We start from the raw sequence: 49800 nt of genomic DNA, 5'->3' as shown, positions 1-49800 counted from the left end.
GTCTAGCTACTCAAAGGAATACTCCTGACGAGGAGTATTCATATTACTGGCTGTGTTATCGGCACGCTGTTGAGTTCTCAAAGAACACGCGCTCATCATCACGGTCCGCCGCACGGCGACTCGATCCGAGGCTGTGTCGTACATAAGCTTGTTGTTGAAACTTCCGACGCCCTTGGCCTCTGAGCTCAGACGAGCTACCGGCTGGGTCTTCGTCGTTTCTCGGTCACCCACTCTACCACAGTCCGTGGAAGCTTGGTTCGTGACCCTCGTCGCGCTCCGTTCCGGTGTTCCCGGCCCGTTTCGCGCTGACATGGAGAAAGTTACACGCACGCCAACTCGGGGTCAAATCGGGGGCAAACCGTTCACCCGCGGTGGTGAAACCGCAGGTCAACAGCCCCGTACAGGACCCACGAACACGCTATCGCAGCCCCGATCCCCTGCACACTGTGACCGCGATCACGTTCAGAAAGATCGAAGGCCGCCCGCCCCGTGCGGGACAGACGGCCTTCGGACAGCTGTAGACCCAGGTCAGAGCGCTACCCGCACGCCGGCGTTGTTGCGCTTCCCCCGGCGGAGGACCAGCCACTCACCGTGGAGCAGGTCCGACGACGACGGCTTCCACTCCTCGTCGGTCACCTTCGCGTTGTTCACGTAGGCACCACCCTCGTTCACCGTGCGCCGCGCGGCTCCCCTGCTGTCCGCCAGCCCACCGGCGATCAGCAGGTCGACGATCGTGGGCTCGTCCGCGAGCCGGACGTCACCGGTCGGCGCCTCCGCCAGGGCGGCCTTCAGCACCGACTCGTCCAGGTCCCGCAGCTCGCCCCGGCCGAACAGCGCCTGAGAGGCCAGCTGCACCTGCTCCGTCGCGCGCTTGCCGTGCACCAGGTCGGTGAACTCCTGCGCGAGCCGCTTCTGCGCCGAGCGCAGGTGCGGCTTCTCCGCCGTCTCCCGCTCCAGCTCGCCGAGCTCCTCGCGGGAGAGGAACGTGAAGAGCCGCAGGTAGCGGAGCACGTCGGCGTCACCGACGTTGACGAAGTACTGGTACCAGGCGTACGGCGAGGTCATCTCCGGGTCGAGCCACACGTTGCCGCCGCCGGTGGACTTGCCGAACTTGCGGCCCTCGGCGTCGGTGACCAGCGGTGCGGTCAGCGCGTGCACGTGCTTGCCCTCGACCCGGCGGATCAGGTCGACGCCGCCGACGATGTTGCCCCACTGGTCGGAGCCGCCGATCTGCAGCGAGGTGCCGTACTTGCGGTGCAGCTCCAGGTAGTCGTTCGACTGCAGCAGCAGGTAGCTGAACTCGGTGTAGGACATGCCGTCCGACTCGAGCCGGCGCTTCACCGTCTCCCGCGACAGCATGACGTTGACCGAGAAGTGCTTGCCCACGTCGCGCAGGAACTCCAGCGCGGTGACCTGGCCGGTCCAGTTGAGGTTGTTCTCGACGACGGCGCCCGTGGCCGAGGAGTCGAACTCGACGAACCGCTCCAGCTGGCCGCGGATCCGGTCGGCCCACTCGGCGACGGTGTCGAGCGAGTTCAGCGTGCGCTCGCCGGTGTCGCGCGGGTCGCCGATCATGCCCGTGGCACCGCCGGCCAGCACGATGGGCCGGTTGCCCGCCCGCTGGAACCGCGACAGCATCAGCAGCGGCACGAGGTTGCCCGCGTGCAGCGACGGCGCCGTCGGGTCGAAACCGCAATAGAGGGTGAGCGGGCCGGCGGCCAGGTCCTTCCGGAGTGCGTCGAGGTCGGTGGACGTCGCGATCAGGCCGCGCCAGGACAGTTCGTCAAGGATGTGCTCGCTCACGCGTCTCATTGTCGCCTACCTGGTCCAACGTGTTTCGACCCGGTACGCGGACGGGTACGCCAGCGCCATGACAGACCCACGTGATGCGGAGTTACGGCGGCCCACCGAGCGCTTGCCGCGCGTGAACGAGCGGGTGAACGAGCCGGTCGTCGAGGAAGTGGTCGAGCGCCGCGACGACACGTACCGCAAGGTGCGCACCGTGCACAGCGTCTGCGCGGTCATCGACGTCGTGTGCTGGGTGTTCGCCATCGTGCTTCTGGTGCACATCTTCCTGGTGATCGCCGATGCCAACGCGACCAACGGGTTCTTCCAGTTCGTCGCGGGCTGGGCGGACGGGATCACCCTGGGCCTGGAGGGCCTGTTCACGCCGGACAGCCCCAAGGTGGCGGTGCTGTTCAACGAGGGCCTGGCCGCGGTGCTCTGGCTGCTCATCGGCACGCTGCTGACGAGCCTGATCACCCGGTTGGCGCTGCCGGTGGACCACCGCAGGGCCTGGTACCGCAGGACCACGGTGCGGCCGTAGCCGACGGCGGCGGGGTGGCCGAGCACGTCACCCCGCCCGTCCCGTCCTCACCGGACAGGTCAGCTCGACTCCGGTGCCGGGCTCGCGCGCCGTTTCCCGCCGCGCTTGTAGGTCGACACGGACGGGGAGTCGATCCAGAACCGCCACGGCACGTCCATCGCCACGGCGACACCCACGCGCGGTCCGGAGTGCACGGTCGTCACCGGGTCGCCCGCGTACAACCGCACCGGCGAGTCAGCAGACGTCAGGTCGAGGCCGTTGGAGCCGCGGTCCAGCCCGAGGACCTTGCACAGCCGTGCGGGTCCCTTGGCCAGTTCCGCCGCGGAACGCGAGGCCGGGCGGCGGGAGAACGCGATGTCCTCGCCCTCGACGACCTCTCCCGCGCGCAAGAGCACCGCACCGGGCACGCCGTCGGTCAGCGAAACGACGTTGGCGCAGAAGTGCATGCCGTAGACGAAGTACACGTACAGATGGCCGGCCGGGCCGAACATGACCTCGTTGCGGGGCGTCTTGCCGCGGTAGCAGTGCGACGCCGGGTCGTCGCCGCCCCGGTACGCCTCCACCTCGACGATGCGCACGCGCACGCCGCCGGTCTCCAGGAAGGACCCCAGGAGGAGCCGGGACGCGTCGACCGGGTCGACCGCCAGCTCCTCCCGGGTGAGCAGCCTAGAACTCACGGGCCGCCGATGCCTTGGCCACCAACGCGTCCAGCTGTTCGCGGACCCGCGGGGGTGCCGTGCCGCCGTGGGCGTTGCGGGACGCGATCGAGCCCTCGATCGTGAGCACCGAACGGACCGAAGGCGTCAACGCGGGCGAGATCGCCGCGAACTCCTCGTCGGTGAGGTCCTCCAGGCCCACGCCACGGGACTCCGCCGCGCGCACGCACGCACCCGCGGCCTCGTGCGCCACGCGGAACGGGACGCCTTCGCGCACCAGCCACTCCGCGATGTCCGTGGCGAGCGTGAACCCGGCCGGCGCGAGCGAGGCCATCCGGTCGACGTCGAACTTGAGCGTCGCGACCATGCCCGCGAACGCCGGGAGCAGCAGTTCGAGCTGTTCGACCGAGTCGAACAGCGGTTCCTTGTCCTCCTGGAGGTCGCGGTTGTACGCGAGCGGCTGGGCCTTCAGCGTCGCCAGCAGCCCGGTGAGGTTGCCGATCAGCCGGCCCGACTTGCCGCGCGCCAGCTCGGCGACGTCCGGGTTCTTCTTCTGCGGCATGATCGACGAGCCGGTCGACCACGCGTCGTCGAGGACGGCGAACCGGAACTCGGCGGTGGTCCAGATGATGACCTCTTCCGCGATCCGCGACAGGTTCACGCTCACCATGGCGAGCACGAACGCGATCTCGGCGGCGAAGTCGCGTGCGGCGGTGCCGTCGATGGAGTTCTCGACCGGTGCGGAGAAGCCCAGGTCGGCGGCCACCTTCGCGGGGTCGAGGCCCAGCGAGGAGCCGGCCAGCGCACCGGAGCCGTACGGCGAGAACGCCGCGCGCTTGTCCCAGTCGTGCAGGCGGTCGACGTCGCGCAGCAACGAGTGCGCGTGCGCCAGCAGGTGGTGCGAGAGCAGCACGGGCTGCGCGGACTGCAGGTGGGTGCGGCCCGGCATGACGGCACCGAAGTGCGTCTCGGCCTGTCCCGCCAGCGCGTCCACGACGTCCAGCACGCCCGCGGCGACCCGGCGGGCGGCGTCGCGCAGCCACATCCGGAACAGCGTCGCCACCTGGTCGTTGCGGGACCGGCCCGCGCGCAGCTTGCCGCCCAGCTCGGCGCCCGCGCGGTCGATCAGGCCGCGCTCCAGGGCCGTGTGGACGTCCTCGTCCTCCAGCACCGGCGTGAACGCGCCCGACTCGACGTCGGCCAGCAGCTCGTCCAGCGCCTTGTGCATGCCGGCGAGCTCGTCGTCGGTGAGCAGGCCCGCCGCGTGCAGCACACGGGCGTGCGCACGCGAGCCGGCGATGTCGTACGGCGCCAGCCGCCAGTCGAAGTGCGTCGACAGCGACAGGCGGGCCATCGCCTCGGCCGGTCCCGACTCGAACCGGCCACCCCACAAGGAACTCATTGCACGCAACTTTCAGCTAGCGAAGTCGTAGAGGGATTCTTCCGAACGGGCGACGATGCCCACCACGCGCCCCTCGGACAGCGTGATGTCGACCTCGCCGGAGCCACCGCGGATCGCCGTCCGCGCCACCCGCAGCGCCACCGAACCGAGGCTGGACCGCACCACGCCGGCGCGGAAGTTCAGCTCCCGCACGGCCTCGGGCACGGTCAGCGTCTCGCCGTCCACCGCGACCGGCACGCCCTCGTCGAACGTCACGACGGCGTGCACCGGGTGGTCATTCATCGCCGTTGACCGAGGCCAGCGCGGTGAGCCGCTCGGCCAGCTCCGCGCCGGTCATCGGCTCGCGGGCCACGACCAGGATCGTGTCGTCGCCGGCGATCGTGCCGACGACCTCGTGCAGCGCGGCCCGGTCGAGCGAGCTGGCCAGGAACTGCGCGGCACCGGGCGGGGTGCGCAGCACCGCGAGGTTGCCCGACGAGTCGGCCGACACCAGCCACTCGCTGAGCAGCCGCACCAGCCGGGTGGTGCCGCCCTGCACGCCGCGCACCGGGCTGCCGTCCTCCGGGATCACGTAGACCGGCGCACCGCCGTCGGGTCCGCGCAGCTTGACCGCGCCGAGCTCGTCGAGGTCGCGCGACAGCGTGGCCTGCGTGACCTCGATGCCTTCCGCGGCCAGCAGCTTCGCGAGCTCGGACTGGCTGCGGACGGCCTGCTGGCTGACGATCTCGACGATGCGGCCCTGCCGGGCGGTGCGGGTCATGACGACTGCTCCAGCAACCACACGAGCAGCGCCTTCTGGGCGTGCAGCCGGTTCTCCGCCTCCTGCCACACCAGCGACTGCGGGCCGTCGAGCACCTCGTCGGTGATCTCCCAGCCGCGGTGCGCGGGCAGGCAGTGCAGCACCGTCGAGTCCGGTTTGCCGGTCGCGGCCAGCAGGTCGGCGTTCACCTGGTACGGCCGGAACGGGCCGACGCGGTCCTTGCCGTCGTTCTCCTGGCCCATGGACGTCCACGTGTCGGTGACCAGCACGTCGGAGCCGTCGACCGACTCGCGCGGGTCGCTGATCAGCGCCACCGAGCCACCGGTCTCGGCCGCCCGCTTCTTGGCGTCCTCCAGGAACTGCGGGTTGGGCACGAACCCGGCCGGTGCGCCGATGCGGACGTGCATCCCCGCCGTGGCGCCGCCCAGCAGCAGCGAGTGCGCCATGTTGTTGGCGCCGTCACCGAGGTACGTCAGCGTGAGGCCGGCCAGCGTGCCGTAGCGGCGGCGGATCGTCTGGAGGTCGGCGAGCACCTGGCACGGGTGGAACTCGTCGGTCAGCGCGTTGACCACGGGAACCCGCGACACGGAGGCCATCGCCTCCATGCGGGCCTGGGCGAACGTCCGCCACACCACGGCGTCGACGTACCCGGACAGGATTCGCGAGGTGTCCTCGATGGTCTCCTCGCGGCCGAGCTGCATGGAGCGGCCGTCGATGATCACCGGGTTGCCGCCGAGCTGGGCGATGCCGACCTCGAACGACAGCCGGGTGCGGGTCGAGTTCTTCTCGAAAATCACGGCGACGGACTTCGGGCCCGCCAGCGGCTTCGCGGTGAACCGGTCGGCCTTGTAGGTGTCCGCGAGGTCGAGGACGGCGGCCTGCTCGGCGGTCGTCAGGTCGTCGTCGCGGAGGAAGTGCCGCAGAGTCACGCCTGCTCCTCGAAGAAGGTCGGCAGCGCGGCCACGAACGACTGCGCGTCGGATTCGTCCAGCACCAGCGGCGGGGCGAGCCGCAGCACGTCGGGCTGGATGGGGTTGATGAGGTAACCGGCCTTCTGCGCGGCCGCCGCGGCCTTCGCCGAGACCGCCTCGCGCAGCGTGATGCCGAGCAGCAGACCGGCTCCCCGGACCCCGGTGATCGCGGGGTGGTGCAACGCCTCGACACCGGTGGCGATCTCCTTGCCCACCGCGGAGACGTGCTCCAGCAGGCCTTCGGAGGCGATCGTGTCGAGCACGGCGAGCCCGGCGGCGCAGCACACCGGGTTGCCGCCGTAGGTCGTGCCGTGGTGGCCGGGCTTGAACAGCTCAGCCGCCGCGCCGAAGCCGATGGTGGCGCCCAGCGGCAGGCCACCGCCGATGCCCTTGGCGAGCGTCAGGACGTCCGGCACGATCCCGGCCTGCTGGAACGCGAACCACGTGCCGAGGCGGCCGATGCCGGTCTGCACCTCGTCGAGGATGAACAGCGCGCCGTGCTCGGCGGTGATCCGGCGGACCTCCTGGAGGTAGCCCGCCGGAGCGACGACGACGCCCTGCTCGCCCTGGATCGGCTCGACGATGAACGCCGCCGTGTCGTCGTCGATCGCGGCTTCGAGTGCGGCCACGTCACCGAACGGGACGTGCTCGACGCCGGGGACGAGCGGTGCGAACGGCGCGCGCTTGGGTTCCTGGCCGGTGAGCGTCAGCGCGCCCATCGTGCGGCCGTGGAACCCGCCGACGGTCGAGACGACCTTCGTGCGGCCGGTGAGGCGGGCCATCTTCAGCGCCGCCTCGTTGGCCTCGGCGCCGGAGTTGCAGAAGAAGACCTTGCCGGGCTCGCCCGCGATGTCGAGCAGGCGCTCGGCCAGCTTCAGGGCGGGCTCGTTGACGTACAGGTTGCCGGTGTGGCCGAGCTTCGCGATCTGCGTCGAGACCGCCTCGACGATCGCCGGGTGCGCGTGGCCGAGCGCGTTGACGGCGAGACCCGTCAGCAGGTCGACGTAGCGGTTGCCGTCGGCGTCCCAGACGTGCGCGCCCTCACCGCGTTCGAGCTGCAGCGACGGTGTGCCGTAGTTGTCCATCATGGACTGTTGCCAACGCGTGGTCACTTGTCCCCCAACACCATGGTTCCGACACCTTCGGAGGTGAAGACTTCGAGCAGAACGCTGTGGGCCAGCCGGCCGTCGATCACGTGCGCCTGCGGGACGCCGCCGCGCACCGCGCGCAGGCAGGCCTCCATCTTCGGGATCATGCCGCTGTCCAGGCCCGGCAGAATCCGTTCCAGCTCGGAGGCGCGGACCTGGTTCAGCAGCGACGAGCGGTCCGGCCAGTTCGCGTACAGGCCTTCGACGTCCGTGAGCACGACGAGCTTCTCGGCGCCGAGAGCGACCGCGAGAGCGCCGGCCGCCGTGTCCGCGTTGACGTTGTGCGGCACGCCGTGGACGTCCGGCGCCACCGATGACACGACCGGGATGCGGCCCGCGCGCACGATGTCGAGCACCGCGTCCGGGTTGACCTTGGTGATGTCGCCGACGAGGCCGATGTCGACCTCCTCGCCGTCCACGAGTGCGCCGCGGCGGGTGGCGGTGAACAGGTGCGCGTCCTCGCCGGAGATGCCGACCGCGTACGGGCCGTGCTGGTTGATCAGGCCGACGAGCTCGCGCCCGACCTGGCCGACGAGCACCATCCGCACGACGTCCATGGCTTCGGGCGTGGTCACGCGCAGGCCGCCGCGGAACTCGCTGTGGATGCCGAGCCGGTCGAGCATCGACTTGATCTGCGGGCCGCCGCCGTGCACGACGACCGGGCGCAGGCCGCACAGCCGCAGGAACACCATGTCCTCGGCGAACGCGTTCTTCAGCTCGTCGTCGACCATGGCGTTGCCGCCGTACTTCACGACCACGAGCGCGCCGCGGAAGCGTTCCAGCCACGGCAGCGCTTCGACCAGAACTGCCGCTTTTTCCTGTGCGTTCACGATGAGTATGCGCTGTTCTCTTCGACGTAGTCGTGGGACAGGTCGGTGGTGAGGATCGTGGCCTCGGCCTCGCCGACGTTGAGGTCGATGACGATCTCGATGTCACGGCCGGACAGGTCGGCCTCGGACCGGTCGCGGTCGCGGGTCCCGTTGCGGTACAGCGACACGCCGTTGATCAGGATCTGCAGCACGTCCGGGTCGATCTGCGCGTCGGCCCGGCCCAGCGCCATCGCGATCCGGCCCCAGTTGGGGTCCGAGCCGAACAGCGCGGTCTTCACCAGGTTGTCCTCGGCGACGGTGCGCCCGACGAGAACGGCCTCGGCCTCGGTGGCGGCCTGCTTCACCGTGATGCTGACCTCCTTGGTCACGCCCTCGGCGTCACCCTGCAGCTGCTTGACCAGGTCGCCCGCGACCTCGGTGAGCAGCGCGAGGAAGTCCTCGTAGGACGGCTCGACGCCCGAGGCGCCGGAGGCGAGCACCAGCACGGTGTCGTTGGTCGAGGTGCCGCCGTCGACGTCGAGGCGGTCGTAAGTCTTGGAGGTGGCCGCGCGCAACGCCCGGTCCAGCTCCTCGCCGGAGATCCTGGCGTCGGTGGTGAGGACCGACAGCATGGTGGCCATGTTCGGGGCGAGCATGCCCGCGCCCTTCACGAACCCGCCGATCGACCAGCCCTGCCCGGAGTCCTTCCACGACTGCTTCGGGCGGCTGTCCGTCGTCATCACGCCGGTGGCGGCGTTGAGACCGGCCTCCTGCGACGACGCGAGCTCCTTCGCGGCCGTCTCGACCCCGGTGAGGACCTTGTCCATCGGCAGCCGCTCACCGATCAGGCCGGTGGAGCACACGGCGACGTCGACCGCGCCCGTGCCGAGCACCTCGGCGACCTTCTCGGCGGTGGCGTGCGTGTCCTGGAAGCCCTCGGGGCCGGTGCACGCGTTGGCGCCGCCGGAGTTGAGCACCACCGCGGTGAGCCGGCGGGACTGGACGACCTGCTGCGACCACAGCACAGGTGCGGCCTTCACCTTGTTGGTGGTGAAGACACCCGCGGCGGCGTCCTGCGGCCCGTCGTTCACGACGAGGGTCAGGTCGAGGGCACCGGACTCCTTGATCCCGGCGGCGACTCCGGCCGCGCGGAAGCCCTGGGGCCCGGTGACGCCCTTGCTGCGGTTCACGGTGCGACTCCAACGGTCGAGAGGCCGGTCGTCTCCGGCAGGCCGAGAGCGAGGTTCATGCACTGGACGGCGGCACCGGCGGTGCCCTTGGCCAGGTTGTCGACGGCCGCCACGACCACGAGGCGGTTCAGGTCCGTGTCGACGGTGACCTGCAGCTGGACGGCGTTGGACCCGAGGACGGCGTTCGTCGTCGGCCACATGCCCTCCGGCAGGAGGTGGACGAACGGCTCGTCGGCGTACGCCTTCTCGTAGGCAGTGCGGACGTCACCGCCGTCGCGCAACGTGGCGGTGCACGTGGCGAGGATGCCGCGCGACATCGGCGCCAGCACCGGCGTGAAGCTGACCTTGACCGGCCGACCGGCCACGCCGCTCAGGTTCTGGGTGATCTCGGGCGTGTGCCGGTGCGCGCCGCCGACGCCGTACGCGCTCGCGGAGCCCATGACCTCGGAGCCGAGCAGGTTCGTCCTCAGCGACTTGCCGGCGCCGGACGTGCCGGACACGGCGACGATGACGACCTCGTCCTCGATGAGGTCCACGGCCGGTGCGAGCGCCAACGACGACACGGTCGGGTAGCAGCCGGGAACGGCGACCCTGCGCGCGTTGACCAGCTTCTCGCGGTGTCCGGGCAGTTCGGGCAGGCCGTAGGGCCACGAGCCCGCGTGCGTGCCGCCGTACCAGCGGGTCCAGTCGCCAGCGTCGGTCAGCCGGTGGTCGGCGCCGCAGTCGATCACGACGGTGTCGTCGCCGAGCTGGGCCGCGAGCTCGGCGGAGTGGCCGTGCGGAAGTGCGAGGAACACCACGTCGTGCCCCCTGAGGGTGTCGACTGTGGTGTCTTGTAGCTGTCGGTCGGCGAGCGGCAGGAGGTGCGGCTGGTGCTTGAGCAGCTGGTCACCGGCGCTGCTGTTGGCCGTGAGCGCACCGATCTCGACGTCCGGGTGGCCCAGCAATAGGCGGAGCAGCTCGCCACCCGCGTACCCGCTGGCGCCCGCGACCGCGATCCTCACTGTCATACGAATGATTATGCACGCCCATGCAAACTCACTCAACTGAAAGTGCACGCGGGGAGCTTTCGTACTCTCCTGGGGCACGCGGGGTCCCCGCGTGCCCTCCTGGGGTACGCGGGGTCCCCGCGTGCCGGCAAAACGTGGCCAGGTGGCTGGGGGATTGGGGTCGGGTGGCGCTGGGCGCCACCGGGGCGGTCGGCGAGGATGATCGCCGTGAACGTGAGGCTGCGCGACGGGTTGTGGGCGGGCGGTGCCCTGCTGCTGGCGCTGATGTCGCTCATGACACCGCTCGGCCGGCCCGCCGCGCCGTGGCTGGTGGTCGCCTCCGCCGTGTGGGCCGCGGCGGTGGTGCCGGTCAGTGCTCGCTGGCCGCGAGCGGCGCTGCTGCTCACCACTCCCCTGCACGCGGTCAACAACCTGCTCGCGATCGCGCCCACCTCGCTCGTGGTCTTCCGCGTGGCCAGGACGGTCCCCGCCCGGCAGCTGTGGCTGCTGGTGCCCGCGACCGCGGCGCTGCAGGCCGGGTTCGGCGGGCTGCACTCGTGGCTCAACGGCGACAACGTCACCGAGTACCTGCTCGGCACCGGGTTCTCGGTGGTGTTCCTGCTGGTCTTCCCGGCCGTGGCCGGTGCGCTCGTCGGGCGCCGCAAGCCGTTGACGCAGGTGCTGATGGAGCGCAACGACTACCTGGAGCACGCGCGTGTGCTCACCGCGAGCACCGCCAGGTCCGACACCAGGGCGCACATCGCGAGCGAGATGCACGACGTGCTCAGCCACCGGCTCCGGCAGCTGACCGCGCACGCGGGCGCACTGGAGGCCGCCGCCGCCGAGCAGGCACCGGAGCTGCGCGAGCAGGTGGAGCTGATCCGCAAGACCTCCGCGGTCGCGATGGACGAGCTGCGCGAGATCCTCGGCGTTCTCGGCACGGCCACCGAGACCGGTGAGGACGCCGGGACGCGCGCCGACGTCGAACGGCTCGTGGCGGCGTCGCAGGACGCGGGCGTCTCCGTGCACCTGCGGTGGACGGGCGACGATCTGGCCGATGCCGACGCACGGCTGCGCAGGGCCGTTCATCGGGTCGTGCGTGAAGCACTCACGAACGTGCACAAGCACGCGCCGTCAGCCCAGACCCGCGTGTCGGTGCACGTGGCCGAACGGGTGCGCGTGGAGGTGGTCAACGGCCCGAGCGGCGAACCCCGCGGTGGCGGCACCCGGCGCGGGCTCATCGGCTTGGAGGAACGGGTCACGCTCATCGGCGGGCAGTTCGACGCGGGCCGGCTCGCGGGCGGGTTCCGGGTGGCGGCCGACCTGCCGGCGCACCCGGTGGTCCAGGAGGAGACGGGCGCGACCGGTGCCGTCGCGGAAGCGCCGCCGCCGGTCACCGCCGACGTCCTCACCGTGCCGCGGGTGGTCGGCAGCGGCTGCCTCGGCGTCCTCGCCGTCGTCCCCGCCGTGGGCACGGTGCTGGTGCTGGTGGTGATCGCGGTGTTCGGCCGCGGCGAGATGACCCGGCAGGAGTTCGACGGCTACCGGGTGGCGGTCACGCACGAGGCCGAGGTGACCGAGACGCACGGCTTCGGCGTGCCCGCCGACGGTCCCGGCTGCTACCGCTACCCCGTGCGCGACGACGACGGGCACGACTTCGAGCTCTGCTTCACCCGGCAGGGCCTGCTGACGACGAAGAGGGAGCTGGCGCGGTGAGGGTCGCGTGGCCGGTGCTGGCGTTCCTCGTCGGCCTGGTGCCGCTGCTCGCACCGCTGGCGCCGGTCCCGCACCCGGCGCTGACCGTCGCGACCGCGCTGTGGGTCGCGGTGCTGGTGTGGCTCGCGCCGCTGCGGCCGGAGTGGGCGCTGCTGCTCACCGCGCCGCTGTTCGCGGTCAACAACCTGTGGGCGCAGGCCGTGACGATGTTCGTGGTCTTCGCCGCGTGCCGGCGCGTCTCCCGGTTCGGCCGGCTGTGGGCGTTGCTGGGGCTCATGACGGTGCTGCAAGGCGGGTTCAGCCTGCTGCAGGAGAGCTACCGCACCACGCCACCGGCCGAGTCGCTGCTGGCCGCGGCGGTCGGGTCGGTCTTCTTCATCTTCTTCCCCGCGGTGTCGGGGATGCTGCTCGGCCGCCGCAGGCCGATGGTCCGGCTCCTGCGGGAACGCAACGAGTACCTGGAACGAGCGCGCGCGCTCACCGCCGCGTCAGCCCGTTCCGAGGAACGCGCGCACATCGCGGGCGAGATGCACGACATGCTCGGCCACCGGCTCAGCCTGATCTCCATCCACGCCGGCGCGCTGGAGCTGACGACCGCCCGCAGGGCACCGCAGCTGCAGGAGCAGGCCGAGCTGATCCGCACCACGTCGTCGCTCGCGATGGCCGAGCTGCGCGAGATCCTCGGCGTGCTGCGGACCAACCCCGAACCCGAGTCGCTCGACGAGGACACCGGCACCAGGACCGACATCGCGAACCTGGTCGAGAACGCGGCCGCGGCGGGCGTCGCGGTCACCCTCGACTGGTCCGGCGACGACCTGCACGGCGCCGACCCGCGGACCCGGCGCGCGGTGCACCGGGTGGTCGGTGAGGCGCTGAGCAACGTCCGCAAGCACGCGCCGAAGGCCCGCACCAGGGTGCAGGTCGCCGTCCAGGGCGGACGGGCCAGGATCCAGGTCCTCAACGGACCGACCACCACCGTGCCCGGCAGGGGCACCCGGCGCGGCCTGGCCGGCCTGGAGGAACGGGTCGGGCTGCTCGGCGGCGCGTTCAGCGCGGGACCGCCGCACGAGGGCGGTTTCCGGGTGGCGGCGGACGTGCCGCTGCACCCGGCACCGCAGGCCGACCAGTTCGCCGCCGAGGTGCAGGAGGTGCCGCCGCCGCTCGCGGCCGAGGTGCTGACCGTGCCGCGGGTGCTCGGCGGCGGCTGCCTGGGGTTGCTCGCGCTGCTGCCGATCAGCGGCGCGCTGATCGTGCTGCTGGTCTTCGCGCTGTTCAACCCGACGCAGATGAACGCGCCGTACTTCGACTCGCTGCGGGTGGGTGTCACCACCGAGGAGGAGGTGTTCGACCAGTACGGGTTCGGGCAGCTCGGCGTGGACAGCTGCTCGCGCTTCCGCAGCTCGCACGACGCGGACCTGCTCTACAAGCTGTGCTTCCGCGAGGGCAGGCTGATCTCCAAGGAGCAGGAGCGCCCGTAGGGTGGGCGCGTGATCCGAGTTCTGATCGCCGACGACGAGACGCTGATGCGCGCCGGTATCCGGCTGATCCTGGAAAACGACCCGGAGATCACCGTGGTGGCCGAGGCGAGCGACGGCAGGCAGGCCGTCGAGCAGGCCCGCGCGCACCGGGTCGACGTGGCGCTGCTGGACATCCGGATGCCCGGCGGCGACGGGCTCAAGGCCGCCGAGCAGATCGCCGGGAGCACGAACGTCGTCATGCTCACGACGTTCGGCGAGGACTCCTACGTGGCGCAGGCGCTGAAGGTGGGCGCGACCGGGTTCCTGCTCAAGGACACCCCGCCGCAGGAGCTGATCACGGCCGTGCGCACGGCGGCCAGGGGCGAGCCGATCCTCGCCCCGCAGATCACGAAGCGCCTGATCGAACGGCACCTGACCGCACCGGACACCAGCGGGGAGGCGCGCCGCAAGGTCGACGCGCTCACCGGGACCGAGCGGGAGGTGCTCCGGCTCGTCGGGTCAGGGCTGTCGAACACCGAGATCGGCGAGCGGCTGTTCATGGCGACCGGCACGGTGAAGGCGCACATCAGCCGGATCCTGCCGAAGCTCGGCTGCGCCAACCGCGTGCAGGCCGCCATCGTCGCTCACGACGCCGGTCTCACAGACCGCTGAACCTCACAGACCGCTGAACCTGTCCAGCGCGCGGATCTTGTTCGTCGCGTCGAGCGCGGCGACCTTGTACGCCTCGGACAGCGTCGGGTAGTTGAACACCGTGTCGACGAGGTAGTCGACCGTGCCGCCGCAGCCCATCACGGCCTGGCCGATGTGCACGAGGTCGGTCGCGCCCGTGCCGAACACGTGCACGCCCAGGATCTTGCGGTCCGCAGTGGACACCAGCAGCTTCAGCATTCCGTAGGCGTCACCGACGATCTGGCCGCGCGCCAGCTCGCGGTAGCGGGAGATGCCGACCTCGTAGGGCACCGCGGACGACGTCAGCTCGGCTTCCGTGGCACCGCAGTAGGAGATCTCCGGGATCGTGTAGATGCCAATCGGCTGCAACGCGGTCAGCTCGTGCACCGGCTCGCCGAACGCGTGGTAGGCGGCGAGGCGGCCCTGGTCCATCGACGTCGCGGCGAGCGCGGGGAACCCGATCACGTCACCGACGGCGTAGATGTGCTCGACCGGCGTGCGGTAGTGCTCGTCGACGGACAGCCGGCCGCGGCGGTCGGCCTCCAGGCCCGCGGCGGCGAGGTCGAGGTGTTCGGTGCAGCCCTGGCGGCCGGCGGAGTACATGACCGCGGCGGCCGGGATGCGCTTGCCCGACGCCAGCGTCGTGATCGTGCCCGACTCCGACACCGAGACGTCCACGACCTTCTCGTCGAACCGGAACGTGACGGCCAGGTCGCGCAGGTGGAACTTGAGCGACTCGACGATCTCCGGGTCGCAGAAGTCCAGCATCCGCTCGCGCTGCTCGACGACGGTGACGCGGGTGCCGAGCGCGGCGAACATCGACGCGTACTCGATGCCGATCACGCCGGCGCCGACGACGACCAGCGACGACGGGATCTCCTGCAGGGCGAAGACCTCGTCGGAGTCGAGGATCCGCTCCTCGTCGAAGTCCACGACGGACGGACGCGCGGGCGTGGTGCCGGTGGCGATGACGATGAACTCGCCGGTGATCCGCGTGTGGTCACCGCGGTGGCTGCCGTCGACGGCGACGGTGTGCTCGTCCACGAACCGGCCGAACCCGTTGAGCAGGTCGATGCCGTTGCGGTGCAGCTGCGCGCGCACGACCTGGACCTCGCGGCCGATCACGTGCTGGGTGCGGGCCATCAGGTCGGAGATCGTGATGTCCTGCTTGACCCGGTAGCTCGCGCCGTAGAGCTCGCGCTGGCTCATGCCGGTCAGGTACAGCACGGCCTCGCGCAGCGTCTTGGACGGGATGGTGCCCGTGTTCGCGCAGACGCCGCCGACCATCTCCTGCTTGTCGATGATCGCCACGCGCTTGCCCAGCTTCGCACCCGCGATCGCCGCCTTCTGGCCGCCGGGGCCGGAGCCGATGACGATCAGGTCGTAGTCGTACGACGTCATGGTCGGCAGCCTACCCAGCGCGCACCGGTTCCACGCGGGAACGACTGATCCGGTTCAGCCGGTCAGCAGCGACAACCCGCAGGCCGCTGTGCGCGCGGGCAGCCGGAGGATCAGGTCCAGCAGCCGCGCGGCTGCCCGGTACTCGGCCACGCGCTCGCCGAACGGCCGGGTCACGATCCCGCGCACCGCCTCGGGTGTCAGGCGTTCGTAGGCGGGCACCGTGTCGTGGCTGAGGAAGTCCCAGCGGGCCACCCGGTCCGCGTAGTTGAACGCGGGCAGCGGACCGCACAGCAGCGGCCGGTACTGCGCCGGGGTCCGCGCGCCCGGCACCGGCATCGGTCCCGCCACCGTCATCGCGTAGGTGACGATCTCGCCGGGCGGCAGCAGGCGGGCGCGCATCCGGTCGAACTGGTCGGGGATCACGAGGTTCTGCTCGCGGTTCGAGAACGCGAGCACCGCGCGTGCCGGGTCCGCCCAGGCCGCGGTGGTCGCCGCGTCGATGATCCCGGCGTCGCGCATCTCCTCCACGGCGGCGATGCCCCCGGCGAGGTAGGCGGCGTGCATCGCGCCGAGGTCCATGAAGATGTGCTTCTGCATCGACATCAGCATCGAGGAGAAGAACCGGAGCTCCGGCAGGGTGCCCAGGTCGAGCATGCCGGCGGCGAACGCGGGCGCGCCGATGTTCGCGAAGCCCATCCACCGCAACGTGTCCGGGTGCGCCAGGTAGAGCCGCGCGTAGAAGTCGTAGACGGCGAAGATGATCGGCCGGTTGTGCTCGGCCGGGCGCTGCGGGTCCCAGTCGGCCAGCCGCACCCCGGCGTCGTCGGCGGCGCGGACGACCCAGTACTGCCACAGCAGCGCCTGGTAGCGGGTCGGGTGCAGGCCCTTCGACCGGGCGGAGTCGAGCGCGCGCTCCAGGACGACCCGGTCGGCCGGCAGGTCGGGGTGCACGCCACCGCGCTGCTCACCGTTCCCGTTGAGCAGCGGCAGGTCCAGGAAATCCGCGGATTCCGCCTTGGTCGCGCTCATGCTGCCGAGCACGAGCGCCACCACCACCATCAGCACGCGCATGAAAGCGAACTGTAGTGCGCGCACAAGTGTTTCTTGTTCACCGTGAGGGTGTGGCCGGAGATGTTTTGCGTTTTCGTTAGCTAGGCCGGGCATTGTGCGTAGCGAAATTCAAGAAGTGTGCGCCGATCGACCGCCGGGCCTCGGGCAGTCGGGTCAACGCCCGCGCGAGCGGGACTCCGGTCGTACAGTGCCGCTGTGACTGCCGAGGACGTGTTGGTCGACGCCGTGCGGACGGGGCTGGCCGCGCTGGCCGACCCGGTTAAGGCACCGCAGATGCGGGCGTACATGAAGTCGGACATGCCGTTCCTGGGCGTGCCGAAGCCGGGTCGCACGGCGTTGCTGAGGACGTTGCCGCGAATCGACGACCGGAACGTTTGGTTCCGCGCCGTGCAGCGGTTGTGGCGTGAAGCGGAGTTTCGCGAGGAACGGTATGTCGCGCTCTCGTTGAGCGGGGACGAACGATTTCAGTCGGCCGAGCTCCTGCCGTGGTTCGACGAGATGGTCGTGACCGGTGCGTGGTGGGACCACGTCGACGAGATCGCGGCCAAGCGGATCGGCCCGCTGCTGCGCTCGGAACCCGCGGCCGTCCGGCCGGTGGTGCTCCAGTGGTCGGCCGACCCGGACCGGTGGCGGCGGAGGACGTCGGTCATCTGCCAGCTGGGCGCCAAGGCGGCCACCGACACCGAGCTGCTGACGGCGTGCGTCGACGCGAACGCCGGCGACCCGGACTTCTTCCTGCGCAAGGGCATCGGCTGGGCGTTGCGCGAGTACGCGAAGACCGAGCCGGGCTGGGTGCGGGCGTTCGTGGCCGCGCGGCCGGGCCTGTCGCCGTTGTCACGGCGCGAAGCCCTCAAACACCTCTAGGTTGACCACATGAGGGGAACGCACGTCCGGCTGGAACCGCTGACGCCGGCACACGCGGAGGGCCTGTTCGAGGCGACCCGCGACCCGGACCTCTGGACGTGGCTGCCGAGCCGGCCGCGGACGGTCGACGAGATGCGGCAGTGGGTCACCGACGCGGTGCTCACGCGCGAGCCGTACGCGCAGGTCGAGAACGGCACGGGCCGCGTGGTGGGCACGACGTCGTTCTACGAGGTCGTGCCGGAGCACCGCAGGCTGGTGATCGGGTACACCGTCGTCGGCACCGACCGGCACGGCACCGAGATCACCCCGGAGGCCGAGCTGCTGGTGCTGACCGAGGCCTTCGAGACGCGCCGCGCGGTGCGGGTGGCCTGGCACACCGACGCCGGGGACGTGCGGTCGCAGCGGGCGGTGGAGGAGCTCGGCGCGGAACGGGAAGGCGTGCTGCGGGGGCACATCACGCGACCGGACGGCACCTGCCGCGACACGGTCGTCCACTCCGTGCTGGCCGACGAGTGGCCGGCGGTGCGGGAGCGGCTGACTAACCGTGTTTGGCGCGGCCCGAGTAGGTGAGCGGGAAGACCAGCTCGGCGCAGACCGCGGGGACGTCCGCGGCGACCTGGACCTTCATGGTCACCTCGACCGCTCCGCCCGCCGGGATCTCCACGACGTCGGTCAGCGGCACGACGCTCAGCACACCGGCCGGGCAGCCCTCGACGCGCTGCTGCGTGGCGTCCAGCGGCTGACCGGGCACCGCGGACAGGCTCTCGACGATGATGCCGACGGCGTTCGGGTTCGACAGCCGCACCGTGCGCTGGCCCACCGCACCCGGCGTGAGCTCGACCGGGGCACCGGAGATGTCGTTGATCTCGAACGGCTTGAGCTGCTGCATCCCCGACTCGCCGCTGCTGACGGAGTACGCCATCGCCGGGACCTGCGGCTCCGGCCACGTGAGGTGCATGGCCGCCACCACGGCCGCGCCGACCATGAGGATCGTCAACGACACGGCGATCTCCAGTCGGGGACCCAAACTACGCATGGCGCAACTCTCCAGAGTTGTTGCTCCAGGCGGTGGGTTCGCCTCTAGCTCCCCACCGGACCGGCGACCAGACTCGCCCGGTGGTTCATCGCTTCGCCCCTCGGCCCAGCGGGCCGCGCCGCCAATCTTGGAGAACCTTCACGTACTGCGCAAGCGTCTGACGGGCGCCGATCTCCCCCTGTAATGAAGGACCTTCGGCACCTTGACAGCTACCCAGGGCCACCACCTGCCGGTTTGACCCCAAATCCCGGTTCTGGGGATTCAGCCGATCGAGCGATTCTTCGGTACGGCAGTTCTTCTGGACAACGGCACTCGTCCCATGACGCGGTGAAGCCCGGGACTCCGCGGAACCCCGGGCTTCACCGCGAGTGACCGGTCAGGCGCGCAGCGATGCTCCCACGCGCTCACCGGCGGCGGCCACGGCGGCGTCGCGGGCCGCGGTCGCCTCCTCCACCGTCAACGTGCGGTCCGGCGCGCGGAAGCGCAACGAGTACGCGAGCGACTTCTTGCCCTCGCCCACCTGCTCGCCCGTGTACACGTCGAACAGCCGGATGTCCTCCAGCAGCTCGCCCGCGGACGCGCCGAGCACCTCCGACACCGACTGCACCGGCACGGACGCGGCCACGACGAGCGCCACGTCCAGCAGCACCGGCGGGTACGGCGACACGACCGGGGCCGGGCGGTGGTCGTCGAGCGGCAGTGCGTCGAGGTCGAGCTCGAACGCCACCGTGCGCTTGGGCAGGCCCAGCGCCTCGACGACCTTCGGGTGCAGCTCACCGGCGTGGCCGACGGGCCAGTCGCCGACGCGCAGCTCGGCACAGCGGCCGGGGTGCCACGGCAGCAGGTCCGACGCCACGACGCGCAGGGTCACCCCGTAGGCCTGGCCCGCGCGGCGGGCCGCCTCGACGGCGTCCGACCAGTCGGCGATGCGGCCCTTGCCCCACCAGCCGGCCAGCTCGCGGTGGCCGGTCAGCACACCGGCGACGTGCAGCGGCTGCTGCGGCAGCGCGGCCAGCATCGAGGCGACCTCGGCCTCGGTCGGCCTGCGGTCCACGCCCAGCGACGGCACCGGGACCTGCTGCGCGCGCGGCAACGTCACCTGGGCGACGTTGTAGAGCGCGACGTCCTTGGCGCCACGGGCGAGGTTGCGCTGCAACGTCTCCAGCAGGCCGGGCAGCAGCGTCGTCGCGAGGACGTTCTTGTCCGCCTCCAGCGGGTTCAGCACGCCGACGGTGTTGCGGCGGACGTCGTCCTCCGCGAGACCGAACGCGTCGAACACCGACGGGTCGATGAACGGGAACGGCTTGACCTCGACGAAACCGTCCTCGGCGAGCGTGCGCCACACGGTGCGGCGGCGGCGCTGCTGCTCGGTCAGGCCACGACCGGCGGGCGCGGGCGGCAGCACCGAGGGGATCGTGTCGTAGCCCTCCAGCCGCAGCACCTCCTCCACCAGGTCGGCGGGCTGCACGAGGTCGGCACGCCACGTCGGCGGCGTCGCCGTGACGATCGTCTGGCCGTCGTCGGAGGTGGTCACCGCGACCTGGCAGCCGATCTGGCCGAGGCGCCGTGCCGTCACACCGCGGGCGTAGCGGACGCCGGCGATGCGGTCGGGCAGGTCGATCGGCATCGACACGGGTTCGGGCAGCACGGCCGCGCCGACGTCGGTGCGGCCGGGCTTGATCGCGCCGTCGCCGTAGTGCACGAGCAGCTTCGCGGCCCGCTCCAGCGCGACCGGGGCGAGCGCGGGGTCGACCGTGCGCTCGAAGCGCTTGGCGGCCTCGGACGGCAGCTTGTGGCGGCGGACCGTGCGGGCGATGGACGCCGGGTCCCAGTTCGCGGCCTCCAGCAGGATGTCCGAGGAGCTGTCGCGGACCTCGGTCGACGCGCCGCCCATGACACCGGCCAGTGACACGACCCCGGAGTCGTCGGCGATGACGATGTCGTCCACGTCCAGCGCACGCACCGCGTCGTCCAGGGTCGTGAGCTTCTCGCCCGCGACCGCCCGGCGCACGGTCAGCGCGCCCTGGACCGCTGCCGCGTCGAACGCGTGCAGCGGCTGGCCCAGTTCGAGCATCACGTAGTTCGTGACGTCGACCGGCAGCGAGATGGAGCGCATGCCGGCGAGCATCAGGCGGCGGCGCATCCACCACGGCGTGGGCGCGGTCGGGTCGACACCGGTCACCCGGCGTGCGACGAAGCGCGAGCAGCCGGCGCGGTCTTCGAGGTGGACCGGCCAGGCCTCACCCTCCGGTTCCGGGACCTCGACGACACCGGGGTCGCCGAACGGCACGTCGAGCGCGCAGGCGATCTCGCGGGCCAGGCCGCGCACCGAGAACGCGTAGCCGCGGTCGGGTGTCGGCGAGACCTCGATGACGCTGTCGTTCAGGCCGAGCAGCTCCATCGCGTCGTCACCGGGCGTCGCGGTGCCCGAGGGCAGCACGAGGATGCCGGAGTGGTCGTCGCCGATGCCGAGCTCGTCCGCGGCGCAGATCATGCCCTCGGACGTGCGGCCGTACGTCTTGCGCGCCGAGATCGTGAAGCCGCCGGGCAGCACGGCACCGGGCAGCGCGACGACGACCGAGTCGCCCTCGACGAAGTTCGAGGCACCGCAGATGATGTTGTTGACCTGCTCGGGGCCGACCTCGACCTTGCAGTAGCGGATCGGCTTCTTGAACTCGGTGAGCTCCTCGATCTCGACGACGCGACCGGCGACGATCGGGCCGATGACGGGACCGAGCGGGCTCACCTCCTCGACCTCGATGCCGATGCGCACGAACGCCTCGGCGAGCTCGTCAGGGGTGGGGATCTCGTCGAAACCGAGGTGTTCGACCAGCCAGCTGACCGGGATGCGCATCCGGCTCAGGCCTCCGTTCCGAAAGGCTGGGTGAAGCGGACGTCGCCCTCGACCATGTCGCGCATGTCGGGCAGGCCGTTGCGGAACTGCAGCGTCCGCTCCAGGCCCATGCCGAACGCGAAGCCGGAGTAGACGTCCGGGTCGACGCCGCAGGCGCGCAGCACGTTGGGGTTGACCATGCCGCAGCCGCCCCACTCGACCCAGCCTGCGCCGCCCTTGCGCTCCGGGAACCACACGTCGACCTCGGCCGACGGCTCGGTGAAGGGGAAGAACGACGGGCGCAGCCGGGTGCGGGAGTCCTCGCCGAACATGGCGCGGGCGAACGCGTCGAGCGTGCCCTTGAGGTGGCCCATGGTGAGGCCCTTGTCCACGGCGAGGCCCTCGACCTGGTGGAACACCGGGGTGTGGGTCGCGTCGAGCTCGTCGGTGCGGAACGTGCGGCCGGGGCACACCACGTACACCGGCGGCTCGCGGTCGAGCAGCGTGCGGGCCTGCACCGGCGAGGTGTGCGTGCGCAGCACCAGCGCGGAGTCGGCCGGCGCGACGTAGAAGGTGTCCTGCATCGACCGCGCCGGGTGGTCCTTGCCGAAGTTCAGCGCGTCGAAGTTGAACCACTCGGTCTCGAGCTCGGGGCCCTCGGCGACCTCGTAGCCCATGGCCACGAAGACGTCACCGATGCGCTCGGCGAGCGTGGTGATCGGGTGGCGCGCGCCGCGCGGGAAGCGGTCCCAGGGCAGCGTGACGTCGACGGTCTCCTCGCGCAGCACCCGCTCGTCGCGCTCGACGGCGAGCACCGCGTGGCGCTCGTCGAAGGCGACCTTGATCGCGGACTGCGCCTCGTTCACCCGCTTGCCGGCGTCGGCCTTGGCCTTGGGCGGCAGCGCCCCGATCTCGCGGCGGGCCAGCAGCACGGGCGACCGGTCGCCGAGGTGGCCGGGCTTGACCGCGGCCAGCGCCTCCAGGTCGGCTGCCCCGGCGAACGCCTCGCGCGCCTTCTGCACGGCGGCGTCGAGGTGCTCGGCCGACAGCGCCGCGACCTGCTTGGGGTCGTACGGGTCGTTGGCTCCGGACATGGTTGTAGGACAGCTCCCGTCACGGACTCGGTAATCAACTCCCCGATCCTAGTGGGTGCCCACTTGACCGCCCCGGGCCGTTCCACATAAATGGCGGCGCCGGCGTGGATCGCGTCCTTAGGATGGGCGGCATCATGTCGCACACCTTCCGCGTCGACCTGCGCGGCATCATCGACCTGCTCAGCCACCACCTGTACAGCAGCCCGCGCGTCTACGTCCGCGAGCTGCTGCAGAACGCCGTCGACGCGATCACGGCACGGCGCGAGCTCGACCCGTCCTGCCCGGCCGAGGTCTCGATCACCTGCGGCCCCGAGCTGACGATCACCGACAGCGGTGTGGGCCTCACCGAGGACGAGGTGCACGGGCTGCTGTCGACGCTCGGCCGCACCTCGAAGCGCGACGACCTGGGCTTCGCCCGCGAGGGGTTCCTCGGGCAGTTCGGCGTCGGCATGCTGTCGTGCTTCCTGGTCGCCTCCTCGGTGACGGTGATCACGCGCTCGGCCCGCGGTGGTGCGGCCGTGCGGTGGCAGGCGGACTCCTCCGGCAACTACTCCGTGTCCGCCGTGGACGGTGAGGTGGCCGTCGGGACGACGGTGGTGCTGCGGGCGTCGCGCGGCAACGAGCACTGGCTGGAAGCCGACGTCGTGCGGCCGCTGGTGAGCGACTACGGCGATCTGCTGCCCGCGGTCGTCACGGTGGACGGCGAGGTCGTGACGCGCGGGCTGCGGCCGTGGGACGACGAGGACGCGGACCTGTCCGCCTACTGCGAGCAGGTGCTGGGGTTCACGCCGTTCGAGGCGATCCCGATCGAGGTCGAGGCGGCCGGGCTGACCGGTGTCGCGTTCGTGCTGCCCTCCGGCGTGCACCCCGGGACGCGCCAGACGCACCGGGTGTACCTGAAGCGGATGCTGGTCGGCGACAACGTCGAGGGCCTGTTGCCGGACTGGGCGTACTTCGTGCGGTGCGTGGTCGACGCGTCCGCGATCCGCCCGACGGCGTCGCGCGAGTCGCTGTACCAGGACGAGATGCTGCTGGCGGTGCGCGAGGAGCTGGGCGAGCAGATCCGCGACTGGCTGATCCGGCTGGACGCGATCGAGCCGCGCCGCGCGGGTGAGCTGCTGGCCGCGCACCACCTGGGCATCAAGTCGCTGGCCCGGTCCGACGACGAGATGCTGCGGCTGGTGGAGCGGTGGCTGCCGTTCGAGACCACGGACGGCGCGATCCCGTTGCGGCAGTTCAGGCGCAAGCACGGCGCGATCCTCTACATCCCCGAGGTCGACGAGTTCCACCAGCTCGCCCCGGTCGCGGCGGCGCAGGGGCTCGGGCTGGTCAACGCCGGCTACGCCTACGACATGGAGCTGCTGAACCGGCTGAGCGCGCTCGACGGTCCCGCCGTCGCGCGGCGGGTCGCCCCGAGCGAGCTGCTGGCGGCACTGGCCGATCCGGAACCCGACGTCGAGGCCGCGTTGAAGCTGCGGCTCGCGGAGGGCGCGGCGGCGCTGGACCGGCACGACTGCGACGCCGTGGTCCGCGACTTCGACCCGGTCTCGCTGCCCGCGCTGCTGATCAGCAACGCCGAGCAGCAGCGCAGGCTCGACACCGAGCAGACCGCCGCCGACGCCGACCCGCTGTGGGCGGAGCTGCTGGGGCAGCTGACCGCGGACACCGGTTCCGGCCGGCCGGAGCAGCTCGTGCTGAACTGCCGCAACCCGCTGGTGCAGCGGCTCGCGCGGCTGACCGACCCGTCGCTCGTGGAGCTGACGCTCGAATCTCTGTACGTGCACGCCGTCCTGCAGGCGCGGCGGGCCATGCGACCGAAGGACACGGCGGCGCTGAACCGCTCGTTCCTGGAACTGCTCGACCGCGCCGTTGGGGGTAAGTGATCACATGGCCGACTTCACCGAGGAAGACGCGGAGAACGCGTTCCTGGAGGCCTACAACATGCCCACGGGCATGCCGAAGCACGAGGCGCTGGAACGGGTGGCGCGGATGTCCGACGCGCTCGGCCACCTGCCGCTCGGGGTGTCGTGCCGGATCGCGATGATCGACTCGGCCTACTACCTGTCGCGCTACGACCTGATGCTGGCGCCGTTCGCGTGGTGCCTGGGCGCGGAGGAGAAGGACCCGGAGGCGTTCAACGACTACGAGCGCCACTCGCTCGACTGGTCCCACAAGTGGATCTCCACCGGCCTGCGCCGCGACCCGCGGTTCTCGCTGGAGCAGCTGCAGGCCGTCATCGGGCAGCTCGCCGACCGCTACGGCCGGCTCGGGTACTCGGTGCAGCCGGTGCACGGCGCCCGCGCGGAGTACGCCTACCACGTCGGTGACCTGGACGGTGTGCGCGAGCACCTCGGCAGGTACCTGGCCACGGAGTCCGGCCCGATGGCCGACTGCGACGCGTGCGTGGTCGAGGAGCAGGTGTGGATGCTGGCGCGGCTCGGCCGGCACTCCGAGGCCGCCGGCCACGGCTGGGAGGGCCTGTCCGGCAACACCGGGTGCGCCACGCAGCCGCAGGGCATCCTGAGCGCGCTGCTGTGGCCGTTGCTGGAGATCGGCGACCTGGAGAAGGCCGCGCACGCGCACACCACCGCGTACCGGTTGATCAAGGACGACGAGATCACCTCGTACGTGCACGAGCACATCCGGTTCTGCGCGCTGACCGGCAACCTCGACCGCGGTGAGGAGATCCTGCGCCGGTCGCTGCACAAGGTGACCGCGACGCAGCTGCCGGCCGACGAGATGTCGTTCGCCGAGTGCGCCTCCGTGCTGCTGAAGCGGCTCCCGGCCGACGTCGGGTTCGACGTGCCGTCGGTGGGCACGCTGACCGCGGCCCAGCTGCTCGACCGGTTGTCGGCGCGGGCCGTCGAGCTCGCGAAGGCGTTCGACGAGCGCAACGGCACCCCGGCGTGGACCGAGCGCGTGACGAAGGCGCTGGAGCAGGCCGACTACCCGCACGTGCCGCTGGCGGTCCCGGTGGCCGCGGCGCCGGCGCCGGCGGAGGAGCCGGTCGTCTTCGGCGACCCCGTCGACATCGCCACGCGGATGGTCGAGCTGTACGAGAGCGGTGACTTCGTGCAGGCGCGGCGGATGCTCGACTCGCTGCCCGCCGACATGGACGCGCTGCTGCCGCCGGACCTGGCCGCGCACGCCGGAATCCGCCGGATCACGAGCGGCCTGGCGCCGTTCGAGCAGGAGCACTTCGAGGCGCTGCTGGCGGCACTGCCCGCGGACATGGCGCTGCGCTACCGGGCCAGGATGGCCGTCAAGCTGGAGAACGGCCGGGAGCTTGCCGAGCGGTGCCTGGCCGAGGCCACCACCGACTACACGCGCACGATCGCCGCGCTGTCGCTGGCCGAGCTCCTCGACGAGGAGCACCAGCACGACCAGGCCGGCGAGATGATGACACTCGCGTCCTCTTGGGATGTTCCGGAGCTGCGCGGCCGGGTGCTCGTGCAGGCCGCCGAGCACAAGGCCCGGCAGCAGGACCTCGACGGCGCGTACGCCGACGTCGTGGCCGCACTGGCCGGTGACCTGCCGCCGAACGCCCGCTTCGAGGGCCTGCGGATGCGGCTGCGGCTCGAGACCCTGCAGCAGCGCGTGCCGGAGGCGCTGGCGACCGCGGCGGCGTTCGTGTCGTCGTTCCCGCTGCCGGAGTCGGCGGAGGCGCGCTGGTACCAGGTGGCCGCGATCCAGGAGCTCGACCAGGAGGGTGCCTGCCTGGCGGAGCTGCGGGAGGCCGTGGCGGTCTCGCGCGTGCACCTCTCCCCCGGCCACACCGCGCACTTCTGCTTCGCGCTGAGCGGCGGCTACGTGCAGACGAACCGGTTCGTCGAGGCCGCCGAGGTGCTGGAGGAGGCGCTGCGGCTGGTGCAGGAGGGCCAGGAGGACCTGCGCCTGCAGATCGTGTTCCGGCTCGGCCAGGTCTGCCGCACGCTCGACGAGCTGCCCGACGCCGTGAAGCACCTGCGGGAGGCCGCCGCCCTGCTGCCCGCCGAGGAGGTCGGCCGCCGCGCGTTCCTGCTCGACGCGCTCGCCTCGGTGCTGCACCGCACCGACGAGCACGAGGAGGCGACGGCGACCTACCGCGCCGCCGCCGAGCTGTGGCAGTCGGAGGGCAACGTCTCCGAGGCCGTCGGTTCGCTGATCGAGCTGGCCTCCGCCCTGCCCGGTGAGGCGGTGCGGGAGACCCGCTCGGCCCTCGACGACGCCGAGGCCCTGCTGCCGTCGCTGGACGACCTCACCGAGGTCACCCGGCGGCAGGCGGAGATCGCGGCGATCAGGGCGTTCCTGCACTCGCAGGCCGGTGAGTACGCGCTGGCGATCAAGTACAACCGCGAGGCGGAGGCGCTGGCGACCTCGTTGTCGGAGGACGGCTGGCGGACGTTCCTGGTCGTGCGCTCGGCACGGGTGCTGCTGGAGGCGGGCGACCCCGAGGGTTCCGAGTCCGAGGCCCGCCGCGCCGCAACCCTGCTCCCCGACGACTCGCTGGTCGGCGAGGTGCTCTCGGCGTTGTCGGACGCCCTGAGCGCCCAGCAGAAAACCCCTGGCACCGACCCCCTCGTCCGCGCCCTGACCGCCCGCCTCTCCTGACCGTCACGCGGGGCCCTTTCGTTCCCCTGAGGGAAACGAAGGACTCCCGCGTGACATCAGAAGCGGGTGCACGCGGGGAGCTTTCGTTCACCAGGAGAGCACGAAAGGGCCCCGCGTGCGGTCACACCGAGGTGAGGGCGGCGGTCGCGGCCTCGTGGATGGCGCGGCGCGGGCCGTCGGAGCCCAGGGTCAGGACGTGGGTCAGGGCCTCGCGGTACGCGACGTCGAACGCCTCGGCGGCGGACACCTCGACGTGCGGCACGACACCGACGCCCTCCCAGTTGGTGCCGGACACCGGGTTGATGGCACGGCCGTTCGGGATGGACGACTTGAGGTGCGGGCCGACGCGGTAGCGGTCACCGGGGTGCGCCCCGCCCTTCGTGGTCTCGCCGACGAGGGTGGCCCGCTCGTTCTGCCGCAGGTTGTAGCTGAGCTCCTCGGCACCGGAGAACGTGCGGCCGCTCGTCAGCACGTACACCGGTTTGGTGCCGCCGAACTTCGGGCCCGGCACGTGCGGCAACGTCCAGAACTGCTGCGTCGAGTCGGCGGGCCGGTTGTAGATGTCGTTGAGGTGCACCGGCTCGTCGAACAGGTAGCTGCAGATCAACGCGACCGTGTGCGGGTCACCTCCGCCGTTGGCGCGCAGGTCGATGATCAGCGCGTCGGTGTGGGCGAGCAGCGTCATGGCCGCGGTGACGGCCGGGGTGGCGATCTCGGCGTCGTGCAGCAGGCGCAGGGCCAGCAGGCCGACGTTGCCGGCGAGCCGTTCGACGCGGGTGATGCCGAACGCGTCCAGCTCGGCCTCCCGCCGGTACGCCACCGGGTCCCACGCCGACCCCTGGTCGGACTCGGACACCTCGTCGTGGCTGTGCAGGAGCCGCAGGTGCTTGTCGCCGTTGACCTTCTGCAGGTCCTCGGTCACGAGCGCGGCGAACCGCTCGTCGTCCACGTCGGCGTACGCGCCCTCGGCGAGCCGGCCGCGCAGGACCGCGGCGATCTCGACCGCCGTGTCCGGGAAGACGTAGTAGGCGGTGAGCTGGGAGCAGAGGAGTTCGATCTCGGGTTCGCGCACCGGCACACGATACGAAAAACGCGACTGCGCGCCAGCGGTTTTCCGCGGCCTGATCAGCTGCGCTGGTCGCGGGCGGAGGCGTAGAGGCAGACCGCGGCGGCCGTCGCCAGGTTGAGGCTCTCGGCGGCCCCGTACAGCGGCACCTTCAGCGCGGTGTCGAGGGAGGCGACCACGTCGTCGGGCAGCCCGTGCGCCTCGCTGCCGAACACCCACGCGGTGGGCCGGTTCAGCTCGCCCTTGGCGGAGGCCTCGACCAGGTCCTGCTCCGCGTACCCGTCGGCGGCGACCAGGGTGAGACCGGCCGCGCGGCAGGCCGCGAAGACCTCACCGGCGTCACGGGACCGGGCGATCGGCAGGTGGAACAGCGAGCCCGTGGAGGCGCGCACGCACTTGCCGTTGTGCGGGTCGACCGCATCGCCCGCGAAGATCACCGCGTCGGCTCCCGCCGCGTCGGCCACGCGGGTGACGGTGCCGGCGTTGCCCGGGTCGGACACGCCGTACAGCACCGCGACGAGCCGCGGGGAACCGGACAGCGCCCGGTCGAGCGGCTGCGGGACCGCGTCGCACACGGCGACGAGACCCTGCGGTGTCACGGTCTCGGACAGCGACGCGGCGGCCTTGTCCGTCACCTCGCTGATCCGGATGCCCGCGTCGGCGGCGGTGCGGAGCAGCTCGGGGTTGCGGTCGGCGGCGGTCGCGGTGACGAAGAGCTCGTGGACCTCGCCCTGGCGCCAGGCGAGTGCTTCCCGCACGGCCTGGGCGCCCTCGACGAGGAACCGGCCTGCCTTGTCACGGCCCTGGCGGCGGGTCAGGTGGCGAGCAGCAACGACCCGAGGCGTCCGTTCGGTGAACGGAGCTGCCTCGGGTCGTTGACCGGGTGCGTGGTGGCTCAGGCCTTGTCCTCGGCCGGGGCGTTCACGTCGGCCGGGAGCGCGCCACGGGCGATCTCGACGAGGGCGGCGAACGCGGTCGCGTCGGTGACGGCGAGGTCGGCCAGGATCTTGCGGTCGACCTCGACACCGCCCAGGCGCAGGCCCTGGATGAGGCGGTTGTAGGTCATCCCGTTCGCGCGGGCAGCGGCGTTGATGCGCTGGATCCACAGCTTGCGGAAGTCGCCCTTGCGCGCACGGCGGTCGCGGTACGCGTAGTTGAGCGAGTGGAGCACCTGCTCCTTGGCCTTGCGGTACAGCCTCGAACGCTGACCGCGGTAGCCGCTGGCCAGCTCGAGGGTGGTACGGCGCTTCTTCTGGGCGTTCACAGCCCGCTTGACGCGTGCCACGGGTCCATCCTGTCGATCTCATGGGGACGGTGCTCACCAGAGCCTGGTGCTGCCGCCCCGAAATTAGCTAGGGGGTCGAAGCAGGTCAGAGACCGAGCAGCTTCTTCATGCGGGGGGCGTCGGCCGGGGAGACCACGGTCGTGCCGGCCATGCGACGCGTCTCACGGCTGGACTTGACCTCCAGGCGGTGGCGCTTGCCCGTCTTCTCGCGGACGACCTTCCCGCTGCCGGTCACCCGGACTCGCTTCGCGGTGCCCTTGTGCGTCTTGTTCTTCGGCATTTCCGTCCTCGTCTCGTGCTACCCACCGGGTCGGGGGCGGCCATGCGTCCTTATTCGGTGGCCTCGGCGGCTTCGTCGGCTTCGACGACGCCGTCCTGCTCCTGCTTGACCGGACGCGGCTTGATGTTCTTGTGCGGCGCCAACACCATGATCATGTTGCGGCCGTCCTGCTTGGGGTTCGACTCGACGAAGCCCAGCTCCGCGACGTCCTCCGCCAGCTTCTGCAACAACCGGTAGCCGAGCTCGGGGCGCGACTGCTCGCGACCGCGGAACATGATGGTCACCTTGACCTTGTTCCCGTGCGAGAGGAAGCGGGCCACGTGGCCCTTCTTCGTCTGGTAGTCGTGCGGGTCGATCTTCGGCCGGAGCTTCTGCTCCTTGATGACCGTCAGCTGCTGGTTCCGACGGGACTCGCGCGCCTTCTGCGCGGTCTCGTACTTGAACTTGCCGTAGTCCATCAGCTTGCAGACCGGCGGGCGAGCCTGAGCGGCGACCTCGACGAGGTCGAGATCCGCTTCCTGCGCGAGTCGGAGCGCGTCCTCGATGCGAACGATCCCGACCTGCTCACCATTCGGCCCGACCAGACGAACTTCCGGCACCCGAATGCGGTCGTTGATGCGCGGCTCGGTGCTGACGGGTGCACCGCGGTTCGAGGGACTTGTCATTCACGTCCTTTGAGACTCGTTTGCGCCAAAAACAAGAGCCCCGTCGTCGATGACGACAGGGCCCGCTTCCGACCGATCACAGACCTGACGGAGGGCACCCGTGCGCCCTGCTGCCAGGAGGACCGGACCCGGCCACCTCAACAAGCGGTGATCGCGGGTGGGAGCGGGGCTCCACTTGCCGCTCCCGCACGAGCGGGAGCTGGTCGCGTCGGAAATAGTAGCAGACGCGGTTGTCAACCCCCGAATCGAGGCCGGGTGGGGTCCGCTTGCTTGAATGGGCGGCGTGACCGATCCGCTTGAAGGCACCCTTGAAGACGACGTCCGCGACCTGGGCGACGTCCCCAGCATCGAGGTCATCAGCCGTGCGGCCGTGATGCTGCTGTCCGCCGCCGCGGAGCGCCTCGGCCTCGCGGACCCGGACCCGGACAGCTCGCCGCGCCGCGACCTCGACGAGGCCCGCCGCCTGATCACGGCGCTGGCCGGCCTGGTGACCGCCTCGTCGGAGTACCTCGGCCCGCACGCCGCACCGCTGAAGGACGGTCTCCAGTCGGTGCAGCGCGCGTTCCGCGAGGCCTCCGTCGTGCCCGACGAGCCGGGTCAGGGCCCCGGCGAGAAGTTCACCGGTCCCGTCTACTGATCTGCCCGCACGACCACGGGCTCCCACGGCTGGGCGCTCACCGAGAACACCGGTGAGGCCCGCTGGCCGGTGGCGGCGCGGAACGCGACGCTGGCGCCGTTGGGCAGCGGGCCGATCTCGACCTGCTCGCCCGGCGGTTCGTCGCCCACCGACAGCCCGAGCACCCGCGAGCCCGGTACTACCGAGACGGTGACCTGGTCGAGCACCGGTGGCCCGCCCACGTAGCTGAGGTGGAACTCGTCCGGGGCGCCCGGCGTGATCTCGAACGAGGGCATGCCGCGCCGCCGCCGTTCGGCCGAGACGCTCTCGGCGACCTCCTCGACCCGCTCGATCGCGAACTGCCCCGCCCGCTGCGCCTCGTCGGCCAGCATCCGCGCGGCACCGGCCGCGTCCTGAGCGTTCACCGCCGCGCCGCGGGCCTCGTCGACGCCCCTGCGCGCGTCCTCGGCCGCCTTGCGCGACTCCTCGACCGCCGTCTTGGCCTGCAACGCGCTCGAGGTGGCCTGCTCGACGGCCTTGCGGGCCGCCGCGGCCTCCTCCTGCGCCTTGCGCGCCGCCTCCTGCGCGTTCTTCGCCTCCCGCGCCTGCCACAGCGCCACCGCCACCGAGCACAGCGACACCACGGCGGCGATCACCGCGATGGCGGTCATGCCCGCACCCCCAGCGAGGCGAGCTCGCGCCGGGCCAGCTCGTCGATCACGTCGGTGTCGCCGGTGCGCCACGCCACCGCGGGATCTCCGCCGAACTTCGCGAGCTGCCGCGGCGAGAGGCTGGTGAGCGCCCTCAGCGCCAGCAGGTCCGGCTTGTCGCGCAGCCGCGCGACCCCGGCGGCCCTGCGCGCGTACCGCAGCCGGACCGGCAACCACGTGATCAGCAGGAACAGCACCGGGACGACGACCAGCGCCGCGGCGAGCCAGAACGCGGAGTCCTGCACCACGCCGATCTGCGCGTTGCCCGCGTCGGTCAGGGTCTCGCCGGCCTTGGTGCCGTTGCCCAGCGCCCCGGACAGGTCCTCCCCGACGAAGGGGACGCCCCTGGCCTTGCCGGCGGCGTTGGTGAAGACGTCGCGGATGCTGACGCCCGCGCTGACCAGCCCGTCGCCCGGCGCCCGCAGCTCGAGCACCCAGTCGTGGACCGTGGTGGCCACCCAGATCCAGAGCGCCACCCACCCGACGGCGAGGAGGTCTGCCACCACCTGACGCGTGAGCCTGACCGGTCTGTCCGCGTACCACTTCATGGGGCGGATGCTGCCACGTGACCAATCCGGCGTCGATGATCACTCCGCCGCAGAGCAGCGAACAGCGCCTGCTCGGGTCGCTCCAATAGGCGTTGACCAGCGCCACCGCCTCGTCGTGCGGCAGGTCGTCGGCTCGGTGCTCAACAACATCAGCTGCTGATCGGAGTCCGCGAAGTCCTCGGCCTCACGCCGATGCGTCCAGAACGCCACGTGCGTGGTCACCGGCACGACGTCGTCGTACGGCTCGGAGATCGAGAACAACGCCGTCACCGGTCGTTCGGCCTGGCGCAGGCACTCGCGGGCGAAGGGCGCACCTCCCGGCCGGGAGGTGCGCCCCCAGGAAACCGCAGTAGCCGGTGTCCGGCGCGCTGTGCGGGCGAAAAAGCCCGCCGAGCGGGTCGTCAGTCCACGACGGCCAGTGCGTCGATCTCCACCAGCAACCCGGCCGGCAGTCCCACGTACACGGTGGTCCGCGCCGGGGCCGGGTCGGTGACGAACTCGCCGTAGACCTCGTTCAGCTCCGCGAAGTGCGCGGTGTCGGTGAGGTACACGCGGATCATCACGACGTCGTCGATGGACGCGCCGCCGGCGGCGAGCACGGCGTTGAGGTTCGCGAACGTCTGGCGGGTCTGCTCGGCGACGGTGGTGCCGACGATCTCGCCGGAGGACGGGTCGAACGCGACCTGGCCTGCCACCTGCAGGATGTTGCCCTTGCGCACACCCTGCGAGAAGCGGGCCACCGGCTGCGGCGCGTCGGCAGTCTTGATCTCAACCTTGGACAACGGTAAATCCCCTTACCTCGGAACGTGACCGCATTCGACGGAAGCGGCCTCTGCGGTGGCGAGCAGTTCTGGCAGGTGCGCGAGCAGCCCGTCGAAGTCGAGCAGCACCTTGGGCACGGACATCGAGACGGCCGCGATCACCTCGCCGCGGGCACCGCGGATGGGTGCGGCGATGCAGTGGATGAAGTCCTCGTGCTCGGCGTTGTCGACGGCGTACCCGTTGGCGCGCACGCGGTCCAGCTCGGCGAGGTAGCCGGCGCGACCGGTGATGGTGTTCGCCGTCAGGCGCGGGAACTCCATGGTCGCCAGCACCTTCTGCAACGCGGCGGGCGGGAGGCCGGACAGCAGGATCTTGGCCACGGCGGTGCAGTGCAGCGGGGCGCGGCGGCCGATGCGGGAGTACATGCGCATCGGGTGCGAGGACTCGTACTTGTCGATGTAGATGACCTCACCGTCCTCATAGGACGCGAGGTGGAGGGTGTAGCCGAGCTTGGAGTTCAGCTCGCGCAACGCGGGTTCGGCGGCGCGGCGCACGTCGCGTTCCTCCAGGGCGCGGTGGGCGAGGTCGAACAGCGCCGTGCCGAGCCGGTAGTGGTGCACGCCGTCGCGCTGGACGAACCGGTGCGTCTCCAGGGTGCGCAGCAGGCGCAGCGTCGTGGACTTGTGCACGCCGATCACGCCGGACAGCTCGTCCAGCGTCTTCGGGCCGGTCGCGAGCTGGCCCACCAGCGTGAGCGCGCGGTCGAGGCTCTGGCTCATCTACCCCTCCAGGCGGGCGGCGGCCCAGGTCTGCGGATCGGCGTGCAGCAGGCGTGCTGTCACGTCGCCGGGCAAAGGATCGCCGACGTCCTCCGCGGTCAGCAAAGCGGAGGCCGCCTGCAGGTGTCCCGCCCGCAGCCGCACCGAGGGCGGCTCGCCGGCCAGGGTCGCCGCGAGGAACCCCGCCGCGAACGCGTCACCGGCGCCCACGGGTTCCACGACCCGCACCTCCAGCGCCGGTTCGAACCACGAACCCGAGTCCTCCAGCAGCGTCGCGCCGTCCGCGCCGTGCTTGACGACCAGCGACTTCGGGCCGGGCAGCAACGCGCGCAGCCGCGCGGGGTCGCCGGTCCCCCACACCAGCTCGGCCTCGTCGGCGCCGGCCAGCACGACGTCGGCCAGGTCGGCGAGCTCGCGCAGCACCCGCGGGTCGCGGTCGGTCCACAGCGCCGGCCGCCAGTTCAGGTCGAACGAGATCCGGAACCCGTGCCGCGGCCTGCGCAGCAGCTCCCGCAGCAGGGCGAGGCAGGAGTCGGACAACGCGGCCGTGATCCCGCTGAGGTGCACGAGCGCGACCTCGTCCAGGCCGAGCCGGTCGACCATCTCCGGGCCCATGCCGGAGGCCGCCGACCCGCGCCGGTAGTAGCGCACCGGGCTGCCGTGCGGTGAGGCCTCCTTCACGTACAGGCCGGTCGGCCGCGCCGGGTCGACCCGCACCCCGGAGACGTCCACGCCGAACCCGCCGACGGTGTCGAGCACGGCACGGCCGAACGAGTCGTCGCCGACCGCGCTCACCCACGACGAGGACACGCCCAGGCGCGACAGGTGGCAGGCGACGTTGGACTCGGCACCGCCGATGGCGCGGTGCCAGGTGCTTACCAGGTGCACGGGACCGGGTTCAGCCGGAACCATCATCACCATGGTCTCGCCGAGACACACGACACCGCCAACGTGTTCGAACCGCATGCGTGCTCCAGAGGTGTTCGTTGACGGCGGCGCACCCGAATGCTACACACTCCAGCATCACATCGCGCAATGGGAGTTGCAAAATATGCAACAACTGACGGAGATGAACCTCTCCGCGGTCGCCGGCATCCGGTCCGAACGCGTCGACTGGCGGTTCAAGGGCCTGCCGTCGAGCGTCTTCGGCTCGACGATCGGCGAGGTCGCGGACCGCCGCCTCGACCTGTTCGCCGACGAGTTCGTCGGCCCGCTGGTCGTGCTCGACGCGGACGCGTTGGAGCACAACCTGACGACGATGGCGACGTGGTGCGACAACCACGGCGTCAAGCTCGCGCCGCACGGCAAGACGACGATGGCGCCACAGCTGTTCCAGCGGCAGATCGAGCACGGCATCTGGGGCCTGACCGCGGCCAACGCGTCGCAGGCACGCGTCTACCGGGCGTTCGGCGTGCAGCGCGTCCTGCTCGCCAACCAGCTGCTCGACCCGGCCGGCCTGCGCTGGCTGGTCGCCGAGCAGGACGCGGACCCGCGGTTCGAGTTCAGCTGCTGGGTCGACTCCGAGGCCGGTGTCGCGCTGATGAGCGAGACGCTGCAGGAGCTCCAGCCGGGACGGCCGGTGGACGTGCTGGTCGAGCTGGGCGCACCCGGCGGCCGCACCGGCGCGCGGGACGTGGAGACCGCGCTGGCCGTGGCCCGCGCGGCCGCCCAGAGCCCGGTGCTGCGCCTGGTCGGAGCGGGCGGCTACGAGGGCGCCCTGGCGCACGACGCGTCCGAGTCGTCGCAGTCCGTCGTGGACCGCTACCTCGCCGACCTGCGCGGGCTCGTGGTCCAGCTCGCCGACGCCGGTCTGTTCGACGAGCTCGACGAGGTGGTCGTCACCGCCGGCGGCAGCGCGTACTTCGACCAGGTCGCGGCGACGCTGACGCAGCCGTGGCCGATGCCGGTCACCCCGGTGCTGCGCAGCGGCGCGTACATCACGCACGACGACGGCTTCTACCGCGGCATCTCGCCGTTCGCGCGGATCGACGGCGTGGAGCCGTTCCGGCCGGCGCTCAAGGCGTGGGCCCAGGTGACCTCACGGCCCCAGCGCGACCTGGCGCTGCTCACGATCGGCAAGCGCGACGCGTCGTTCGACGAGGGCCTGCCGGAGCCGCAGCTGCTGCGCCGCCGCGACGGCGCGGTCGCCCCGTTGACCCAGGCCGAGGTGACCGCGCTGAACGACCAGCACGCGTTCCTGAAGCTCGGTCCCGAGGCCACGGTCCGGGTCGGCGACTGGGTCGGGCTGGGCCTGTCGCACCCCTGCACGGTGTTCGACAAGTGGCAGCTGATCCCGGTCGTGCAGGGCACGACCGTGGTCGACCTGATCCGCACCTACTTCTAGAAGGGGAGTGCCCTGATGGACGACGTCGTCCTGCGCGGACCACTGATCGCCGACGGCACGGGCGCGCCCGCCTACCAGGCGGACGTGGGGATCAAGGACGGCGTCATCTCGTCCATCGGCAGCGGGATCTCCGCCACGCGGTCGATCGACGCGGACGGGCTCGTGCTCGCGCCGGGGTTCATCGACATGCACTCGCACTCGGACCTGCGCATCCTCGCCGAGCCGGACCACCTGGCGAAGGTCTCGCAAGGGGTCACGACCGAGGTGCTCGGCCAGGACGGCCTGTCCTACGCGCCGGCGAACGACGAGGTGCTCGCCACGTTGCGCGGCCAGCTCGCCGGGTGGAACGACGACCCGCCGGGCTTCGACTGGAACTGGCGCTCGGTCGGGCAGTACCTCGACCGGCTCGACCAGGGCATCGCGGTCAACGCCGCGTACCTGGTGCCGCAGGGGACGCTGCGGATGCTCGCCGTCGGCTGGGAGGACCGGCCGACGACCGGGGCCGAGCTGCTCGCGATGAAGGACGAGCTCGCGAAGTCGTTGGCGGAGGGCGCTTTCGGCATGTCCTCCGGGCTCACCTACACGCCCGGCATGTACGCGGACACGTCCGAGCTGGTGCAGCTCTGCGAGGTCGTCGGGAGCCACGGCGGTTTCTACAGCCCGCACCACCGCAGCTACGGCGCGGGCGCGCTGGAGGCGTACGCCGAGATGGTGGACGTGTCGAAGCGCTCCGGCTGCCCGCTGCACCTCGCGCACGCCACGATGAACTTCCCGGTGAACAAGGGCAGGGCACCGGAGCTGCTGGCGCTGCTGGACGACGCCATCGCGGGCGGTGCCGACATCTCGCTGGACACCTACCCGTACCTGCCGGGCGCGACGTACCTGTCCGCGCTGCTCCCGTCCTGGGCGACGGAGGGCGGACCGGACAGCGCGCTGGCCCGGTTGTCCGATGTGGACATCCGTGAGCGCATCCGCGCGGAGATCGAGGAGATCGGCTCGGACGGCTGCCACGGCGTGCCGGTCGACTGGGACTCCATCGAGATCAACGGGGTCCGCAACGACCGCAACGCGCACCTCGTCGGCGCGAGCGTCCTGCGGTCCGCGGCACGGCTCGGGCGCACCCCGGCCGACCTGTACTTCGACGTGTTGGTCGACGAACGCCTGGGTACCTCCTGCCTCATGCACGTGGGGCACGAGGAGAACGTGCAGGCGATCATGAAGCACCCGGCGCACACCGGCGGCAGCGACGGGCTGCTCGTCGGCGACCGCCCCCACCCGCGCGCGTGGGGCACGTTCCCCCGCTACTTCGCGCGCTACGTCCGCGAGCTGGGCGTGCTGAGCCTGGAGGAGTGCGTCGAGCACCTCACCGGCCGGGCCGCCAAACGCTTGCGGCTCACCGACCGGGGTCTGGTCCGCGAGGGGTTCGCGGCCGACCTGGTGCTGTTCGACGCGGCCACGATCGCCGACACGGCGACCTTCGACCAGCCGAGGCAGCAGGCCACCGGCATCCCGTTCGTGTTCTGCAACGGGGTGCCGGTGATCGACGACGGAACCGCCACCGGCGCATTGCCAGGCCATTCACTCAGGAGCCGCCCGTGATCGACTGGTTGCAACACTCAACACCGGGTCTGCTGACCCTCGCGGTGGTCAGCATCGCGGTGCTGCTCCTGCTGATCATCAAGTTCAAGGTCGAGCCGTTCATCGCGCTGATCGTCGTCGCCCTGCTGGTCGCGCTCCTCGCGGGCGTGCCGGTGGAGCAGCTGGTCGGGTCGGCGCAGAAGGCCTCGGACTCGTTGCTGGAGAAGGGCTTCGGCTCCATCCTCGGGCACATCGCCGCGATCATCGGCCTCGGCACGCTGCTGGGCGCGATCCTCGAGGCGTCCGGCGGCGCGCAGGTGCTGATGGACAAGCTGATGAACGCGTTCGGCGAGAAGAAGGCGCCGGTCGCGATCGGCCTCGCCGGCCTGATCTTCGGTGTGCCGGTCTTCTTCGACATCGGCATCTTCGTGCTCGCGCCGCTCGTCTACGTGGCGGCCAAGCGCAGCGGCAAGTCGATCGTGTTGTTCGCCATGCCGTTGCTCGCGGGCCTTTCGGTCATGCACGCGTTCATGCCGCCTCACCCGGGACCGGTGGCGGCAGCCGGTCTGCTGGGGGTGTCGCTCGGCTGGATCATCATCATGGGTCTCGCGGTGGCGCTCCCGTCGTGGTTCGTCGGCGGTGTCCTGTACTCGTACTGGATCGGCAAGCGCATCAACGTGCCCGTCCCGGAGGAGATGCTGGCGGCGGCCGAGGTCGCGCGGGCGGAGAACGGTGGCGACGACCGCGACCCGCCGTCGCTCGGCCTGGTGCTCTCGATCATCGGCCTGCCGCTGGTGCTGATCCTCGCCGGCACGTTCGGCTCGATCCTGCTGACCAAGGGCACGCGGCTGTACTCGGTGGCGACGTTCTTCGGCACGCCCGCGGTGGCGCTGACGATCTCGGTGCTGCTCGCGTTCTGGCTGCTGGGTTTCCGGCGCGGCATGACGCGGGAGAAGGTGGCGGAGCTGTCCGCCGCGTCGTTGAAGCCGGTCGCGATGATCCTGCTCGTGGTCGGTGCCGGTGGCTTCTTCGGCGCCGTGCTGGCCGCGACGGGCATCGGCAAGACCCTGGCGGGTGAGCTGTCCGACCTCGGCCTGCCGGTGATCGCGCTGGCGTACGTGATCAGCTGCGTCATCCGGATCGCGCAGGGTTCGGCGACGGTCGCGATCGTGACGACCGCGGGCATCGTGGCACCGGTGCTGTCGGACCTGAACTACTCGCAGCCCCAGCTCGCACTGGTCGTGATGGCGATCGCGTCCGGTTCGATCATCGCCTCGCACGTGAACGACGGCGGGTTCTGGATCGTGTCGCGCTACTTCGGGCTGTCGGTGAAGGAGACGCTGCAGTCGTGGACCGTGCTGGAGACCATCCTGTCGGTGGTCGGTTTCGTGGTCGCGGCGCTCATCAGTCTGATCATCTGATCGGACAAAACCCAACAAGTTCCAACGCTTGACAACGCGGGCCCCGGATCTGAGGATCGGCACATTGTTCAGTTGTGTTTGATGTGGACGGGGCCCGCATGAGCAACACGGAGGTCGTGCACCTGCACGACGACACCTCCAGCGTCGTCATCACCGTCGAGGGCGCAGGCCTGCCGGTCGTGGCGCACTGGGGGCGCACCCTCGGGGACCTCGGCCAGGCCGCACTGCGCGGCCTGGCCGGCGTCGTCTCGTGGAGCAACCCGAACAACACCCCGGACGTCCCCGTCCCGCTCGCGCTGCTGCCCGACGCCGGTGCCGGGTACTCCGGCCGTCCGGGTCTGCGCGGGCACCGCGGCGGTGAGCACTTCGCCCCGGCGCTCCAGGTCACCTCGTCCTCGGCCGAGGACCGGATCTTCCGCTACGCCGCCTCCGACGCGGCGGCCGAGCTGACCGTCACCGGCACCGTCGAGCTGCTGGAGTCCGGCATGCTCCGGCTGCGGCACGTCGTCCGCAACGACGGCACGACGCCGTACGCGCTGGAGGGCGTGGAGACCGCGCTGCCCGTCCCGTCGCACGCCACCGAGCTGCTCGACTTCACCGGCCGCTGGAGCCGCGAACGCCAGCCGCAGCGGCAGGCGTTCCACCACGGCTCGTGGGTGCGGGAGAGCCGGCGCGGGCGCACCGGGCACGACGCGACCATCGGGTTGCTGGCGGGCACGCCGGGGTTCTCGTTCCGCGACGGCGAGGTGTGGGCGCTGCACGTGGCGTGGAGCGGCAACCACGTGACGTACGCGGAGAACCAGGTCGACGGCACGCCCGTCCTCGGTGGCGGCGAGCTGCTGCTGCCGGGCGAGATCACGCTGGCCGCGGGCCAGGAGTACGAGACGCCGTGGCTGTACGCGGCCTACTCGCCGGCGGGCGTCGACGGCATCAGCGCGGCCTTCCACCGGCAGCTGCGGGAACGCCCGCGGCGGCCGCGGCCGGTCGTGCTGAACACCTGGGAGGCCGTCTACTTCGACCACGACCTGGGGCGGCTGACCGCGCTGGCCGACACCGCCGCGGCGATGGGCGTGGAGCGGTTCGTGCTGGACGACGGCTGGTTCCGGCACCGCCGCGACGACACCGCCGGGCTCGGTGACTGGTTCGTCGACGAGACCGTGTGGCCGGACGGGCTGACCCCGCTGATCAAGCACGTGCGCGCGCTCGGCATGGAGTTCGGCCTCTGGTTCGAGCCGGAGATGGTCAACCCGGACTCCGACCTCTACCGCGCCCACCCGGACTGGGTGCTCGGGCCGCGTCCCGGCGTGCTGCCGCCGCCGTCGCGCCACCAGCAGGTGCTGAACATCGCGCACCCGGAGGCCTACGCGTACATCCTCGACCGCGTGTCGTCGGTGCTGGCGGACAACGACATCGCGTTCGTGAAGTGGGACCACAACCGCGACCTCATCGGCTCGCGCGTGCACGAGCAGACCGCCGCGTTCTACCGGCTGCTCGACGAGCTGCGGCTGCGGCACCCGCACGTGGAGATCGAGAGCTGCTCGTCCGGCGGCGGGCGGATCGACCTCGGCGTGCTCGCGCGCACCGACCGCGTGTGGACGTCGGACTGCAACGACGCCCTGGAACGGCAGCTGATCCAGCGGTGGACCGGTGTGTTCCTGCCACCGGAGCTGATGGGCGCGCACGTCGGCCCGACGAAGTCGCACACCACCGGGCGTGTGCACGACCTGTCGTTCCGCGCGGCCACGGCGTTGTTCGGGCACTTCGGGATCGAGTGGGACATCAACTCGGCCACCGACTCCGAACGCGCCGGGCTCCAGGCGGTGATCGAGTACTACAAGGACGTGCGGTCGCTGGTGCACAGCGGGGTCGTCGTGCACTCCGACCACCCGGACCCCGCGGCGTGGGTGCACGGCGTCGTGGCCGCCGACCGGTCCGAGGCGTTCTTCGCCTACGTCCAGCTCACGACCTCGACGCAGACCAAGCCGCGCCGCGTGCGGCTGCCGGGCCTCGACCCCGAGCGGACGTACCGGCTCTCGTTCGACACGCCCGCCGGCCGACCGCGGCTGACGCAGCGGGGTCCCGCGCGCTGGGAGACCGTGGAGCTGCCCGGTTCCGTGCTGTCGGACGTCGGGGTCCAGCTGCCGGTCCTGGAACCGGAGCAGGCGGTGCTGCTGCGCCTGCGGTGAGAGACGGGAAGAGCCCCGACGGGAACATCCCGCCGGGGCTCCCCTCTCCCCTGTGAGCCCGGTCGCCGCGGCGACCACCGCTCTCCACACGCAGGGCACGCCCCGCCGGTTCACAAAGATCTTGAACTTCTTCCAGTCGGCGACCACACGCCGAGCAGCTGGGCCGGTTGGTGCGCCACCTGTCCGCCGACGGATGACCGGTTCCGCGCACACGGGCGGCCGGTCGTGCGGAGCTGGCGCCCGCGCCGAGGTCAGGACTCGGGGCGGCTCGCGGCCCGGACCTCCAGCTGCTGCTTCAGCCCCTTGAGGCCGCCGCGCATCATCAGGTCGTGGTTGCCGCGGAAGAACGGCTTCGCGATCAGCACCAGCCGCCGCAGCAGCGCCTTGTTGACCACGACCTCCTGGTCGAACACCAGGTCGGTGCCACCGTCGCGGCCGATGATCTCCCAGCCGGCGAAGCCCTCCAGGTCACCGGTCAGCGTCGCGCGCAGCAGACCCGCCTGCTGGTTGCGGATGCTGTGCCGCGCCCGGATGACGAGGTCGAAGGGCAGGAACGACCGGCAGCGGAGCTCACCGGTCTCATCGTCGATCTTCGTCGCCGACTTGACCTCCGGCCACCACCGCGGGTAGTTCGCGATGTCGGACAGCACCTCGTACACGGCTGCCGGCGGCGCGCAGACATGCCACACGCTGCGGAACCGGTAGCGGTTGAGTGACACGTCAGAATCATCCCGGATAGCTCGTGGGAGTCACAGATCCCTCGACAAAAGTCACATCGAGAGATCGATTCCCCACGACCGGGAATCCGGCTCCAGCGCCGCTCAAGCAGGGCCCGAGCGGCGCCTAGTTCACTTGTCGGCGAGGCGGGGAAGCCGTTCCAGGGTTCGCAACCAGCCGACAGCCGCGACACGGCGGAGTGCCTGCTCCGACATGTCGAGCGCCTCAACGAGGCTGAAGGGGTACGCCACGGGCACGCCGCGCGACGCCGCAAGGGCGCGCTCGCGGTGGGCCAGCGCATCGAGTGGGATCATCACCCTGCCGCCGACACCTCCTCATTCCCGAGCACCTGCAGCAGGAACTGCCCCGTGTAGCTCTCCTCCACCTGCGAGATCTGCTCGGGTGTGCCCTCTGCTACGACCATACCGCCGCCGGAGCCCCCTTCGGGACCCATGTCGACGATCCAGTCGGACGTCTTGATGACGTCGAGGTTGTGCTCGATGACGATGACGGTGTTGCCCTTGTCCACCAGCCCGTTGATGACGCCCAGCAGCTTGCGGATGTCCTCGAAGTGCAGACCCGTCGTCGGCTCGTCGAGGATGTAGACCGTCTTGCCGGTCGACCGCTTCTGCAGCTCGGAGGCGAGCTTCACGCGCTGCGCCTCACCACCGGACAACGTGGGTGCCGGCTGGCCGAGCCGCACGTAGCCGAGACCGACCTCGACCAGCGTCTTCAGGTGGCGGTGGATGGCGTTGATCGGCTCGAAGAACGTCGCGGCCTCCTCGATCGGCATGTCGAGGACCTCGGAGATCGTCTTGCCCTTGTAGTGCACCTCCAGGGTCTCGCGGTTGTACCGCGCGCCCTTGCACACCTCACAGGGGACGTAGACGTCCGGGAGGAAGTTCATCTCGATCTTGATCGTGCCGTCGCCCGCGCACGCCTCGCAGCGGCCGCCCTTGACGTTGAACGAGAACCGGCCCGGCTGGTAGCCGCGGACCTTCGCCTCGGTCGTCGCCGCGAAGAGCTTGCGGATGTGGTCGAACACGCCCGTGTAGGTGGCCGGGTTCGACCGCGGGGTGCGGCCGATCGGCGACTGGTCGACCTGCACCAGCTTGTCGACCAGGTCCAGGCCCTTGATCCGGGTGTGCCGGCCGGGCACCTGGCGGGCGCCGTTGAGCTTGTTCGCGAGCACGGTCGCGAGGATGTCGTTGACCAGCGTCGACTTGCCGGAGCCGGACACGCCGGTGACCGAGGTGAGCGAGCCGAGCGGGAACGACACCTCGATGCCGCGCAGGTTGTGCTCGCGCGCGCCGACGACCGTGAGCTGGCGCTTCTTGTCGATCTTGCGGCGCTTCGCGGGCATCGGGATCGACTTGCGGCCGGACAGGTAGGCGCCGGTGATCGACTCCTTGTTGCTCAGCAGCTTCTTGTACGGGCCGCTGTGCACGACCTTGCCGCCGTGCTCACCGGCGCCGGGACCGATGTCGACGACCCAGTCGGAGGTGCGGATCGTGTCCTCGTCGTGCTCGACGACGATCAGCGTGTTGCCCAGGTCGCGCAGCCGGGTCAGCGTCTCGATCAACCGGTGGTTGTCGCGCTGGTGCAGGCCGATCGACGGCTCGTCCAGCACGTACAGCACGCCGACCAGGCCGGAGCCGATCTGGGTGGCGAGCCGGATGCGCTGCGCCTCACCGCCGGACAGCGTGCCGGAGGCGCGGTCGAGCGAGAGGTAGTCGAGGCCGACGTCGAGCAGGAAGTGCAGGCGGGCCTGGATCTCCTTGAGCACCGCGCCCGCGATCATCGACTCGCGCTTGCCGAGCTTGAGGCCGTCGAGGAAGTCCGAGCACTCGCCGACGCTCATCGCGCAGACCTCGGCGATGGACTTGTCGCCCTTTTTGCCGTGGTGCAGCGTGACAGCGAGGATCTCGGGCTTGAGGCGGGTGCCGGCGCACGCGGGGCACGGAACCTCCCGCATGTAGCCCTCGTACTTCTCCCGCATGTAGTCGGACTCGGTCTGCTCCTGGCGCCGTTCGAGGAACGGGATCACGCCCTCGTAGTTGGCGTAGTAGGAGCGCTCACGGCCGTAGCGGTTGCGGTAGCGGACGTGCACCTGCTCGTCGATGCCGTGCAGGATCGCCTTCTGCGCCTTCGCGGGCAGGTGGCGCCACTGCTGGTCCATCCGGTAGCCGATGGTCTCGCCGAGCGACTGCAGCAGGCGCGTGAAGTACTCGGCGGTCTGCCCGCCTGCCCACGGCGCGATGGCGCCCTCTTCGAGCGTCAGCTCGTCGTCGGGGACCACGAGCTCCGGGTCGACCTCCTTGCGCACGCCGATGCCGGTGCAGACCACGCAGGCGCCGTACGGGGAGTTGAACGAGAACGACCGCGGCTCCAGGTCCTCGATCGCGAGCGGGTGGCCGTTGGGGCAGGCCAGGTTCTCCGAGAAGCCCCTGACCCGGTTCGGGTCGGTCTCCGGCAGGTCGACGAACTCCAGCTCGACCAGGCCGTCGGCGAGCCTGAGCGCGGTCTCGACCGAGTCGGTCAGGCGCTGCTTGGACGACGCCTTGACGCTCAGCCGGTCGATGACGACCGCGATGTGGTGCTTCTCCTGCTTCTTGAGCTTCGGCACCTCGCCCAGCGCGTGGACGACCCCGTCGACCTTCGCTCGCGAGTAGCCCTGCGACTGCAGGTTCTGGAACAGGTCGAGGTACTCGCCCTTGCGGCCGCGGATGACCGGCGCGAGCACCTGGAACTTGGTGCCCTGCTCCATGGCGAGCACCTGGTCGACGATCTCCTGCGGCGTCTGCTTGCCGATCGCCTCACCGCACTGCGGGCAGTGCGGCTTGCCGGCGCGGGCGTAGAGCAGGCGCAGGTAGTCGTAGACCTCGGTGATGGTGCCGACGGTCGAGCGCGGGTTGCGGCTCGTGGACTTCTGGTCGATGGAGACCGCGGGCGAGAGGCCCTCGATGAAGTCGACGTCGGGCTTGTCCATCTGCCCGAGGAACTGGCGCGCGTACGCCGACAGCGACTCGACGTAGCGGCGCTGCCCCTCGGCGAAGATCGTGTCGAACGCGAGGCTCGACTTGCCGGAGCCGGACAGCCCCGTGAAGACGATGAGGCTGTCCCGCGGCAGGTCGAGATCCACGCTGCGCAGGTTGTGCTCGCGGGCGCCGCGAACGACAAGACGGTCTGCCACTGGGGTCCCTTCGGCTGCGATTGGCGGGTCACTCACGCCACACTCTTCCGAACAAGCGTTCGAAGCGTACTAGCACCGTTCCGGAGGCTGTGACCGACCCGCGAACCATGCTAGGTGCCACCACCGACAAAAACGGATCGGGCGGCTTCCGCATTCCCCTGAACAGGCTCTACCTCCTAGGCTGGGCACTTCGATCAGCCTCAACGTCGGGGAGAGGCAGCACATGACCTACACGCCGTCCACGCAGCACACGTCGGTGCCGTCGCCGCGGGGAGTGCCCGACCGGCACCTGACCGCGGTGCGGCAGGCGACGGACGTGCTGTACGAGGTCGTCGAGGAGCTGGACGAGACCGCGGTGCGCGGCCCCAGCCTGCTGCCCGGCTGGACCCGCGGGCACGTCGTCACCCACCTCGCGCGCAACGCCGACGCGCTGGTGAACCTGCTCACCTGGGCCAAGACCGGGGTCGAGCACCAGGCGTACGCGTCGCGCGCGGACCGCGACGCCGACATCGAGGAGGGCTCCCGCAGGCTGCTGCAGGTGATCAGGGCCGACCTCGACTCCGCCTGCCAGCGCTTCGACGCGGCCTGCCGCGACCTGCCCGCGCACGCCTGGCGTTCCGAGGTCGCCTCGCCCAAGGGCGCGTCGATCCCGGCGTCGTCCGTGCCGTTCCTGCGACTGCGCGAGCTGTGGATCCACCTGGTCGACCTCGACGCCGGCGTGACGTTCGACGACCTGCCGGCCGACCTCGTGGAGGAGTTCCTCGACGACGTCCTGCGCCAGTTCGAGGGCCGTGTCGACGCGTTCTCGGTCGAGGTCACCCTGCCCGGCGGCGCTCAGCGCAGCTGGGAGCTCACCGGCCCGGAGAGCCGCAACTCGGTGAGCGGGCCGGCGAGCGCCGTGCTGGCGTGGCTGACCGGCCGTTCCGACGGCTCCGAGCTGCGCGGCGAGCTGCCGGAACTGCCCGACTGGGCCTGAGTGAGCAGCCGGTAGGCGGGCCGTTCGACGAACTTCGTGAGCGCCCAGCCGAGCACGACCGCCGAGGTGAGGAAGCCGGCGAGCAGCCACCAGGACCGCAGCCCGGCGTTGTGCATGCGGTCCATCACCACGGTGCCGATCTGCTGGTGCACCAGGTAGACGCCGTACGAGATGCCCGCGAGCCACGTGACGGCCCGCTGGACCGGGTTGAAGAACACCCAATCGGGTCCAGCGGCCGCCGCGCACACGAGCAGTAGCAGCACACCGAAGCCGATCGTCGATCCGTACTCGGTCGTGTGAACCGCCTGTGCCACCAACGTGGCGGTCAGCAGTGCGCCCAGGTGCGCCGTGCCCATCCGGTGTTTGGACCACAGCCAGATGGCAATCCCTGCGGCGAAGAGCTGCGCGCGGTGCAGCGCGAACCCGTTGTAGATCGTGAAGAGCGCGTACGAGTGGTCCAGCAACGGCCGCAGCAGCAGCGGGGTGACGACGAGCCCCCACAGGAAGACCCGCAGCCCGGTCCCGTGCAGCCGCTTGACCAGCAGCGCACCCGCGACGAACGCGCAGATCTGCACCGGCACCGTCCAGTAGGCGAAGTCGACGATGTCGACGTCCGGGAACCACTGGTTGACGAGCAGCAGGTTGTAGACGACGTCACGGCCGTCGAGCTGGCTCCACCCCTCCGGCGCGACCCATCTCTGCACGGCGTAGGTGAGCAGCACGGCGGCCATGTAGGCGGGCAGCAGCCGCGCGAGTCTTCTCCACACGAAGCGGCCCGGCCGGCCGTGGCTGAGGGTGGCGCAGGCGAAGAAGGCCGAGACGACCATCAGGGTGCTGGCGCCCATCGACATCGGGAAGGTGAACGGCAACGGCCCCAGGTCGGGGTGGCTGCTGACGCTCGTGAGCGTGGCGTGGTGGAGCAGCACGCATCCGATGGCGACGACCCTGAGGACGTCCCAGCTGACCCGCCGGGTCGTCCGGGACTTGTGCCGTTGCTCTGGGATCACGAGAGGTGGGGACCTGTTCGTCGATGCGGGTTGGTGCCTTCGGAGTACGCGGCGACGGATTGTCGACCTTTACTTACCCTATGAGTGCAACCTGTATGCAACCTGAAGGTGTGCGGCGCACGGCCCGGAGCGACTACCGTCAGCCACCGTGGACGTACTCGAGAACTACACCGGTCACGTCGAGCCCGGCGGCCCCGCGGCCAGCCGCACCCTCCCCGCGCTGACCATCACGAAGATCTCCGTCGGACCGATGGACAACAACGCCTACCTGCTCGTTTGCCGGTCCACGAACGAGGCGTTGCTCATCGACGCGGCCAACGACCACGAGCGCCTGTCCGCCCTGCTCGACCAACTCCCCACGCGCCCGGCCCTGCGCACGATCGTGACCACGCACCAGCACGCCGATCACTGGCAGGCACTCGAACCCCTGGCCACCACCCACGGCTGCACGACCGCCGCCCACGAGCTGGACGCTGCGGTTCTCCCCGTCGCACCGGACGTCCTCGTGGACCACAACGACACCATCGACGTGGGAGAAGTCCCCCTGACGGTGATCCACCTGCGCGGCCACACCCCGGGCTCGATCGCGATCTTGTACGACGACCCGGACGGCCGCCCGCACCTTTTCACCGGAGATTCACTCTTTCCGGGTGGTCCTGGGCGGACAACAAGTCCAGACAACTTCGCAAGCCTGATGGCCGACCTGGAAGAGCGCATCTTCGGCAAACTGCCCGACGACACGCACTTCTACCCAGGTCACGGTGATGACTCGACCCTAGGCGTCGAGCGTCCGAAGCTCGCCGAGTGGCGCGAGCGAGGCTGGTGATCTTGGCCGAACGGGGCCGCCTACCGACGTAGGCGGCCCCGTTCGCTGTTCCAGCAGCGGGACGGGGCCTCGATCGGACGTGGAGGTCCGACCGTGCGCACATCGTGCCGCATGACCCTCATCACGGCGGTGACGCCGTGAGCATCGAAGCGATCGCGTGGGCACTCAACAGCGCCCCGATCCCAACCAACCGCAAGGACTCAAGCTCACTCGCAGTAGTCCTCATCGGCCTCGCCAACCACGCTGACCCGTTCGGGCGAAATTCGTTCCCCTCGGTCGCGACGCTGACCCGCTACACCCGCCTGTCCGAACGAACCGTCCGCACAACTCTTGATCGTCTTCACGCGTTGCGCCTGATCAAGCCGTCGGATCCGGACATCCTGGCCGCGCACATCAAGCGGGCCGACCGCCGTCCTCAGGGCTGGGACCTCGCCATGTGTGACGAGGTGCACGTATCGCACCTCGCTGAGCAGGACGGGGTGCAATCCACGCGCCACGAGGTGCAATCAACGACGCGACGGGGTGCAAGCACTGCACCCGATCCTTCCCTTAACCGTCCGAGGAACCGTCCCGCACCGAGCGCGCCCGGCGGGCGCTCGGCCGTCTGCGGCGAGTGCGACGCCCGCGACTCCGATCCCGTATCGGCTCGGGTCATCTGGCTCGACGAGGACCGAAGCCGCTCGTCCCCGTGCCCGCGCTGCCACCCAGCGGTGATGTCGCGATGAGCCGCGTTCACCTCTCCTACTCCGAGCCGGTCTCACGGACCCATCCGCGCGGCTGGACGTCACCGGCACGCTGCTACGAGTCCCGCGCTGCGGCTGAGAAACTTCGCGACGCGACCAACTTCCTGTCTGGCCCGAACGCAGCTCGACGCCGCGCCTGGAACTTCACCCTATGCACCTGCTCAGAGCCTCAGCAGGATCGGTGGCCGTCGTGAACGAGCCCACGATCTGGATCAAGCGAACGTGCGTCATCGCCGTGGCGGCGGTCGCAGCCGTGGCCGCCGTCGTCTCGTTCGACCACATGCGGGCACTCGCTTCGGATGCCGGTGAAGGCTGGAAGGCCTGGATCCTGCCGGTCTCGGTCGACGGCATGCTCGTCTCGGCGTCCTTGGTGATGCTCACCCGTAAGCGGGCCGGCCAACCGGTCGGCGCTCTCGCCTGGATCGGTCTCGTCCTCGGGCTGCTGGTGTCGCTCGCCGCGAACGTCGCGGCCGCCGAGCCGACGCTGATCGGCCGCCTCGTGGCGGCCTGGCCGCCGGTCGCCCTCGGCCTGTCCTATGAACTCCTGCTGACCTTGATCCGCGAGACGGCAACCGTTCACGAACCCGCCGCCCAGCACGTTTTAGCAGCTCAGCCGGTCGTTCATGAACGCCTCGAACCCCTCCCCAAGGCTCCGAGAAAGCGCCCGCGAAAGTTGCTGCAGGACTACGTGAACGAAGCTCGCGAACACCTCGCCCCGGAGGTCAACATCACCCCGGCATGGGTACGCGAAGTCACCGACTGTTCCCGCGGCTTGTCGCCGAAGATCGCAGCAACACTCAAGACAGAGATGCAGTGATGGCAGAATGGCAAGCACGGCACCATGTGCGTGTGCCAGCAAGTCAATGACTCCGTCACCCCGAGGTGTTCAACGACCTTGCGAAGCCGGATAGGTCCACACACCGTGCTGTTGCCAGCAGCCCCGACACCCGTCGGGATATAGCGCCAACAGGTGAACGAGTTCGTCGGCCTTGCCGCGACAAGCGCCCAGCAACGCAGCGATCGATCTAGTGGCGTCGCTCTTGCCGTTCACCAAGTCCGAAGCCTTCGCCTCGTCCCAGTCCATGTTTTGGGCGG

The 49800-nt window shown here is 70.7% G+C and carries 46 protein-coding genes and 1 pseudogene; 17 read left to right on the top strand and 30 right to left on the bottom strand.

Going from position 1 to position 49800, the window contains the following annotated elements; translation table 11 throughout:
- Positions 1-528: 528 nt before the first annotated feature.
- Entirely contained in the window at positions 529-1803 is a 1275-nt protein-coding gene (gene tyrS, locus ACZ7CH_RS38110; RefSeq protein ID WP_360397879.1) for a tyrosine--tRNA ligase, read from the bottom strand.
- A 121-nt stretch (positions 1804-1924) separates the two neighbouring features.
- On the opposite strand from tyrS, the gene ACZ7CH_RS38105 reads away from it, so the two are divergent.
- On the top strand, positions 1925-2326 hold the full coding sequence (locus ACZ7CH_RS38105) for a hypothetical protein (protein ID WP_360397877.1): 402 nt from the start codon (positions 1925-1927) through the stop codon (positions 2324-2326).
- 59 nt (positions 2327-2385) lie between these two features.
- On the opposite strand, the gene ACZ7CH_RS38100 is transcribed toward ACZ7CH_RS38105, so the two are convergent.
- From ACZ7CH_RS38100 to argC, 9 genes are read right to left on the bottom strand one after another with little or no spacing between them, the layout of a single operon-like run.
- Positions 2386-3003: a DNA-3-methyladenine glycosylase gene (locus ACZ7CH_RS38100; protein ID WP_470376159.1), complete on the bottom strand. Its 618-nt coding sequence runs from the start codon at positions 3001-3003 to the stop codon at positions 2386-2388.
- Positions 2993-4384, bottom strand: coding sequence for an argininosuccinate lyase (gene argH, locus ACZ7CH_RS38095; RefSeq protein WP_470376158.1), 1392 nt, complete (start codon positions 4382-4384; stop codon positions 2993-2995). Before argH ends, ACZ7CH_RS38100 begins: the two co-directional genes overlap by 11 nt.
- A gap of 12 nt (positions 4385-4396) precedes the next feature.
- The gene (locus ACZ7CH_RS38090; protein WP_458430904.1) at positions 4397-4666 is read right to left on the bottom strand and encodes an argininosuccinate synthase; all 270 of its coding nucleotides are present in this window, start codon (positions 4664-4666) and stop codon (positions 4397-4399) included.
- The gene (locus tag ACZ7CH_RS38085) at positions 4659-5144 is read right to left on the bottom strand and encodes an arginine repressor (RefSeq protein WP_360397871.1); all 486 of its coding nucleotides are present in this window, start codon (positions 5142-5144) and stop codon (positions 4659-4661) included. The genes ACZ7CH_RS38090 and ACZ7CH_RS38085 overlap by 8 nt, the downstream gene beginning before the upstream one ends.
- Positions 5141-6073, bottom strand: a complete 933-nt coding sequence (gene argF / locus ACZ7CH_RS38080) for an ornithine carbamoyltransferase (RefSeq protein WP_360397869.1) — start codon at positions 6071-6073, stop codon at positions 5141-5143. The genes ACZ7CH_RS38085 and argF overlap by 4 nt, the downstream gene beginning before the upstream one ends.
- The gene (locus ACZ7CH_RS38075; RefSeq protein WP_360397887.1) at positions 6070-7203 is read right to left on the bottom strand and encodes an acetylornithine transaminase; all 1134 of its coding nucleotides are present in this window, start codon (positions 7201-7203) and stop codon (positions 6070-6072) included. The genes argF and ACZ7CH_RS38075 overlap by 4 nt, the downstream gene beginning before the upstream one ends.
- 20 nt (positions 7204-7223) lie before the next feature.
- Positions 7224-8102, bottom strand: coding sequence for an acetylglutamate kinase (argB, locus tag ACZ7CH_RS38070; RefSeq protein ID WP_458434346.1), 879 nt, complete (start codon positions 8100-8102; stop codon positions 7224-7226).
- A complete protein-coding gene (argJ, locus tag ACZ7CH_RS38065; RefSeq protein WP_360397867.1) occupies positions 8090-9262 on the bottom strand; it encodes a bifunctional glutamate N-acetyltransferase/amino-acid acetyltransferase ArgJ in 1173 nt (390 codons plus the stop codon). Before argJ ends, argB begins: the two co-directional genes overlap by 13 nt.
- Entirely contained in the window at positions 9259-10272 is a 1014-nt protein-coding gene (gene argC, locus ACZ7CH_RS38060; RefSeq protein ID WP_360397865.1) for an N-acetyl-gamma-glutamyl-phosphate reductase, read from the bottom strand. The genes argJ and argC overlap by 4 nt, the downstream gene beginning before the upstream one ends.
- A 207-nt stretch (positions 10273-10479) precedes the next feature.
- Here argC and ACZ7CH_RS38055 point away from each other — a divergent pair, with 207 nt between their 5' ends.
- From ACZ7CH_RS38055 to ACZ7CH_RS38045, 3 genes are read left to right on the top strand one after another with little or no spacing between them, the layout of a single operon-like run.
- Complete coding sequence (locus ACZ7CH_RS38055) at positions 10480-11967, top strand: sensor histidine kinase (protein WP_360397863.1); 1488 nt, start codon at positions 10480-10482, stop codon at positions 11965-11967.
- Positions 11964-13445, top strand: coding sequence for a sensor histidine kinase (locus tag ACZ7CH_RS38050; protein ID WP_470376157.1), 1482 nt, complete (start codon positions 11964-11966; stop codon positions 13443-13445). Before ACZ7CH_RS38055 ends, ACZ7CH_RS38050 begins: the two co-directional genes overlap by 4 nt.
- A gap of 9 nt (positions 13446-13454) precedes the next feature.
- Positions 13455-14096 (top strand): response regulator transcription factor, encoded by a 642-nt coding sequence (locus ACZ7CH_RS38045; protein ID WP_360397859.1) that lies wholly within the window; start codon positions 13455-13457, stop codon positions 14094-14096.
- Between the two features lie 3 nt (positions 14097-14099).
- On the opposite strand, the gene sthA is transcribed toward ACZ7CH_RS38045, so the two are convergent.
- Positions 14100-15515, bottom strand: a complete 1416-nt coding sequence (sthA, locus tag ACZ7CH_RS38040; RefSeq protein ID WP_360397857.1) for a Si-specific NAD(P)(+) transhydrogenase — start codon at positions 15513-15515, stop codon at positions 14100-14102.
- 54 nt (positions 15516-15569) lie between these two features.
- On the bottom strand, positions 15570-16586 hold the full coding sequence (locus ACZ7CH_RS38035) for a hypothetical protein (RefSeq protein WP_360397856.1): 1017 nt from the start codon (positions 16584-16586) through the stop codon (positions 15570-15572).
- 195 nt (positions 16587-16781) lie between these two features.
- Between ACZ7CH_RS38035 and ACZ7CH_RS38030 the strand changes: the two genes are divergently transcribed.
- Together ACZ7CH_RS38030 and ACZ7CH_RS38025 are read left to right on the top strand one after the other, a co-directional pair.
- Entirely contained in the window at positions 16782-17450 is a 669-nt protein-coding gene (locus ACZ7CH_RS38030) for a DNA alkylation repair protein (protein WP_458430900.1), read from the top strand.
- 9 nt (positions 17451-17459) lie between these two features.
- Positions 17460-18020 (top strand): GNAT family N-acetyltransferase, encoded by a 561-nt coding sequence (locus ACZ7CH_RS38025; protein WP_360397853.1) that lies wholly within the window; start codon positions 17460-17462, stop codon positions 18018-18020.
- Here the strand turns inward: ACZ7CH_RS38025 and ACZ7CH_RS38020 are convergent.
- The 3 genes from ACZ7CH_RS38020 to pheS all read right to left on the bottom strand — a co-directional run bounded on the left by ACZ7CH_RS38020 (position 17989) and on the right by pheS (position 22413).
- A complete protein-coding gene (locus ACZ7CH_RS38020) occupies positions 17989-18486 on the bottom strand; it encodes a hypothetical protein (protein WP_360397851.1) in 498 nt (165 codons plus the stop codon). The two genes, ACZ7CH_RS38025 and ACZ7CH_RS38020, sit on opposite strands and share 32 nt — an antisense overlap.
- Before the next feature lie 376 nt (positions 18487-18862).
- Positions 18863-21340, bottom strand: coding sequence for a phenylalanine--tRNA ligase subunit beta (pheT, locus tag ACZ7CH_RS38015; RefSeq protein ID WP_470376156.1), 2478 nt, complete (start codon positions 21338-21340; stop codon positions 18863-18865).
- A gap of 5 nt (positions 21341-21345) precedes the next feature.
- Positions 21346-22413 carry a phenylalanine--tRNA ligase subunit alpha gene (gene pheS / locus ACZ7CH_RS38010; protein WP_360397847.1) on the bottom strand — a complete coding sequence of 356 codons (1068 nt, stop codon included), beginning with the start codon at positions 22411-22413 and terminating at the stop codon, positions 21346-21348.
- Between the two features lie 134 nt (positions 22414-22547).
- Between pheS and ACZ7CH_RS38005 the strand changes: the two genes are divergently transcribed.
- Together ACZ7CH_RS38005 and ACZ7CH_RS38000 are read left to right on the top strand one after the other, a co-directional pair.
- Positions 22548-24296 (top strand): HSP90 family protein, encoded by a 1749-nt coding sequence (locus ACZ7CH_RS38005; RefSeq protein WP_458430898.1) that lies wholly within the window; start codon positions 22548-22550, stop codon positions 24294-24296.
- Positions 24297-24300: 4 nt separating this feature from the next.
- Positions 24301-27003, top strand: a complete 2703-nt coding sequence (locus ACZ7CH_RS38000; protein ID WP_470376155.1) for a tetratricopeptide repeat protein — start codon at positions 24301-24303, stop codon at positions 27001-27003.
- A 121-nt stretch (positions 27004-27124) separates the two neighbouring features.
- Here the strand turns inward: ACZ7CH_RS38000 and ACZ7CH_RS37995 are convergent, their stop codons facing one another.
- The 5 genes from ACZ7CH_RS37995 to infC all read right to left on the bottom strand — a co-directional run bounded on the left by ACZ7CH_RS37995 (position 27125) and on the right by infC (position 30299).
- Positions 27125-28075: a S41 family peptidase gene (locus tag ACZ7CH_RS37995; protein ID WP_470376154.1), complete on the bottom strand. Its 951-nt coding sequence runs from the start codon at positions 28073-28075 to the stop codon at positions 27125-27127.
- A 53-nt stretch (positions 28076-28128) separates the two neighbouring features.
- Positions 28129-28968 (bottom strand): TrmH family RNA methyltransferase, encoded by an 840-nt coding sequence (locus ACZ7CH_RS37990; protein WP_360397883.1) that lies wholly within the window; start codon positions 28966-28968, stop codon positions 28129-28131.
- The gene (gene rplT / locus ACZ7CH_RS37985; RefSeq protein ID WP_360397839.1) at positions 28965-29354 is read right to left on the bottom strand and encodes a 50S ribosomal protein L20; all 390 of its coding nucleotides are present in this window, start codon (positions 29352-29354) and stop codon (positions 28965-28967) included. Before rplT ends, ACZ7CH_RS37990 begins: the two co-directional genes overlap by 4 nt.
- Before the next feature lie 85 nt (positions 29355-29439).
- Positions 29440-29634 carry a 50S ribosomal protein L35 gene (rpmI, locus tag ACZ7CH_RS37980; protein WP_360397837.1) on the bottom strand — a complete coding sequence of 65 codons (195 nt, stop codon included), beginning with the start codon at positions 29632-29634 and terminating at the stop codon, positions 29440-29442.
- A 50-nt stretch (positions 29635-29684) separates the two neighbouring features.
- Positions 29685-30299 carry a translation initiation factor IF-3 gene (gene infC / locus ACZ7CH_RS37975; RefSeq protein ID WP_360397835.1) on the bottom strand — a complete coding sequence of 205 codons (615 nt, stop codon included), beginning with the start codon at positions 30297-30299 and terminating at the stop codon, positions 29685-29687.
- Between the two features lie 283 nt (positions 30300-30582).
- On the opposite strand from infC, the gene ACZ7CH_RS37970 reads away from it, so the two are divergent.
- The gene (locus tag ACZ7CH_RS37970; RefSeq protein ID WP_360397833.1) at positions 30583-30936 is read left to right on the top strand and encodes a DUF1844 domain-containing protein; all 354 of its coding nucleotides are present in this window, start codon (positions 30583-30585) and stop codon (positions 30934-30936) included.
- On the opposite strand, the gene ACZ7CH_RS37965 is transcribed toward ACZ7CH_RS37970, so the two are convergent.
- The 6 genes from ACZ7CH_RS37965 to ACZ7CH_RS37940 all read right to left on the bottom strand — a co-directional run bounded on the left by ACZ7CH_RS37965 (position 30930) and on the right by ACZ7CH_RS37940 (position 34680).
- Complete coding sequence (locus tag ACZ7CH_RS37965) at positions 30930-31586, bottom strand: hypothetical protein (RefSeq protein ID WP_470376153.1); 657 nt, start codon at positions 31584-31586, stop codon at positions 30930-30932. The two genes, ACZ7CH_RS37970 and ACZ7CH_RS37965, sit on opposite strands and share 7 nt — an antisense overlap.
- Positions 31583-32173, bottom strand: coding sequence for a hypothetical protein (locus ACZ7CH_RS37960; RefSeq protein WP_360397829.1), 591 nt, complete (start codon positions 32171-32173; stop codon positions 31583-31585). The genes ACZ7CH_RS37965 and ACZ7CH_RS37960 overlap by 4 nt, the downstream gene beginning before the upstream one ends.
- 39 nt (positions 32174-32212) lie before the next feature.
- Positions 32213-32443, bottom strand: coding sequence for a hypothetical protein (locus ACZ7CH_RS37955; RefSeq protein WP_470376152.1), 231 nt, complete (start codon positions 32441-32443; stop codon positions 32213-32215).
- Positions 32444-32574: 131 nt separating this feature from the next.
- Positions 32575-32955, bottom strand: coding sequence for a RidA family protein (locus tag ACZ7CH_RS37950; RefSeq protein WP_030474127.1), 381 nt, complete (start codon positions 32953-32955; stop codon positions 32575-32577).
- A 12-nt stretch (positions 32956-32967) separates the two neighbouring features.
- Positions 32968-33714: an IclR family transcriptional regulator gene (locus tag ACZ7CH_RS37945; RefSeq protein WP_360397823.1), complete on the bottom strand. Its 747-nt coding sequence runs from the start codon at positions 33712-33714 to the stop codon at positions 32968-32970.
- Positions 33715-34680, bottom strand: a complete 966-nt coding sequence (locus tag ACZ7CH_RS37940; protein ID WP_470376151.1) for a sugar kinase — start codon at positions 34678-34680, stop codon at positions 33715-33717.
- Positions 34681-34765: 85 nt separating this feature from the next.
- Between ACZ7CH_RS37940 and ACZ7CH_RS37935 the strand changes: the two genes are divergently transcribed.
- From ACZ7CH_RS37935 to ACZ7CH_RS37920, 4 genes are all read left to right on the top strand, one after another.
- Positions 34766-36058 carry an amino acid deaminase gene (locus tag ACZ7CH_RS37935; protein ID WP_360397819.1) on the top strand — a complete coding sequence of 431 codons (1293 nt, stop codon included), beginning with the start codon at positions 34766-34768 and terminating at the stop codon, positions 36056-36058.
- A 15-nt stretch (positions 36059-36073) separates the two neighbouring features.
- Positions 36074-37657: an N-acyl-D-amino-acid deacylase family protein gene (locus ACZ7CH_RS37930; protein WP_470376150.1), complete on the top strand. Its 1584-nt coding sequence runs from the start codon at positions 36074-36076 to the stop codon at positions 37655-37657.
- Positions 37654-39057: a GntP family permease gene (locus ACZ7CH_RS37925; protein ID WP_360397815.1), complete on the top strand. Its 1404-nt coding sequence runs from the start codon at positions 37654-37656 to the stop codon at positions 39055-39057. Before ACZ7CH_RS37930 ends, ACZ7CH_RS37925 begins: the two co-directional genes overlap by 4 nt.
- A gap of 98 nt (positions 39058-39155) precedes the next feature.
- Positions 39156-41243 carry an alpha-galactosidase gene (locus tag ACZ7CH_RS37920; RefSeq protein ID WP_470376149.1) on the top strand — a complete coding sequence of 696 codons (2088 nt, stop codon included), beginning with the start codon at positions 39156-39158 and terminating at the stop codon, positions 41241-41243.
- Between the two features lie 251 nt (positions 41244-41494).
- On the opposite strand, the gene ACZ7CH_RS37915 is transcribed toward ACZ7CH_RS37920, so the two are convergent.
- The 3 genes from ACZ7CH_RS37915 to uvrA form a co-directional block, all read right to left on the bottom strand.
- A complete protein-coding gene (locus tag ACZ7CH_RS37915) occupies positions 41495-41962 on the bottom strand; it encodes an SRPBCC family protein (RefSeq protein ID WP_360397811.1) in 468 nt (155 codons plus the stop codon).
- A gap of 129 nt (positions 41963-42091) precedes the next feature.
- On the bottom strand, positions 42092-42277 hold the full coding sequence (locus ACZ7CH_RS37910) for a hypothetical protein (protein WP_470372455.1): 186 nt from the start codon (positions 42275-42277) through the stop codon (positions 42092-42094).
- Positions 42274-45153: an excinuclease ABC subunit UvrA gene (uvrA, locus tag ACZ7CH_RS37905; protein WP_360397807.1), complete on the bottom strand. Its 2880-nt coding sequence runs from the start codon at positions 45151-45153 to the stop codon at positions 42274-42276. Before uvrA ends, ACZ7CH_RS37910 begins: the two co-directional genes overlap by 4 nt.
- Before the next feature lie 223 nt (positions 45154-45376).
- On the opposite strand from uvrA, the gene ACZ7CH_RS37900 reads away from it, so the two are divergent.
- Complete coding sequence (locus tag ACZ7CH_RS37900) at positions 45377-46129, top strand: maleylpyruvate isomerase family mycothiol-dependent enzyme (RefSeq protein WP_470372456.1); 753 nt, start codon at positions 45377-45379, stop codon at positions 46127-46129.
- A 47-nt stretch (positions 46130-46176) separates the two neighbouring features.
- Here ACZ7CH_RS37900 and ACZ7CH_RS37895 read toward each other — a convergent pair.
- Positions 46177-47136: pseudogene (locus ACZ7CH_RS37895) on the bottom strand (acyltransferase family protein); the annotation flags it as partial.
- A 148-nt stretch (positions 47137-47284) separates the two neighbouring features.
- Here ACZ7CH_RS37895 and ACZ7CH_RS37890 point away from each other — a divergent pair.
- The 3 genes from ACZ7CH_RS37890 (at position 47285) to ACZ7CH_RS37880 (ending at position 49522) form a co-directional block, all read left to right on the top strand.
- Positions 47285-47962: an MBL fold metallo-hydrolase gene (locus ACZ7CH_RS37890; protein WP_470376148.1), complete on the top strand. Its 678-nt coding sequence runs from the start codon at positions 47285-47287 to the stop codon at positions 47960-47962.
- 137 nt (positions 47963-48099) lie between these two features.
- Positions 48100-48687 (top strand): helix-turn-helix domain-containing protein, encoded by a 588-nt coding sequence (locus ACZ7CH_RS37885; protein WP_470376147.1) that lies wholly within the window; start codon positions 48100-48102, stop codon positions 48685-48687.
- A gap of 199 nt (positions 48688-48886) precedes the next feature.
- The gene (locus tag ACZ7CH_RS37880) at positions 48887-49522 is read left to right on the top strand and encodes a DUF2637 domain-containing protein (protein ID WP_470376146.1); all 636 of its coding nucleotides are present in this window, start codon (positions 48887-48889) and stop codon (positions 49520-49522) included.
- Positions 49523-49800 lie beyond the last annotated feature (278 nt).

It is taken from the genome of Lentzea sp. NPDC037011 (genome assembly GCF_055607425.1).
Note: the sequence above shows the minus strand (reverse complement) of the source record. Positions and strands in the feature narration are given on the sequence as shown.

Bases quoted from the DNA above. Each gene is read 5' to 3' on its own strand.
- argH (WP_470376158.1), bottom strand. From the start codon at position 4,384: ATGAGTTCCTTGTGGGGTGGCCGGTTCGAGTCGGGACCGGCCGAGGCG.
- ACZ7CH_RS38090 (WP_458430904.1), bottom strand. From the start codon at position 4,666: ATGAATGACCACCCGGTGCACGCCGTCGTGACGTTCGACGAGGGCGTG.
- ACZ7CH_RS38085 (WP_360397871.1), bottom strand. From the start codon at position 5,144: ATGACCCGCACCGCCCGGCAGGGCCGCATCGTCGAGATCGTCAGCCAG.
- ACZ7CH_RS38075 (WP_360397887.1), bottom strand. From the start codon at position 7,203: ATGATGGACAACTACGGCACACCGTCGCTGCAGCTCGAACGCGGTGAG.
- argC (WP_360397865.1), bottom strand. From the start codon at position 10,272: ATGACAGTGAGGATCGCGGTCGCGGGCGCCAGCGGGTACGCGGGTGGC.
- sthA (WP_360397857.1), bottom strand. From the start codon at position 15,515: ATGACGTCGTACGACTACGACCTGATCGTCATCGGCTCCGGCCCCGGC.
- ACZ7CH_RS38035 (WP_360397856.1), bottom strand. From the start codon at position 16,586: ATGCGCGTGCTGATGGTGGTGGTGGCGCTCGTGCTCGGCAGCATGAGC.
- ACZ7CH_RS38025 (WP_360397853.1), top strand. From the start codon at position 17,460: ATGAGGGGAACGCACGTCCGGCTGGAACCGCTGACGCCGGCACACGCG.
- ACZ7CH_RS38020 (WP_360397851.1), bottom strand. From the start codon at position 18,486: ATGCGTAGTTTGGGTCCCCGACTGGAGATCGCCGTGTCGTTGACGATC.
- pheT (WP_470376156.1), bottom strand. From the start codon at position 21,340: ATGCGCATCCCGGTCAGCTGGCTGGTCGAACACCTCGGTTTCGACGAG.
- pheS (WP_360397847.1), bottom strand. From the start codon at position 22,413: ATGTCCGGAGCCAACGACCCGTACGACCCCAAGCAGGTCGCGGCGCTG.
- ACZ7CH_RS38005 (WP_458430898.1), top strand. From the start codon at position 22,548: ATGTCGCACACCTTCCGCGTCGACCTGCGCGGCATCATCGACCTGCTC.
- ACZ7CH_RS38000 (WP_470376155.1), top strand. From the start codon at position 24,301: ATGGCCGACTTCACCGAGGAAGACGCGGAGAACGCGTTCCTGGAGGCC.
- rpmI (WP_360397837.1), bottom strand. From the start codon at position 29,634: ATGCCGAAGAACAAGACGCACAAGGGCACCGCGAAGCGAGTCCGGGTG.
- infC (WP_360397835.1), bottom strand. From the start codon at position 30,299: ATGACAAGTCCCTCGAACCGCGGTGCACCCGTCAGCACCGAGCCGCGC.
- ACZ7CH_RS37965 (WP_470376153.1), bottom strand. From the start codon at position 31,586: ATGACCGCCATCGCGGTGATCGCCGCCGTGGTGTCGCTGTGCTCGGTG.
- ACZ7CH_RS37960 (WP_360397829.1), bottom strand. From the start codon at position 32,173: ATGAAGTGGTACGCGGACAGACCGGTCAGGCTCACGCGTCAGGTGGTG.
- ACZ7CH_RS37945 (WP_360397823.1), bottom strand. From the start codon at position 33,714: ATGAGCCAGAGCCTCGACCGCGCGCTCACGCTGGTGGGCCAGCTCGCG.
- ACZ7CH_RS37940 (WP_470376151.1), bottom strand. From the start codon at position 34,680: ATGCGGTTCGAACACGTTGGCGGTGTCGTGTGTCTCGGCGAGACCATG.
- ACZ7CH_RS37935 (WP_360397819.1), top strand. From the start codon at position 34,766: ATGCAACAACTGACGGAGATGAACCTCTCCGCGGTCGCCGGCATCCGG.
- ACZ7CH_RS37930 (WP_470376150.1), top strand. From the start codon at position 36,074: ATGGACGACGTCGTCCTGCGCGGACCACTGATCGCCGACGGCACGGGC.
- ACZ7CH_RS37920 (WP_470376149.1), top strand. From the start codon at position 39,156: ATGAGCAACACGGAGGTCGTGCACCTGCACGACGACACCTCCAGCGTC.
- ACZ7CH_RS37900 (WP_470372456.1), top strand. From the start codon at position 45,377: ATGACCTACACGCCGTCCACGCAGCACACGTCGGTGCCGTCGCCGCGG.